Genomic DNA, 57,671 nt, shown 5'->3' on the forward strand with positions numbered 1-57,671 from the left:
GCAGTGCACCTGCACCGGCAGCCCGGTGGCCACCGCGCTCCACAGCAGGTGCTGGGCGAGCGCGGGATCGAGCGGACGGTTCCGGACCGGTCCCCCGGCGAGTCTGCGCGCGGCGGCCCGGCGCACCTCGCGCGGATCCGGGGGCACCTCGTCGCAGTGGGTGATGCCCAGGGAGAACGCGGTGGCGTGCTGGGCGGCGGCGTACAGCGCCTCGGCGGTGTTGCCGGTGAACGCGTCGACCGTGCCGGAGGTGTCGGCCACCTGCTCGGCCAGCGGTTCCAGCCGGACCACCTCATGGACCCGGCCGTCGGCGGCGGCGGCCAGTTCGGCGGATGAGGTGAGGTCGCTGGGGGCGCCGGACTCCAGCAGGAAGGTGCCGATGCCCGCGCCCCGCAGCAGCAGCCGGGTGGCCCGGTAGGCGCCCAGTTCCCGGCGGCGGGCGAGATAGCTGACCGGTGCGCAGTGCGGGTCCATGCCCAGCAGCGGCGGGCACCAGCGGCGCACCGCGAGCCCGGTCAAGCTGTCGAAGAAGGTGGTGCCCGCGGGGGCCGCACCCGATCCGGCGGCGGAGGCCAGATGGGCCTCGAAGGAGCCGAGTCCCAGTTCGCCGTGGACCGTGCCGTGGCTGTACTGGTCGACCAGGGGCGGCAGCGCGGGCGGGTCCGCCACCGGACCCGGCCCGTCACGCGGGACCGGGCCGACCGACGGGCCCAGGGTGCCCGGGGAGTCCGTCGCCTCGTCCATCGCCGCCGCCTCCTCGCCCCTAAGGCATCGTCTCGCCCTGAAGACATCGACGGGCTTAACGGGCGAAAGGGGTGCGAGGTGTCGGGGCTGCGGCCTCAGGGGTTGGCGGGACCGCCGATCTGCATGCCCGCCATCCGCGTCCACTCATACGGACCGGTGCGGACCTTGGCGGCCATCTCACCGTCGAACTCGTCCTCGAGGGTGAGCCCGGCGAGCTCGGCCGCACGGCGGGCGGTCTCGTGCGAGGGGGTGACCAGCACGCCCCACTCCCCGTTGGCCCCCACCAGGGCGATCCGGGTGGTGCCGCGGCCGATGTGGGCGAGCTGGCCCTCGGCGCTGCCGCCGTGGCTCGCGGCGAAGGCCGTGATCTGGTGGGCGAGCCGCTTGGCCCGCTTCTCGTCCTTGGAGGGCTTGGCGGGCTGGGCGCTCCCGACCGTCTCCACCGTCTCCGCCTGGGTGCTGTCTGCCATACCAGCAATGCTACCCGTCGGTAATCAGCGCAGGAAGGGGTCCACGGCGACGGCGACGAAGAGCAGCGACACATAGGTGATGGACCAGTGGAAGAGCCGCATCTCCTTGAGCTTGGCCCCGGTGATCCCGGCCCGGGCGCGCGCCTGGAGCCCGTGCGCCTCCCGGAGCCAGAACCCGCCCAGCACCACGGCGACGGCCGGGTAGAACCGGCCGGTGTAGCCCAGCGGCCACAGCAGCAGGGAGACACCGACCATGGCCCAGCTGTAGAGGACGATCTGGCGGGCGACCGCCTTGTTGCCCGCGATCACCGGCAGCATCGGCACGCTGGCCCGCTCGTAGTCGTCCTTGACCTTCATCGACAGCGGCCAGTAGTGCGGCGGCGTCCAGAAGAAGATGACGAGGAAGAGGATGACCGCGGCCCAGGAGACCTCATTGGTCACCGAGGACCAGCCGATGAGCACGGGCATACAGCCCGCGATCCCGCCCCAGACGATGTTCTGCGAGGTGCGCCGCTTGAGCAGCATCGTGTAGACGACGACGTAGAAGACCAGCGCACCGAGTGACAGCATCGCGGACAGCGGGTTGACCAGGACCCAGAACCAGGCCGTGGAAACCACCGTGAGCGCCGAGGCGAACACCAGGCACTCCGCCGGTGAGACCATCCCGGTCACCAGCGGACGCTGTGCGGTGCGGTCCATGAGCGCGTCGATGTCGCGGTCGAGGTACATGTTGAACGCGGCGGCACCGCCCGCCGACAGATAACCGCCGACACAGGTCGCCAGCACCAGCCACAGGTCGGGAACGCCCCCGGCGGCCAGGAACATGACCGGCACCGTGGTCATCAGCAGCAGCTCGATGACGCGCGGCTTGGTCAGCGCGACGAACGCCTTGACACGGGCCCCGAGCGGCCGGTGGCCGGAGCTCGTTTCGCTCGTCTCCAGCACCCCCGCAGGACGGGATTCGACGGCCGTCACGCACACCCCTGGTGGAAGCAAGAACCAGCAAGCACCGGACATGAAGAGCCGGTAAAGACTTGCGCGTACCACGCCACTCTAGACGCAGGGGATGTACCGCTCGCCGCCGGGGTCGGGTCGTGTTGGCGGCGCGCGCCCGCCGGGGCGCGCAGGGCGCGCACCACCCGGAACAGCTTCTTCCGATCACCCCGCGCAACCGCGGAGGGGAATGCGATGAGGCCCTCGATTCGTTCCCTGACCGTCGGGTGGAACTCGAAAAGATGACCGCCGTTCCAGGGGTAGGCTCGACAACGCCGGTGTGCACTCGGTCACCGGATAGCGACAGTGTGGAGAGGAGCCCTGACTCAGGGTGAGCACCAAGCCGACTACCACAGACCTCGAATGGACCGATCTGGACCAGCGGGCCGTTGACACAGCCCGCGTCCTGGCCATGGACTCCGTGCAGAAGGTCGGTAACGGCCACCCCGGCACGGCCATGAGTCTCGCGCCCGCCGCGTACCTGCTCTTCCAGAAGCTGATGCGGCACGACCCCTCCGACGCCGGATGGGCGGGCCGGGACCGGTTCGTACTGTCCCCGGGCCACACCAGCCTCACGCTCTACGTGCAGCTGTACCTGGCGGGCTTCGGTCTGGAGCTCGACGACCTCAAGGCGTTCCGCACCTGGGGCAGCCTCACCCCGGGCCACCCGGAGTTCGGCCACACCACCGGTGTGGAGACCACCACCGGTCCGCTCGGCCAGGGCATCGCCAACGCGGTGGGCATGGCGATGGCCGCCCGCTACGAGCGCGGGCTGTTCGACCCGGAGGCGCCCGAGGGCGCCTCCCCGTTCGACCACACCATCTGGTCGATCGTCTCCGACGGCGACCTGGAGGAGGGCATCTCCGCCGAGGCGTCCTCGCTCGCCGGTCACCAGAAGCTGGGCAACATCGTCGCCCTGTACGACGACAACCACATCTCGATCGAGGGCGACACCGCCACCGCGCTCTCCGAGGATGTACTGAAGCGCTACGAGGCGTACGGCTGGCACGTCCAGCGCATCGAGCAGGCGCCCAGCGGTGACTTCGACATCCACCAGCTCTACGCGGCGCTGAAGGCGGCGCGGGACGAGACCGAGCGCCCCTCGATCATCGCGGCCCGCACCATCATCGCCTGGCCCGCGCCCAACGCGCAGAACACCGAGGCCTCGCACGGCTCGGCGCTCGGCGCGGAGGAGGTCGCCGCCACCAAGCGCGTCCTCGGCTTCGACCCCGAGCAGCACTTCCAGGTGGACGCCGACGTCATCAACCACACCCGGGGTCTGGTCGACCGCGGCCGTGAGGCGCGCGCCGCCTGGGACAAGACGCTCCAGGAGTGGCGGAACAACAACTCCGAGCGGGCCGCCGAGTTCGACCGGATCACCGCGGGCGAGCTGCCGGCGGGCTGGGAGAGCACGCTGCCGGTGTTCGAGGCGGGCAAGGACGTCGCCACCCGTAAGGCGTCCGGCCAGGTACTCAAGGCGCTCGGCGGGGTGCTGCCCGAGCTGTGGGGGGGCTCCGCCGACCTCGCGGGCTCCAACAACACCACGATCGACGCCTCTTCGTCCTTCCTGCCGAAGGACAACCCGCTGCCGGAGGCCGACCCCTACGGCCGCACCATCCACTTCGGCATCCGCGAGCACGCCATGGGTTCGACCATGAACGGCATCGCGCTGCACGGCAACACCCGGGTCTACGGCGGCACCTTCCTGGTGTTCTCCGACTACATGCGCCCGGCCGTCCGGCTCGCCGCGCTGATGAAGCTGCCGGTCACCTACGTGTGGACGCACGACTCCATCGGCCTCGGCGAGGACGGCCCGACCCACCAGCCGGTCGAGCACCTCTCCGTGCTGCGCGCCATCCCGGGTCTGAACATCGTCCGCCCGGCCGACGCCAATGAGACGGCGATCGCCTGGCGCGAGATCACCCGCCGCCACACGGAGCGGCCCGCGCCGCACGGCATCGCGCTGACCCGTCAGAACGTGCCGACCTACGAGGCCAACGAGGGCGCCGCCAAGGGTGGTTACGTCCTCTTCGAGGCCGAGGGCGGCGAGCCGAAGGTCATCCTGATCGCCACCGGTTCCGAGGTCCAGCTCGCCGTCGAGGCGCGTGAGCAGCTCCAGGCCGCCGGGGTCCCGGCCCGCGTCGTGTCGATGCCGTCGGTCGAGTGGTTCGAGGAGCAGGACCAGGAGTACCGCGAGAGCGTGCTGCCGCCGTCGGTGAAGGCGCGCGTGGCCGTGGAAGCCGGTATCGGACTGACCTGGTACCGCTACGTCGGCGAGGCCGGCCGCATCGTCTCCCTGGAGCACTTCGGTGCCTCCGCCGACTACAAGGTGCTCTACCGGGAGTTCGGTCTGACCGCCGAGGCCGTGGTCACCGCCGCCCACGAGTCCCTCGACGCCGCCGGGCGCTGACGCCCGCCACCGGCTTGACTAGTAGCGACGAGTAGGAGACATAACTCATGACAGACGCACTGAAGCGGCTGGCCGACGAAGGCGTCGCGATCTGGCTCGACGACCTCTCGCGCAAGCGGATCACGTCCGGCAACCTGGCCGAACTGATCGACCAGCAGCATGTCGTCGGTGTCACCACCAACCCGTCGATCTTCCAGAAGGCGATCTCCGGCGGCGACGGCTATGAGCAGCAGGTCGCCGATCTCGCGGCCCGCAAGGTCACCGTCGAGGAAGCGGTCCGCATGATCACCACGGCGGACGTCCGGGACGCCGCCGACATCCTGCGCCCGGTGTACGACGCCACCGGCGGCCAGGACGGCCGGGTCTCCATCGAGGTCGACCCGCGGCTGGCGCACAACACGGCGGCCACCATCGCCGAGGCCAAGCAGCTTGCGTGGCTGGTGGACCGGCCCAACACCTTCATCAAGATCCCGGCCACCAAGGCGGGGCTCCCGGCGATCACCGAGGTGATCGGTCTCGGCATCAGCGTCAATGTCACGCTGATCTTCTCCCTGGAGCGCTACCGCGCGGTCATGGACGCGTTCCTGGCCGGTCTGGAGAAGGCCAAGGCCGCGGGTCTCGACCTGTCCAAGATCCACTCGGTCGCGTCCTTCTTCGTCTCCCGCGTGGACACCGAGATCGACAAGCGGATCGACAAGCTGGGCACCGACGAGGCCAAGGCACTGCGCGGCAAGGCCGCCCTGGCCAACGCCCGCCTCGCCTACGAGGCGTTCGAGGAGGTCTTCAGCTCCGACCGCTGGGCCGCCCTGGACCGGGCGAACGCCAACAAGCAGCGTCCGCTGTGGGCCTCGACCGGCGTCAAGGACCCGGCGTACAAGGACACGCTGTACGTGGACGAGCTGGTCGCCCCCGGCACGGTGAACACCATGCCGGAGGCCACCCTGGACGCGGTGGCCGACCACGGTCAGATCACCGGCGACACCGTGCGCGGCACCTACGAGCAGGCCAAGGCCGACATCGAGGCGCTGGCCGGTATCGGGATCTCGTACGACGAGGTCGTACAGCTCCTGGAGGACGAGGGCGTCGAGAAGTTCGAGTCGTCCTGGAACGACCTGCTGAAGTCCACGGAGGCGGAGCTCAACCGTCTCGCACCGTCGGAGGCGTGACACCTTGACCACCAGCAGCAATCCGCTGCGTGACCCGAGGGACCGGCGGCTCCCGCGTATCGCGGGGCCGTCCGGCCTGGTCATCTTCGGCGTCACGGGCGATTTGTCCCGGAAAAAGCTGATGCCGGCCGTGTACGACCTGGCCAATCGCGGACTGCTGCCGCCGGGCTTCTCGCTCGTCGGCTTCGCCCGCCGCGACTGGGAGCACGAGGACTTCGCGCAGGTCGTCCATGACGCCGTCAAGGAGCATGCGCGGACCCCGTTCCGCGAGGAGGTCTGGCAGCAGCTCGCCGAAGGCTTCCGCTTCGTGCCCGGCGACTTCTCCGACGACGAGGCGTTCAAGACGCTGCGGTCGACCATAGAGGAGCTGGACAAGGCCCGCGGTACCGGCGGCAACTTCGCGTTCTACCTGTCCGTACCGCCGAAGTTCTTCCCCACCGTGGTGCAGCAGCTCAAGAAGCACGGGCTGTCCGACGGACAGGGCGACTCCTGGCGCCGCGCGGTCATCGAGAAGCCCTTCGGCCACGACCTGAAGAGCGCACAGGAGCTCAACCAGGTCGTCCACGAGGTCTTCCGGCCCAGCGACGTCTTCCGGATCGACCACTACCTGGGCAAGGAGACGGTCCAGAACATCCTGGCGCTGCGCTTCGCCAACACGATGTTCGAGCCGATCTGGAACCGCAGCTATGTGGACCATGTCCAGATCACCATGGCCGAGGACATCGGCATCGGCGGCCGCGCGGGCTACTACGACGGCATCGGCTCCGCCCGTGACGTCATCCAGAACCACCTGCTCCAGCTCCTCGCCCTGACCGCCATGGAGGAGCCCGCCTCCTTCGAGGCGGACGCGCTGGTCACCGAGAAGCTCAAGGCGCTCAGGGCCGTCAAGCTCCCCCGGGAGCTGGGCAAGCACACCGTGCGCGGTCAGTACGCACACGGCTGGCAGGGCGGCGAGGAGGTGCTCGGCTACCTGGAGGAGGAGGGCATCGACCCGCACTCCAAGACCGACACCTTCGCCGCGATCAAGCTGGAGATCGACAACCGCCGCTGGGCGGGCGTCCCCTTCTACCTGCGCACCGGCAAGCGGCTGGGGCGGCGGGTCACCGAGATCGCCGTGGTCTTCCAGCGCGCCCCGCACTCCCCGTTCGGCACCACCGACACCCAGGAGCTGGGGCAGAACGCCCTGGTCATCCGGGTGCAGCCGGATGAGGGCATCACCATCAGGTTCGGCTCCAAGGTGCCCGGCACCTCCATGGAGATCCGGGACGTGACGATGGACTTCGCCTACGGCGAGTCCTTCACCGAATCCAGCCCCGAGGCGTACGAGCGGCTGCTGCTCGATGTGCTGCTCGGCGACGCCAACCTCTTCCCCCGTCATCAGGAGGTGGAGCAGTCCTGGCGGATCCTCGACCCGATCGAGGCGTACTGGGACAAGCACGGCAAGCCCGAGCAGTACACGGCCGGGACCTGGGGTCCGAAGGCCGCGGACGAGATGCTCGCACGAGACGGACGGAGCTGGCGGCGGCCATGAACATCGATCTCACGGACACCACGTCCGCCCGGGTCAACTCCGCCCTGGTCCAGGCGCGCCGGTCCGCCGGCACCCCCGCCACGGGCATGGTGCTGACCCTGGTGATCGTGACCGACGAGGGCAATCACTACGACGCCCTCAAGGCGGCCAGCGAGGCGTCCAAGGAGCATCCGTCGCGCAACCTGGTCGTCATCAAGCGCCCGGGGCGTTCGCCCCGGGACCGCAAGATGGCCCGGCTGGACGCCGAGGTGCGGATCGGCGGGGAGACCGGCACCGGTGAGACGGTGCTGCTGCGGCTCCACGGCGAACTGGCCAACCACGCCCATTCGGTGGTGCTGCCGCTGCTGCTGCCGGACGCCCCGGTGGTGGTGTGGTGGCCCGAGGACGCCCCGGAGAACCCCAGCGAGGACCTGCTCGGCCAGCTCGCACAGCGCCGGATCACCGACGCCCAGGCCACCGAGGACCCGGTCGCCACGCTCGGGATGCGGGCCGAGACCTACACGCCGGGCGACACCGATCTGGCCTGGACGCGGATCACCCCGTGGCGCAGTGTGCTCGCGGCCGCGCTGGACCAGAAGCACTCCCCGATCACCTCCGCGACCGTGGAGGGCGAGGCGTACAACCCGAGCAGTGAGCTGCTCGCGCTCTGGCTCGCCGAGCGGCTGCGGGTGCCGGTGGACCGCCAGGTCTCGGACGGCCCCGGGCTGACCGCGGTCCGGCTGGAGACCGCCGACGGGGTGATCTGCCTGGACCGGGCCAACGGTTCGCTGGCCGAGCTGGCGATGCCGGGGCAGCCGGACCGTCATGTGGCGCTCCAGCGGCGGGAGATGTCGGAGCTGATCGCCGAGGAGCTGCGCCGGCTGGACCCGGACGAGATGTACGCCTCGGCAGTGAAGTACGGAGTGAGCAAGCTGGGCAAGGCCGCCACCGCGACCCATGCGTCGGCGCCCAAGCCCGGTGCGGCTGACGGCAACGGCAACAGCAACGGCCAGGCCCGTCCGGTTCCGGCGCCGCCGAAGCACAAGCCCGAGGGCAAGACCGAGGGCAAGGCGGCGGACGCATGACAGCTCCGCAGGTCGTCGTCCACCGCGACAAGGAGCTGATGGCCCAGGCCGCGGCGGCCCGGCTGCTCACGAAGATCGTGGACGCCCAGGCCGCCCGCGGCTCCGCGTCGGTGGTCCTCACCGGCGGCCGCAACGGCAACGGCCTGCTGACCGCGCTCGCCTCCTCCCCCGCGCGCGATGCGGTGGACTGGTCCCGACTGGACCTGTGGTGGGGCGATGAGCGCTTCCTGCCGGAGGGCCATCCGGACCGCAATGTCACCCAGGCCCGGGACGCGCTGCTGGACGCGGTGCCGCTGGACCCGGCGCGGATGCACGCCATGCCCCCGTCCGACGGTCCGCACGGCGGCGATGTGGACGCGGCGGCCGAGGCGTACGCCGCCGAACTGGGCCGGGCCGCGCGGCCGGAGAACCACGGCGCGGTGCCGTCCTTCGACGTCCTGCTGCTGGGTGTCGGCCCGGACACCCATGTGGCCTCGCTCTTCCCCGAGCTGCCCGCCGTGCGGGAGACCGAGCGGACGGTGGTCGGGGTGCGTGGCGCGCCCAAGCCGCCGCCCACCCGGATCACGCTGACCCTGCCCGCGATCCGCGCGGCACGGGAGGTGTGGCTGCTGGCGGCCGGTGAGGACAAGGCGAAGGCGGTGACCATCGCACTGTCGGGCGCCGGGGAGCTCCAGGCCCCGGCGGCGGGTGCGTACGGCCGCAGCCGCACGCTGTGGCTGCTGGACCGGGCCGCGGCGGCCGGGCTGCCGCGCGAGCTGTATCCCCCGGCCTCGCCGTAGCACGCGTCATCCGACGCTTCCACCAGCGATCCCCCGTGGCGCCCGGCGCCACGGGGGATCGCTGTATCTCAGGGGCGGACCCGGGGGCTCAACGGCCGCGCAGCGCCCGGTAGGTGGCGACGAGCTGCTCGGTGGAGGTGTCGAGTCCCTCGACCTTCGCGCCCTCGGTGAGGGCGGGCTCGACCCGCTTGGCGAGCACCTTGCCGAGCTCCACGCCCCACTGGTCGAAGGAGTCGATGTTCCACACGGCGCCCTGGACGAACACCTTGTGCTCGTAGAGGGCGACGAGCTGGCCGAGCACCGAGGGGGTCAGCTCGGAGGCCAGGATCGTGGTGGTGGGGCGGTTGCCGCGGAAGGTCTTGTGCGGCACCAGCTCCGCGGGCACTCCCTCCGCGGCGACCTCCTCCGGGGTCTTGCCGAAGGCCAGCGCCTGGCCCTGGGCGAAGAGGTTGGCCATCAGCAGGTCGTGCTGGGCGACCAGGCCGGGCTCCAGGTCCTCCACCGGCCGGGCGAAGCCGATCAGATCGGCGGGGATCAGCTTGGTGCCCTGGTGGAGCAACTGGTAGTAGGCGTGCTGTCCATTGGTGCCGGGGGTGCCCCAGACCACCGGACCGGTCTGCCAGCCGACCGGCTCGCCCTCGCGGTCCACCGACTTGCCGTTGGACTCCATGTCCAGTTGCTGGAGGTAGGCGGTGAACTTGGACAGGTAGTGGCTGTAGGGCAGGACGGCGTGGGACTGGGCATCGTGGAAGTTGTCGTACCAGATGCCCAGCAGGCCCATCAGCAGCGGTGCGTTCTCCTCCGGCGGGGCCGAGGTGAAGTGCTCGTCGACCAGATGGAATCCGGCGAGCATCTCGCGGAAGTGGTCCGGGCCGATGGCGATCATCAGGGAGAGGCCGATCGCCGAGGGGTAGGAGTAGCGCCCGCCGACCCAGTCCCAGAACTCGAACATGTTGGCCGTGTCGATACCGAATGCGGAGACCTTCTCCGCGTTGGTCGACAGCGCCACGAAGTGCTTGGCGACGGCCTCCGGACCGGCGCCCAGACCGTCCAGCAGCCATGCGCGGGCGGACGTGGCGTTGGTGATGGTCTCGATGGTGGTGAACGTCTTGGACGCGACGATGAACAGCGTCTCGGCCGGGTCCAGATCACGCACCGCCTCATGGAGGTCGGCGCCGTCCACGTTGGAGACGAACCGGAACGTCAGCGAACGGTCGGTGTAGGCGCGCAGCGCCTCGAACGCCATGGCCGGGCCCAGATCCGAGCCGCCGATACCGATGTTGACGACGTTCCTGATGCGCTTGCCGGTGTGACCGGTCCAGTCACCGGAACGGACCCGGTCGGTGAAGACGGCCATCTTGGCGAGCACCGCGTGCACATCCGGGACGACGTCCTTGCCGTCCACCGAGATGACGGCGGAGCGGGGTGCCCGCAGCGCGGTGTGCAGCACTGCCCGGTTCTCGGTGGTGTTGATCTTCTGGCCGCGGAACATCGCATCGCGCAGCTCGGCCACCTCGGTGGCGCGGGCCAGTTCGCGCAGCAGCCGCAGGGTCTCATCGGTGACCAGGTGCTTGGAGTAGTCCAGATGGAGATCGCCGACCTGGAGGGTGAGCCTGCGACCCCGCTCGGGGTCGCCTGCGAACAGCTCGCGAAGCTGCGCGTCACCGAGCTCCTTGCGGTGTGCGACCAGCGCCTGCCACTCGGGCAGCTGGTCGAGCCTGCCGCGGCCTTCTGCGTTCATCTCGGACATCAGCCCACTTCTCGTCGGTGCCTGTACCCCGCCGGCCACCAACCTAATTGATGCCGGAGCGCAATCCCGGAACGAGGGCCACCAGACCGCAGGCGAACAGTGCGGCGGCCGCCAGCGCCGGGGCGTTCAGCCCCCAGGCCGCGGCGATCACCCCGCCGAGCAGGGCGCCCAGCGGGGCCCCGGCGGTGGTCAGGGTGCGGAACGCGGCGCTCACCCGGCCCAGCATCTCGGCCGGGCTGCGCTGCTGCATCATCGTCACCTCGGTGACGTTCCAGATCATTCCGGAGAAGCCGAACAGGCCCATGGCGGCGACGGCCACCGGCAGACTGCGGACCGTGCCCAGCGCGACCAGGGCGGCGAGCTGCGCCATCCCGCACACCAGCAGGGAACGGACCCGGCCCAGCCGGTCGGTGAGCCATCCGGCCGCCAGCCCGCCGGTGACACTGCCGATCCCGTAGACGGTCACCACCACGGCATAGCCGGTGGTCCCCGCGCCCAGCCAGCCGGTGACGATGAGCACCAGGGTGGCGATGAGCCCGCCGATACCGATGTTGACCAGCATGGTGCAGCCGCACAGCGACCTCAGCACCCGGTCCCGCCACAGCAGCCGGACGCCCTCGGCGATGTCCTGGCGGAGGGTGCGGCCCGCCGGGCGCGGGGCGCGCTCGGGGGCCGTCACTCCGAGCGAGGCGACCAGGAGGGCGGCCAGCAGATAGGTGGCCGCGTCCGCCCAGAACGGCACCGCGGCGCCGAGCCCCAGCAGCACCGGCAGCAGCGGGGCGCCCACGAACCGGCCCATCACCTCCTGCCCGGTCATCAGCCGGGCATTGGCCCGGCCCAGCGCCTCCTGGCCCACCACCGACGGCAGCAGCGCGGTGGCGGCGTTGTCGAAGAGGGTCTGGAGGGTGGTCAGGGCGAAGCCGAGGGCGAGCAGCAGCCCGATCGTGGCGTGGCCCTGCCAGACGGCCACCGCGAACCCCGCCATCAGGGCCGCCCGGACCGCGTCCACCGCCCACATCGCCCGCCGCTGGTCGACCCGGTCCGCGATGGCCCCGCCGATCAGCCCGAACAGCAGCCAGGGCAGAAAACCGCAGGCGGTCACCAGGGACACCAGCACCGGTGAGTCGGTCAGGGAGACCGCCAGCAGCGGCAGCGCGGCCCCGCGCAGCGCGTCCCCGAAGCGGGAGACCACGGCGGCCGTCCACAGCCGCCCGAACCCCCCGCGCCAGGCGGGCGCCGCCGGTTTCCCGCCGCCCCGCGCCCCCGCGCGCTCCCCGGCCTCCAGCGCGCTCATCGGCGCTCCTCCCCCATGGCCGGCGCCCCGGCCGCACCCCCGTGAATCAGCACCCCACGACCGTAGCCCCGGCCACTGACAACGGCTCCGAGCCGGACCTCCGGACCTATGGACAACGGCCCGGCCGCGCACCCCCTCGGAGGGTGCCCGGCCGGGCCGTCGTACGCGCTGCTCGGTTCGGCGTGCCGCCTAGATCTCGCCCCGGAGCTTGGCCAGCGCCTCGGCGAGGATCGCCTCGCCGTCGGCGTCGCTGCGCCGCTCCCGCACATACGCCAGATGCGTCTTGTACGGCTCGGTGCGCGGCGGGTCCGGCGGGTTGTCCCGGTCCTTGCCTGCGGGGAAGCCGCACCGCGGGCAGTCCCAGGTCTCGGGGACCTGCGCGTCGCTGGCGAAGCTCGGCTGAGTCTCGTGCCCGTTCGAGCACCAGAAGGAGATGCGCAGGCGCGGAGCCGATTCGCCTCGCTCGGCTTCTCCCATCGGCCCCGCTCCGACCCGACTTCCACGGATCGCGTTGCCACTTGCCACGGTCGTAACTCCCTGCGTGATGGTGCCGCGAAGCATCGATGGCCGGCTTCGCCGCCCGGCGCCCCAGTCTACGTAAGGCCCAACGCGCGTCCAGTGAGAGGAGTTACACCCGCCACCCAGGACGCCACCCTCATGATAAGCCGCCACCGGCCCGCTGACGGACGGAACGTCAGTTATCGGATGCCCGTCGACGGCTGGACGACCCATGACCGAAGGCCCCGCCGGGCCCCGGTCGAGCTCGGGTCGAGCCTCAGTCCAGCTTCATCAGGAGACCGAGGACGACAATGCAGACGAACCACAGCAGACCGACCACAATGGTGATCCGGTCGAGGTTGCGCTCGGCGACCGAGGAGCCGCCCACCGAGGACTGCATCCCGCCACCGAACATATCGGACAGGCCGCCGCCCTTCCCCTTGTGCATGAGCACCAGCATCATCATCAAAAGGCTGAAGATGATGAGGGCGATCGAGAACCCCATGATCACAGCTGGACCAACTCTCTCGGGCAGTTACGGACGTCGGGGGCCGGATGGCGCGATCGCACCACCACGACCCCCGACAGGGTACGACGACCCGTGCGCTACGGCATACTCACTGGTCGCGGAAACGAACGATCTTGACGAATTCCTCGGCGTCCAGCGCGGCACCGCCGACCAGGGCGCCGTCCACATCCGGCTGGGCCATGATCGCGGCGACGTTCCCGGACTTCACCGAGCCGCCGTACTGGATCCGGACCTTGTCGGCCAGCTCCTGGCTGTAGAGCTCGGCCAGCCGGGCGCGGATGGCCCCGCAGACCTCCTGGGCGTCCTCGGGGGTCGCCACCTCGCCGGTGCCGATCGCCCAGACCGGCTCGTAGGCGATCACGATCGTCTCGGCCTCCTCGGCCGGGATGTCGGCGAGCCCGCCGTCGAGCTGCGCGAGGGTGTGCGCGACCTGGTTGCCCGCCTTGCGGATCTCCAGGCCCTCCCCGACACAGAGGATCGGGGTGAGACCGTGCCGGAAGGCCGCCTTGACCTTGCGGTTGCAGATCTCGTCGGTCTCATCGTGGTACTGGCGCCGCTCGGAGTGGCCCACCACGGCGAACGCGCAGTTCAGCTTGGCGAGCATGGCGCCGGAGATCTCGCCGGTGTAGGCGCCGGAGTCGTGCTCGGACACGTCCTGGGCACCGTACTTGATCTTCAGCCGGTCGCCGTCGACCAGCGTCTGCACCGAGCGGAGGTCGGTGAAGGGCGGCAGGACCGCGACCTCGACGGCCTCATAGTCCTTGTCGGCGAGGGCGAAGGCGAGCTTCTGGACGTGGGCGATGGCCTCAAGGTGGTTGAGGTTCATCTTCCAGTTGCCCGCCATCAGCGGAATACGGTCACTCACGGTATTTCAGTCCTCCAGTGCGGCGAGGCCGGGGAGAGTCTTGCCCTCGAGGTATTCGAGGCTTGCGCCGCCGCCGGTCGAGATATGGCCGAAAGCGGATTCGTCGAATCCCAGGATGCGGACGGCCGCTGCCGAGTCGCCGCCGCCGACCACGGTGAAGGCGGGGCTGTCGAGCAGGGCCTGGGCGACGGCCCTGGTGCCGTCGGCGTAGTCGGGGTGCTCGAAGACACCCATCGGTCCGTTCCAGAAGACGGTGGCGGTGTCGGCCAGCTTGGCCGCGTAGAGCTTGCGGGTCTCCGGGCCGATGTCCAGGCCCTGCCGGTCGGCCGGGATGGCGTCGGCGGCCAGCACCTCGGGGTCGGCCGGGGCCTTCGTCTTCAGGTCGGGGAACCCGGCGGCGGCCAGGACGTCGACCGGGAGCACGAACTCCACACCGCGCTCCTCGGCGCGGCGCAGATACTCGCGCACCACCGGGACCTGGTCCTCTTGGAGCAGCGAGCCGCCGACCTCGTGGCCCTGGGCCTTGAGGAAGGTGTACGCCATACCGCCGCCGATCAGGATGCGGTCGGCCTTCTCCAGCAGGTGGTCGATCACACCCAGCTTGTCGGAGACCTTGGCACCGCCGAGGACCACCGCGTACGGCCGCTTGACGTCCTCGGTGAGCTTCTTCAGCACGGTCAGCTCGGCGGCGATCAGGTCGCCCGCGGCGTGCGGCAGCCGCGCCGGGAGGTCGTAGACGGAGGCGTGCTTGCGGTGCACCGCGCCGAAGCCGTCGCCCACATAGAGGTCGGCCAGCTCCGCGAGCCGGTCGGCGAAGGCGCCGCGCTCGGCGTCGTCCTTGCTGGTCTCACCGGCGTTGAAGCGCAGGTTCTCCAGCAGCGCGACCTGGCCGTCGGCGAGCCCTCCGACGGTGGCGCGCGCGCTGTCGTCCACGGTGTCGGTCGCGAAGGCGACCGGCTTGCCGAGCAGTTCACCGAGCCGCCGGGCCACCGGGGCCAGCGAGTACTGCGGGTCGGGCGCGCCCTTGGGGCGGCCGAGGTGCGAGGCGACGATGACCTTGGCGCCCCGGTCCAGGAGCTTGGTGATCGTCGGGACGGCGGCCCGGATCCGGCCGTCGTCGGTGATCGTCTCGCCGTCGAGCGGGACGTTCAGGTCGGCGCGGACGAACACCCGCTGTCCGGCGACCTGGAGATCGTCAATCGTCTTCACAGAATGGCTCCTTGATCATGTGGAAGGGGCCCGCTGCGACGGCGGCGTCGTAGCGGGCCCCTTTCCTCGCTCATCGCGACAGCGTCAGAGCTTGCCGCCGACGAAAACGGTCAGGTCGACCAGGCGGTTGGAGTAGCCCCACTCGTTGTCGTACCAGCCGACAACCTTGACCTGCTTGCCCTGGACCATGGTCAGCGAGGAGTCGAAGGTGCACGAGGCCGGCCAGTTGACGATGTCCGAGGAGACGATCGGGTCCTCGGTGTACTCAAGGATGCCCTTGAGCTGTCCCTCGGCGGCCTTCTGGAAGGCGGTGTTGATCTCGTCCTTGGTGACCTCGCGGTCGAGTTCGAGGACGAGGTCGGTGACCGAGCCGGTCGGGACCGGGACACGCATCGCGATGCCGTCCAGCTTGCCCTTGAGCTGCGGCAGGACCAGCGCGGTGGCCTTGGCGGCACCGGTGGAGGTCGGAATGATGTTCTCCGCGGCGGCGCGGGCGCGGCGCAGGTCCTTGTGCGGGAAGTCCAGGATGCGCTGGTCGTTGGTGTAGGCGTGGACCGTGGTCATCATGCCCTTGACGATGCCGAAGTTCTCGTCGAGGACCTTGGCCATCGGCGCCACACAGTTGGTGGTGCACGAGGCGTTGGAGATGACGTCGTCCTTGGCGGGGTCGTACTTGTCCTGGTTGACGCCCATCACGATGGTGATGTCCTCGTCCTTGGCGGGCGCGGAGATCAGCACCTTCTTGGCGCCGGCGGTGAGGTGCTTGGCGGCGTCCGCACGCTTGGTGAAGATGCCGGTGGACTCGACGACGATGTCGGCACCGAGCTCTCCCCACGGGAGGGCGGCCGGGTCACGCTCGGCCATGGTCTTGAACGTCTGGCTGCCCACCGTGATGGTGTCCTCGGTGTGGCTGACCTCGTGCTTCAGCCGTCCGAGGATGGTGTCGTACTTCAGCAGGTGGACCAGGGTGGCGTTGTCGGTCAGGTCGTTGACACCGACGATTTCGATGTCCGCGCCCTGTTCGAGAAGTGCGCGGAAGTAGTTGCGGCCGATGCGACCGAAGCCGTTGATGCCTACGCGGATCGTCACGAACCGATCTCCTCGTCAGGTTTGCCGGGCTTCCCGGCGAGCTTGTGTGGTTGTCCCCGACCGCCTCCGACCCTACCGCTATCACGAGACGTACGTGACATTGGCATCGGCGGCCCATGACCACGGAAAAGTGGTATGGGCCGCCGATTCAGTCACGATTCGTCACGGTCTGTCAACGGCGCAGGGCGCGGAGTGCGCCACCGATGAGCTTCGCCCGCTGAGCCGCGCCGGACACATGCTCCAGGCCGAAGCCGAGCAGCACGGTGTCCTTGGTGGTGACCGCCGCGGAGGTGTGGAAGAGCTCCTGGGACCGGGTCCACTGGGCCGGGTTGGCCGGACTGCCGTCCGGCGGTCCGGCCGCGGACCAGGGCCCGAGCGCCGTCTCGAACCCCTCGGTGTCCTGGGTGGCGCCGCCGATGACCAGCGCGGTGCCGTCGATGAAGGCGCCGCGTCCGCCGGTGCCCGGATCGGTGACGTAGGAGACCGCCAGTTCGACCTTCTTGCCCGCGTAGCCGCTCAGGTCGAGCGAGACCGGCCGCCAGCCCTCGGAGGAGCCGGTGAAGCTGTTCCAGGCGCCGGTGGTGCCGGTGGCCCGGCAGCCGTTGTCACCGGGGGTCAGATAGTGCTTGAGGAACGGGTGGAGGTTGAGCAGGAAGCCCGCCTCGCACTCGGTGGGCACCTTGGTGGAACTGCCGCCGGACGCGTCGGGCAGCGTGGTCCAGTCGTCCTGGCCCGCGGTGTGCGCCTCGACGATCACATGGTCGTAGCCGGGCTCGGTGTCATGGCTGAGCCGGAAGGTCAGCCCCGGCTTGTCGGCCGCGCCCACCCCGGTCAGATCGACGGTGCGGGTGAGCCGCTTCCAGGAGTTGTCATGGTGGCCCGCCGCCGCCATCCACTCCCCCTCGTACGGCTGGTACGGGGAGCGCGCGCCGGGGTATTCGCCCCCGCCCGCGCTGCGGAACTGCGGGAACTCCTTCGGCGGCAGCACATCGGAGGTGACGGTGTAGCCGCCCGCGGTGTCCAGCGGATTGCCGGGGGCGTCGGTCAGGGTGGCCGCGGTGCCCTTGAGCGCGCCGCCGCCCTGGTACGCACCGGGCGACTTGAGGGTGATCCGGCTGTCGGCGCCCAGGTAGTACTGACTGAAGTCGTCGGTGTCGGCCGGGCCCACCTCGGAGCTGCCGCCGGCCCGCTCACCGGTGGTGATCAGCTTGCCGCCCTCGTTGAGGAAGTCGCGTACGGCCAGCAGGGTCTGGCCGCCGGGGCGCTGGGCACCGGTGTACCAGAGCACCGTGCGGAAGTGGCCGAGCACACCGAGCGCCGAGGGCGCGCCCTTGGCGGCGACGTCCCAGACGGCGGCCTTGCGGCCGTTGTCCGCGAGCGCCTTGGTGTACGCGGCGGTGTGCCGCGCCGGGTCGCTGCCGCCCTCTTCGGCGATCACGAGGGTGTCGGCGCGGGGGCGGGGCGCGACGGTGTAGGTGAACGGCTCGCTCGCGGTCCGCTTGCCGCTCTTCGTCCGGCCGGTGAACCAGACCTCGACCTTCTCACCGGTGTCCGCGCCCTCCACGGTGGCGCGGTACTGGTCGAACTTGATGTTGTCATCGCCACCGTAGGTCTCACCGCCCTTCCAGGGCTTGAGCGACGCGGTGTGGGTGCGGCCGCCGTCCACGCGGTAGCGCAGCCGCTTGTCGCGGACGCTCTTGCGGACGGTGACCGAGACGTCCTGGTCGCCACCGCGTGCGTAGGAGGTGGTGAAGGCGTCCGGGGTGAAGTCGGGCGCGTCCAGGCCCACGGACGAGGAGGGCCGGTCCGGGTGGGCGGCGCTCTCGGCGACGGAGAGCGCGAACGGGACGTTCTTGGCGAACTCCTGCTGGATCAGCTTCTCGTCGTCCGGAAAGGTGAAGACGGAGGCGCAGTCGCCGGGCTTCCAGGGGTCGGCGGGGTCCACACCGGACGCCGTCTGACAGGTCGACATCTCCGGGGTGAACATCATCATCCTGTTGACGTTGGCCGCATGTCCGTCGGCCTCGCCGTTGGTGGTGTACAGCTCGGAGGAGACCTGGGGGTGGTAGCCGGGGATCGCCGAGTTCTCCGGGGTTCCGGCGAGCGCCTTGTAGAGGACGTCGTCGGGGGTCGGGGTGGCGACCTGCCAGCCGACGCCGTAGAGCAGCAGTTCGGCGGCGGAGTGGTAGTTGATGCCGTAGTCGAAGCCGATGCGCTTCTGGAAGGAGTCCACCGCCTTGGTCTCGGGTTCGGAGGCGGGGCCGGAACCGCGGAAGGTCTCGTCGGCGGGGTCCGGCGAGGAACCCTCGTTGTCGTAGCCCCACTTGTAGGAGAAGTTGCGGTTGAGGTCGACACCGTCGCCGGGGGTGATCTTCCCGTCCCCGTTGTTGTCGTGCAGGTTCTTGCGCCACTGGCGGTTGGCCGGGCTCTGGTGGGTGAAGTCGTAGCCGTCCGGGTTGGCGGTGAGCACGAACCACAGTTCGGTACGGTCCACGATCCGGGTGACCCGGTCGTCCTTGCCGTAGTTGTCGAGGTAGTAGTGCATCAGCCGCCGGGTCATCTCCGGCGTGATCCACTCCCGGGCGTGCTGGTTCGACATGTACAGCACCGAGGGCTTGCTGCCGTCCTTGGACGTGGCCGCGCCCTTGGTGAGCTTGAGCGCGAGGATGTCCTTGCCCTGGGTGGTCTTGCCGATGCTGACGACCTTGGTGAGACCGCGATGGGCCTGCCCGGTCTCGACGATCTCCTGTTTCAGACCGCCCGCGCCGCTGTAGGGGCGGAACACCCCGTCGCCCGCGGCCTTGAGACGGTTGCGGGCCTGGGCGGACACCTTCTTCTCGGTGAGCCGTACGCCCTTGCCGCGGAGCTGCGCGGCCTGTTTCCCGGTGAGATAGAGCTCGACCGTCCCGCGGCCCTTCTCCGGGACCTGGCGCCCGAGTTCATGCCCGTCCGCGCCGGAGCGCAGCAGCAGCGGGATCTGGTCCTTGCTCACCTCGGCCGTCCAGACGGAGAGTCCGTCGGCCGGGGCGTCCGCGGTGGGCCGTGCCTGCGCCGCGGGTGCCGCGGCCAGTCCCCCCAGGAGCAGTGAAGCCACCGCGACAAGCGATCTGATCGGTCTCGCCTTGCGTCTGTGCATGAGCCCCCCTGGCTGTCGTCCGACGCATATGGGTTGCGCAGGCGCTAAGACTGATGTCGGCTCATGGCCATGTCAACAGTGGGGATGAAGGTTCGACGGCGGGGTGGTGAAGCGTTCCCCCGGGCCCGCTCGGGGTCCGGGGGCGGCCGTCATGACGGCCGGGTGACGCGGGCTGAGCCTCCGTCAGCCGACCATGCCCTCGGCCATCTCATCGGTCAGGCTCGACTCGGTGCCGGGGATGCCCAGGTCCTGGGCGCGCTTGTCGGCCATGGCCAGCAGCCTGCGGATCCGGCCCGCGACCGCGTCCTTGGTCAGCGGCGGATCGGCGAGGGCGCCCAGCTCCTCCAGCGACGCCTGCTTGTGCTCCATACGCAGCCGGCCGGCGGCGGCGAGGTGCTCGGGCACCTCCTCGCCGAGAATCTCCAGGGCGCGCTGCACCCGGGCCCCGGCGGCGACGGCGGCACGGGCGGAGCGGCGCAGATTGGCGTCGTCGAAGTTGGCCAGCCGGTTGGCGGTGGCCCGGACCTCGCGGCGCATCCGCCGCTCCTCCCAGGCGAGCACCGACTCATGCGCCCCCAGCCGCGTCAACAGCGCGCCGATGGCGTCACCGTCCCGGACGACGACCCGGTCCACTCCGCGGACCTCGCGGGCCTTGGCCGCGATCTGGAGCCGGCGGGCGGCGCCGACGAGGGCCAGGGCGGCCTCCGGACCGGGGCAGGTCACCTCCAGGGAGGAGGAGCGGCCCGGTTCGGTGAGCGAGCCGTGGGCGAGGAAGGCCCCGCGCCAGGCGGCCTCGGCGTCGCAGGTGGCACCGGAGACGACCTGCGGCGGCAGCCCACGGATCGGCCGGCCGCGGCCGTCGACCAGGCCGGTCTGCCGGGCCAGCTGGTCACCGCCCGCCACCACCCGCACCACGTACCGGCTGCCGCGGCGCAGGCCCCCCGGGGCCATCACCACCAGATCGGAGGAGTGGCCGAAGATCTCCAGGATGTCCTTGCGGACCCGGCGGGCGGCGATCCCCGTGTCCAGCTCCGCCTCGATCACGATGCGCCCGCTGACCAGGTGCAGACCGCCCGCGAACCGCAGGATCGCCGAGACCTCCGCTTTCCGGCAGCAGGTCCGGGTGACGGGGAGCCGGGAGATTTCATCCTTCACCGCTGCCGTCATCGCCATGGGCCGATCCTTCCATGCATCCGAAAAATACGGTCGTACGCGGCCGCCAGAAGCTCCGGGTCATGCTTCGGGGCACCGTCGGTCGCGGCCACCGGCGCAAGCTCGACCGTGCCGCCCAGCCGCTTCGCGGCGTCGCACAGACTGCTCTGGTCGGGAACGGCGGCCTCGTCGGCCAGCACCACGTCGAAGGCGAGTTTAGGGGCGTGTCGGGCCAAAACCTCCAAATGACGCTGCGGGGAGAAGCCATCGGTTTCGCCCGGCTGGGGGGCGAGGTTCAGCGAGAGCACCCGGCGCGCCTTGGTGTCGGTGAGCGCCTGGAGCAGGTCCGGTACCAGCAGATGGGGGATGACCGAGGAGAACCAGGATCCGGGTCCCAGGACCACCCAGTCGGCGTCCATGACCGCCTCGACGGCCTCGGGCACGGCGGGCGGGTCGTGCGGCACCAGGTGCACCGACTGGACCTCGCCCGGGGTGAGCGCCACGGTCGCCTGCCCCGCGACCGTGGAGACCTCCTCCGGGCGCGCCGGATCATGACCGCGCACATACGCCTGGAGCTCCAGCGGCACGGCCGACATCGGCAGCACCCGGCCCTGCGCGCCCAGCAGCTTGCCCACCAGGTCCAGCGCCTTCACATGGTCGCCGAGCTGCTCCCAGAGGGCGACGATCAGCAGATTGCCGACCGCGTGGTCATGCAGCTCGCCCTCGCTGATGAAGCGGTGCTGGATCACCCGGGCCCAGGTCTGGCCCCAGTCGTCGTCGCCGCACAGCGCGGCCAGCGCCTTGCGCAGATCGCCGGGCGGCAGTACCCCGAGCTCATCGCGGAGGCGTCCGCTGGAGCCCCCGTCGTCGGCGACGGTGACGACCGCGGTGAGGTCCCCGGTGATCCGGCGCAGCGCGGCGAGCGACGCGGACAGGCCCATCCCGCCGCCGAGCGCCACGACCTTGGGCTGGGCGCCCCGGGGCGTACGGGCGCCGACCAGCCGTCGCAGCCGCCTGGTCCGCATCGTCACTCGCGCCCCATGTCACGGTGGACGATCACGGTCTCGACGCCCTCGGCGGCCAGCCGGGGGGCGAGCCGCTCGGACATCGCCACACTGCGGTGCTTGCCGCCGGTGCAGCCGATGGCGATGGTCACATAGCGCTTGCCCTCACGGCGGTAGCCCGCGGCGATGAGCTGGAGCAGCTCGGCGTAGCGGTCGAGGAACTCCTTGGCGCCCGGCTGGTTGAACACATAGCCGGAGACCTCCTCGTTGAGCCCGGTGAAGGGGCGCAGCTCGGGGACCCAGTGCGGATTGGGCAGGAAGCGGCAGTCCACCACCAGGTCGGCGTCGACGGGCAGCCCGTACTTGTAGCCGAAGGACATCACGGTGGCCCGCAGCTCGGGCTCCTCCTCGCCCGCGAACTGGGCGTCCATCTTGGCGCGCAGCTCGTGCACGTTGAGGCTGGAGGTGTCGATCACCAGATCGGCGTCCCCGCGCAGCTCACGCAGCAGATCGCGCTCGGCGGCGATACCGTCCACGATCCGGCCGTCCCCCTGGAGGGGGTGCGGACGGCGCACCGATTCGAACCGGCGCACCAGCGCCTCGTCGGACGCCTCCAGGAACAGCACGCGCCGCTTGACGTTCTTGGCGGCCAGGTCCGCGAGGGACTCCCGGAGGTTGTCGAAGAAGCGGCGGCCGCGGACGTCCACCACCACGGCGATCCGGGCCACATTGCCCTGGGAGCGGGCGCCGAGGTCCACCATGGTCGGGATGAGGGCGGGCGGCAGGTTGTCCACGACGAACCAGCCGAGGTCCTCCAGACACTTGGCGGCGGTGCTGCGGCCAGCACCGGACATTCCAGAGATGATCACCAGCTCGGGGATGGCCGTCGCCTCGGCGCTGCCCTCTCCCGTCGTGCCCGTCTTCACCTGCGCTCCGTCTCCGTGGTTCTCGTGCTCTGTCATGCTCTCGCGCTCTGTCATGATCCCGTCCCCCGATTCGCTGACGGCGCCGCGTTCGCGGCCTCGTCCTCAATGATCTCTCCTGTGGCGGTGTTCACCGCCGGGGCGGCCGGGGCCGCCCGGGTGAGGGCGGCGGCCACCGTCTCCGCCGTCTTGCGGCCCACGCCGGGCACTTCGCAGATCTGCTCGATGGTGGCGGCGCGCAGCCGTTTGAGGGACCCGAAGTGCTTCAGCAGGGCCTGCTTGCGGCTCTCGCCGAGCCCCGGTACGGCGTCCAGCGGACCGGCCCGCAGGGACTTGGCCCGTTTGCTGCGCTGGTAGGTGATGGCGAAGCGGTGGGCCTCGTCACGGATCCGCTGGAGCAGATAGAGCCCCTCGCTGCTGCGGGGCAGGACCACCGGGTCGTCCTCGCCCGGCACCCAGACCTCCTCCAGCCGCTTGGCGAGGCCGCAGACGGCCACATCGTCGATGCCCAGCTCGGACAGGGCCCGCTGGGCGGCGGCGACCTGCGGCTGACCGCCGTCGACCACGACGAGCTGCGGGGGGTAGGCGAACCGCTTGGGGCGGCCGCTGTCGTCGAGGGGGCCGGAGGACTCCCCGGCGTCGTCCGGGGCGAGGGCGGGGGCCTCGGAGGCGGGGCCGTCGGCCAGGGGCTCCCCGGCGGCGAGGCCGTCGGCGGGGGGCTCCCCGGCGGCGGGCTCCTCGCGGGGCTCCTCCTCCCACTCCCCCGTGCGCTGCTTCTCCTGGAGGTAGCGGCGGAAGCGGCGGCCGACCACCTCGTGCATCGAGCGCACGTCGTCCTGCCCGGCGAAGCTCTTGATCTGGAAGCGGCGGTACTCACTCTTCCGGGCGAGCCCGTCTTCAAAGACCACCATGGACGCCACCACGTCATCGCCCTGGAGGTGGGAGATGTCGAAGCATTCGATGCGCAGCGGCGCGGAGTCCAGCTCCAAGGCGCCCGCGATCTCCTCCAGCGCCCGCGAACGGGTGGTCAGATCCGAGGCCCGCTTGGTCTTGTGCAGCGCCAGCGCCTGCTGGGCGTTCCGCTGCACGGTGGTCATCAGATCCTTCTTGTCACCGCGCTGCGGGATGCGCAGATCGACCCGGGAGCCCCGGCGCTCGCTGAGCCACTGGGCGACCGGTTCGGCGGGCTCCGGCACCGCGGGCACCAGCACCTCCTTGGGCACCGCGTCACCCCGCTCCTCGCCGTAGAGCTGCTGCAGGGCGTGCTCGACGAGGTCCGCGGTGTCCACGGCCTCGACCTTGTCGGTGACCCAGCCGCGCTGACCGCGCACCCGGCCGCCGCGCACATGGAAGATCTGGACGGCCGCCTCCAGCTCGTCCTCGGCCACCGCTATCAGATCGGCGTCGGTGGCGTCGGCGAGCACCACCGCGTTCTTCTCCATGGCGCGCTTGAGCGCCCCTATGTCGTCCCGCAGCCGGGCGGCCTTCTCGTACTCCATGTCCTCGGCCGCCTCCTGCATCCGCTGCTCCAGGCGGCGCAGATAGGCGCCGGTGCGCCCGGCCATGAAGTCGCAGAACTCCTCGGCCAGTTCACGGTGCTCATCGGCGGTGACCCGGCCGACGCAGGGGGCCGAGCACTTGCCGATGTAACCCAGCAGACAGGGGCGGCCGATCTGGGCGGACCGCTTGAACACCCCCGCGGAGCAGGTCCGGACGGGGAACACCCGCAGCATCAGATCGACGGTCTCGCGGATGGCCCAGGCATGGGCGTACGGACCGAAATAGCGCACGCCCTTCTTCTTGGGACCGCGCATGACCTGGACCCGGGGGAACTCCTCGTTGAGGGTGACCGCGAGGGACGGATAGCTCTTGTCGTCACGGTATTTGACGTTGAACCGGGGATCGAACTCCTTGATCCACGAATACTCGAGCTGGAGCGCCTCGACCTCGGTGGAGACCACCGTCCACTCCACCGCCGCGGCCGTGGTCACCATGGTGCGGGTGCGCGGATGGAGGTTGGCGAGGTCCTGGAAGTACGACGAGAGCCGCTGGCGCAGGCTCTTCGCCTTTCCGACGTAGATCACCCGGCCGTGCTCATCGCGGAACTTGTAGACCCCCGGCGAGTCGGGGATCTGTCCCGGCTTGGGGCGGTAACTGCTCGGGTCGGCCATGGTCACCACCCTACTTGCGGGGAGTGACAGTTCCGGCGCCCTCGGGCGGTGGGTCCAGGGGCAGCGGCCACGGCCGCGGGGGCGTACCGCAAGCGCGGGGCGTACGGCCGGTGGAACTCAGGCGTCCGGGCCCGCGACCAGCTTTCCGCCCTTGGCCCTGACCGGGACGGAGGGCAGCGGCTGGGTGGCAGGACCCTGGAGGACCTTGCCGGTCCTGGCATCGAACTCACTGCCGTGGCAGGAGCAGCTGATCTTGTTGCCCTCGACCGCGTCCACGACGCATCCGGCGTGTGTGCACACCGCGCTGAACGCCGTGTACGCACCGTCCGCGTCCCGGGCGACCACCAGCCGGTCCTCGCGGTAGAGCTTGCTGCCGCCGGCCGGGACGGCGTCGGCCGCACCGAGATCGACGGGGGCGGTGGGGGTGACGGGGGCCTTCGTACCGCCGCCGCCCGCGGAGCAGGCGGTGACCCCGAGGCCCGCGGCACCGGCCAGCGCCGCTCCGCACAGCACGGTTCGTCGGGATGCGGGCTGGCTGCTCATGGCGGGCTCCTGGTGAGGGTCGTGGCACCACGACGATACCGGCACAGATCCCTCCGCCCCGCACCGCGGTCGCCCGTGGCGGCGCCTGGGACGTAAACGCTTGCGCAAACGTTTACGTCGCACCCTGCCGTGGTGTACGTTCCCCCGGCAGGGCGGCTGGGACCGGGACCGGGAGCGGAGAGAGGGACAGCGGATGACGACCATGGCGGATGTGGCCCGGCGTGCGGGCGTGTCCGTGGCGACCGTCTCGCATGTGCTGAATGCGACCCGGCCGGTGCGCCCGGACACCCGCCAGGCGGTGCTGGACGCCATTGACGCCCTCGGCTACACCCCGAACACCCTCGCGCGCTCCCTGGTCACCGCGCGCACCCGGTCGATCGGACTGGCCGTCTCGGCGATCAGCAATCCGTACTTCACCGAGATCCTCCAGGGCGTCGAGGCCCGTGCCCTCGCCCACGGCTACAGCCTGCTGATCGCCGATCCGCATGACGACCCCGCGCATGAGCGCACGGTGGTCCAACTGCTCCACGAGCGGCGGGTGGACGGGGTGATCGTGGCGCCGTCCGCGGAACCGTCGGCGCTGGTGGACTATCTGAGCCGACACGAGGTGCCCGCGGTCTTCCTCGACCGGCTGGTGGGCGACGGCCATGACCAGGTGTGCGCCGAGAACACCGCCCCCGTCGAGCAGTTGGTGCACCATCTCGCCGACCTCGGCCACACCCGGATCGGGCTGGTCGCCGGGGAACCGGGGCTGAGCACCAGCGCCGAGCGGATCGCCGGGTACCGGGCCGGGCTGGACGCGCGCGGGCTGCCGTTCACCGCCGAACTGCTGGCCGGCGGCCACTCCGAGGCCCAGGGCGCCGAGGAGGCCACCCACCGGCTGCTCGCCCTCCCCCGGCCGCCCACCGCGGTCATCACCGCGAACAACACCATGACCATCGGCGCGCTGCGCGCCCTGCGGTCGGCGGGGCTGGCCGTCCCGGACGATCTCGCGCTCGTCTGCTTCGACGACTTCACCTGGGCCGATGTGTTCTCCCCCGGGCTGACCGCCATCGCCCAGCCCAGCCGGGAGATCGGCAGTACCGCGCTGGAGCTGCTGCTCGACCGGCTGGCGGACCCCGACCGGGCGCCCCGGACCGTCCGGCTGCCCTGTTCCTTCGTCCATCGCACCTCCTGCGGCTGTGCCGCCTGAAACCCCCGGTCCGCACCAGGAAAGGATCCGACCCGTGATCGTCGTCGCCGGAGAAGCCCTGATCGACCTCGTGCCCGGTGGTGCGCCCGGTGGCGCGGCGGGGGGTACGGCACCGCCCGGCGGTGAGCTGCCCGCGCTGCTGCCCCGGCGCGGTGGCGGCCCGTACAACACCGCGATGGCGCTGGCGCGGCTGGGCTCGCCCACCGCGTTCTGCTCACGGGTGTCCACCGACGGCTTCGGCGAGGCGCTGCTGGCCGGGCTGCGGGCGGACGGGGTGGACACCGCGCTGGTGCAGCGCGGCGCGGAGCCCACCACCCTCGCGGTCGCCTCGATCGGCCCGGATGGTTCGGCGGGCTACGGCTTCTATGTGGAGGGCACCGCGGACCGGCTGTTCGAGCTGCCCGGGGCGCTGCCCGACGGGGTCACCGCCCTGTCGCTGGGCACCTGTTCGCTGGTGCTGGAGCCGGGCGCGGGCGCGTATGAGGCGCTGCTGCGGCGTGAGGCGGGGCGCGGGGTGTTCACCGCGCTGGACCCCAATATCCGCACCGGACTGATCGCGGACCCGGATGCCTACCGGGCCCGCTTCCGTGGCTGGCTGCCGTATGTCGGGCTGCTGAAGCTGTCGGTCGAGGACGCTCTCTGGCTGGCGGACTCCGCTGACCTGGACCAGGCCATAGCCGAGTGGCTGGCGGCGGGTCCGGCCGCGGTGGTGCTCACCCGGGGCGGGGACGGGATGAGTGTGCGGCTCCGGGACGGCGGTGGCTGTGCGGTGCCGGGTGAGCGGGTGGAGATCGTGGACACCATCGGCGCGGGCGACACCGTGAACGCCGCGCTGCTGCACCGGCTCGCGGCGCATGACGCGCTGTCGGCGTCCGCGCTGGCCACGCTGGACAAGGCGGTCTGGCGGGATGTGCTGGGTTTCGCGGCCCGGGCTGCCGCGCTCACCTGCTCACGCGCGGGGGCCGAACCGCCGTACGCCGCCGAGCTGGGCTGACGCCCGGGAGCCGTCCCGCCGGGGCTCCGCTGTCCAACGGCCGTGGCGGTCTTCTGCGCCGCGGTCTTCTTCGCCGCGGTCTTCTTGGCCGCCGCCTTGGCGGGTGCCTTCTTCGCCGCGGTCTTCCTCGTGGCACCGCTGTTCTGACCGCCGTTGCGCGCCGCGGGCACCGCCGCGTCGCTCACCCGGTCGCCCAGCATGTCCCGCAGGAACTTCCCGGTGTGGCTGGCCGGGACGGAGGCCACGTTCTCCGGGGTGCCCTCGGCGATCACCAGACCACCACCGCTGCCGCCCTCGGGACCCATGTCCACGACCCAGTCGGCCGTCTTGATCACATCGAGGTTGTGCTCGATGACGATCACCGTGTTGCCCTTGTCGACCAGTCCGGAGAGCACGCTGATCAGCTTGCTGATGTCCTCGAAGTGCAGACCGGTGGTCGGCTCGTCGAGAACATAGACCGTGCGCCCGGTGGACCGCTTCTGGAGCTCGCTGGCCAGCTTGACCCGCTGGGCCTCACCGCCGGAGAGGGTGGGCGCGGGCTGTCCGAGCCGGACGTAGCCGAGCCCCACCTCGTTGAGCGTGCGCAGATGACGGCTGATCGTGGGCACCGCCTCGAAGAAGTCGAGCGCCTCCTCGATCGGCATGTCCAGCACCTCGGCGATGGACTTGCCCTTGTAGTGCACCTCCAGGGTCTCCCGGTTGTAGCGCGCGCCGTGGCAGACCTCGCACGGCACATACACATCCGGCAGGAAGTTCATCTCGATCTTGATGGTGCCGTCACCGGAGCAGTTCTCGCAGCGGCCGCCCTTGACGTTGAAGGAGAAGCGGCCCGGCAGATAGCCGCGCACCTTCGCCTCCATCGTCTCGGCGAACAGCTTGCGCACATGGTCGAAGACACCGGTGTAGGTGGCCGGGTTGGACCGCGGGGTACGGCCGATCGGCGACTGGTCGACATGCACCACCTTGTCCACCAGGTCATCACCGGCGACCCGGGTGTGACGCCCGGGGACCGCCCGCGCACCGTTCAGCTCACGGGCGAGATGGGTGTAGAGGATGTCATTGACCAGGGTGGACTTACCCGAGCCCGAGACACCGGTGACCGCGGTGAGCACCCCGAGCGGGAAGGACACATCGATGTCCTGGAGGTTGTTCTCCCGGGCACCGTGGACGGTCAGCCGCCGCTTGGGGTCCATCGGCCGCCGCGTCGTGGGCAGCGGGATGGCCTTCTTGCCGGACAGATAGTGCCCGGTCATCGACTCCTCGTTGACCAGCAGCTCGCTCAGCGGTCCGCTGTGGACCACCTTGCCGCCGTGCTCACCGGCACCGGGGCCGATGTCCACCACCCAGTCCGAGGTCTTGATGGTGTCCTCGTCGTGCTCCACCACGATCAGCGTGTTGCCGAGGTCGCGCAGCCGCACCAGCGTCTCGATCAGCCGGTGGTTGTCGCGCTGGTGGAGACCGATCGACGGCTCGTCCAGCACATAGAGCACACCGACCAGACCGGAGCCGATCTGGGTGGCCAGCCGGATGCGCTGGGCCTCGCCGCCGGAGAGGGTGCCCGCCGCGCGGTTGAGCGACAGGTAGTCCAGACCGACGTCGACCAGGAACCGCAGCCGCTCGTTGACCTCCTTGAGGACCCGCTCGGCGATGGTCTTCTCACGGGCGGTCAGCTTCATGTTCCGCAGGAACTCGGCGCAGTCGCTGATCGACATCGCGGAGACCTCCGCGATGGACCGGCCCTGCACGGTGACCGCGAGGACGATCGGCTTCAGCCGGGTGCCCTCACAGGTCGGGCAGGGCACCTCGCGCATATAGCCCTCGAAGCGCTCCCGGCTGGAGTCGCTCTCCGCCTCCGAGTGGCGCCGCTTGACGAAGGGCACCGCCCCCTCGAAGGCGGTGGTGTAGGCGCGCTGACGGCCGTAGCGATTGCGATAGCGCACCTCGATCTGTGTCTTGTGCCCGTTGAGCAGCGCCTTCCTGGCGCGCTGCGGCAGCCCGGCCCAGGGGATGTCGGTGCGGAAGCCCAGCGCGTCGGCGAGCGCGCCGACCAGCCGTCCGAAGTAGTCCTTGGTGTGCCCGTGGGACCAGGGGTGGATGGCGCCCTCGTCGAGCGACTTCTCCTCGTCCGGGACGATCAGCTCGGGGTCGACCTCCATCCGGGTGCCGATACCGGTGCACTCCGGGCAGGCGCCGAACGGTGAGTTGAACGAGAAGGAGCGCGGCTCCAGCTCTTCGAAGGACAGGTCGTCATACGGGCAGTAGAGGTGCTCCGAGAACATCCGCTCACGCTGCGGATCGTCCTCGTCGAGATCCACGAAATCGAGGATGACCATGCCGCCGGAGAGCCCGAGCGCGGTCTCCACCGAGTCCGTGAGCCGCCGCTTGGCGCTGTCCTTGACGGTGAGGCGGTCGATGACCACCTCGATGGTGTGCTTCTCCTGCTTCTTCAGCTTGGGCGGGTCGGTGAGCTGAACGGTGGTGCCGTCCACCCGGGCCCGGCTGTACCCCTTGGACTGGAGGTCGGAGAAGAGGTCGACGAACTCGCCCTTGCGCTCGCGCACCAGCGGGGAGAGCACCTGGAAACGGCTGCCCTCGGGCAGCTCCAGCACCCGGTCCACGATCGCCTGCGGCGACTGCCGGGCGATCGGGCGGGAGCACTCGGGGCAGTGCGGCTTGCCGATCCGGGCGAACAGCAGCCGGAGGTAGTCATAGACCTCGGTGATGGTGCCGACCGTGGAGCGCGGATTGCGCGAGGTGGACTTCTGGTCGATGGAGACCGCCGGGGAGAGACCCTCGATGAAGTCCACATCGGGCTTGTCCATCTGGCCCAGGAACTGGCGGGCGTAGGAGGAGAGCGACTCGACGTAGCGGCGCTGCCCCTCGGCGAAGATCGTGTCGAACGCGAGGGACGACTTGCCCGACCCGGAGAGTCCGGTGAAGACGATGAGGGAATCACGCGGGAGGTCGAGCGAGACGTTCTTGAGATTGTGCTCGCGAGCGCCACGGACGATGAGACGGTCGGCCACGCCGGTCGGCACCTTTCTTGAGAGAGGTGGGTGCGCCGGGCCCGCTCCCAGGGCTCCCCGCGTCGGGCGGGTACGGAGCGGAGCGAAGCCCCCAGACCAAGAGTATGGGGGCACCACGGCGGTGTCTTAAGGATGTGTCTTAAGGATGCAGCACACCGAGCCTATAGCACGCACATTCGATTTGCGGGTGTAGTGAGCCGGGTTCACCCGATCGTGTGGCGGACACTACGGTCGGGCCATGAGCGACTACGCACACGACGCCGCCGACGTCACCGAGGCGACGGACCGCTTGCTGACGGCCGTCGCCCGGCTGGACGACGCCGCCCTCGCCGGGCCCTCCGCCCTGCCGGGCTGGACCCGCGGCCATGTGCTGGCGCACCTGGCCCGTAACGCCGATGCCCTGGTGAACCTGCTCACCGGAGCACGGACCGGCGAGGACATCCCGATGTACCGCGGCGAGGAGGCCCGGGACGCCGAGATCGCACGGGACGCCGCCCGTCCGCTCCCGGTCCATCTCGCGGACCTGCGCACCACGGCCGCCCGCTTCGACACCGCGGTGGCGGCGCTCCCGGAGGAGCTCCGGTCCCGCGAGGTCACCCTGCGCGGCGGTCTGCGCGAACCGGCCGCCCGGCTGCCGCTGCGCCGCCTCGCCGAGGTCGAGCTGCACCATGTCGACCTCGCCGTCGGCCGCACCGTGGCGGACCTGCCGGCCCGGTTCGTCGAGCGCCAGCTCGACGTCCTCATCTCTTCAAGGTTCGCGGGGCACCCCGGTATTCCCCCGCTGCTGCTGACCGTCCCGGGCGCGGGCGCCGGGCGGCGGACCGGCCGGGACCCGGCACCGGACGAGAACCCGGTGACCGTCAGCGGCTCCCCGGCCGCCCTGCTGGGCTGGCTCACCGGCCGTACGGACGGGGCTGATCTTTCCTGTGCGGACGGCCCCCCGCCGGTGCTCCCGCCACTAGGCTGAGGCCATGACCTACAGCGGAGCGGTGACGGTCGGCGGACCGGCGGACGTGCACGAACTGACCGATCTCATGATCTCGAAGGTCGCGGTCGGCCCCATGAACAACAACGCCTATCTGCTGCGCTGCCGGGCCACCGACGAGCAGATGCTGATCGACGCCGCCGCCGACCCGGGCACCCTGCTCTCGCTCATCGGCGACAGCGGGATCGCCTCCGTGGTCACCACCCACCGCCACCAGGACCACTGGGGTGCGCTGCGCGAGGTGCAGGAGGCCACCGGCGCCCGTACGTACGCGGGCCGCCATGACGCGGAGGGCATCCCGGTCGCCACCGACGTCCTGGTGGAGGACGGTGACACACTGCGCGTCGGCCGGGTCGAGCTGACCGCCCGCCATCTGGTCGGCCACACCCCGGGCAGCATCGCGCTGGTCTACGACGACCCGCACGGCCACCCCCATGTGTTCACCGGCGACTGCCTGTTCCCCGGCGGGGTCGGCAACACCTGGAAGGACCCGAAGGCGTTCGAGAGCCTCCTCCACGACGTCGAGACCAAGCTCTTCGACCGGCTGCCGGACGAGACCTGGGTCTACCCCGGCCACGGTGACGACACCACGCTCGGCGCCGAGCGCCCGCAGCTCGGCGAGTGGCGCGAGCGCGGCTGGTAGCACCCGCCGCGCGCCGTCGTCGCCCCCGGCCGCTCCGTGCGCCGTCGTCCGCCCCGTAACCCGCCGCCGACGGCGGCGGTTGGCCGGGTGTGCGCACTGACCGCTCCCCGTCCATGGCCCGACTCGCGGCCGCGTCCCTGGCCGGTACCGCGATCGAGTTCTATGACTTCTTCGCCTACGGCACGGCCGCGGCCCTCGTCCTCGGACCGCTGTTCTTCCCCACCTTCTCGCCGCTCGCCGGGACCCTGGCCGCCTTCTCGACCTTCGCCGTCGGCTTCGTCGCGCGGCCGCTCGGCTCCCTGCTCTTCGGACCGCTCGGGGACCGCCACGGGCGGCGGCCGGTGCTGGTCGCCTCACTGCTGCTGACCGGTGTGGCCACGGTCGCGGTGGGCTTCGTGCCCACCTATGACTCGATCGGGATCGCCGCCCCCGCCCTGCTGCTGTTCCTGCGCTTCCTGCAGGGGCTCGGGGTCGGCGGTGAATGGGGCGGTGCGGTGCTGCTGACCGCCGAGCACGCGCCCGCCCGGCGGCGCGGGCTGTGGGCGGGCTTTCCGCAGATCGGCCCGTCCATCGGGTTCCTGCTGGCCAACGGCATCATGCTGGCCCTGTCGGCGGGGCTGAGCGATGCGGAGTTCCGCTCCTGGGGGTGGCGGGTGCCGTTCTGGGCGGCGGGGGTGCTGGCGGGCGCCGGGCTGCTGCTGCGGACCCGGCTGGTCGAGACCCCCCGCTTCCGGGAGCTGGCCGAGCACGGTGAGCGGGCCACCGCGCCGCTGGCCGAGGTGGTGCGCGGCCACTGGCGGCTGGTGCTGCTCACCGCGGGCGGCCTCGCGATCGGGTACGCGGTGTTCTACGCCGTCACCACCTGGTCCCTGGCGTACGGCACGGAGCGGCTCGGAGTGGACCGCACGGTGATGCTGGGCTGTGTCATGGCGGCGGTGGCCGTGATGGGCGCCCTGACCCCGCTGGCGGCCCATCTGGCGGACCGTCTCGGACGGCGGCCGATGTGTCTGGCGGGCTGTGCGGCCATGGTGGTGTGGATGTTCCCGATGATCGCGCTGCTGCGCACCGGGGAGCCGCCGCTGATGTTCCTGGGCTTCGCGGTGGCGCTGCTCGGCTTCATCACCGTGTTCGCCGTGATCGCGGCGTATCTGCCGGAGCTGTACGAGGCGCGGGTGCGCTGCACCGGTGCCTCGGTGGGCTACAACCTGGGCGGTGTACTGGGCGGCGCGCTCACCCCGGTGGTGGCCACGGCGGTGTCGCACGGCGACGGCCCGCCGTGGGGCGTGGCCGGCTATCTGACCGCGGTGGCCCTGCTCAGCCTGGGCTGCTTCGCGCTGCTGCCCGAGACACGGCCGACGGCCGACCACCCCGTGGCGGAGCGGTCGGCCGCGCGGCCCCTGGAGACAGGAGAGGCGCCCGCCTGATGGAGGGGGCGCCTGTCCCGGGCGCGCGCACCTGGTGCGTCGGAGTGGGCGCCGGGCGGGGCGCCCGCACCGGGTGCGTCGGAGTTGCGCGCCTGGAGAGGGGAGCGGGACGGGGGACGCGCGGGACGGGGCGCGCCCCCGCGTGGGTCAGACGTCCACGCTGTCCTTCTCCCGCTTCTGGTCGTCGGCCGCGGGGGTGGCTCCGGCTTCCGCCGCGGCCTGCTTCTTCGAGGCGTAGAGGCTGGTGACCGTGGTGACCGCGAGCACTGCGCAGATGACGCCGAGCGAGACCGGGATGCTGATCTCGGGGACGTGCACCCCCGACTCGTGCAGCGCGTGCAGCACCAGCTTCACGCCGATGAAGCCGAGGATGACCGACAGGCCGTACGAGAGGTGGACCAGCTTCTTGAGCAGTCCGCCGATGAGGAAGTAGAGCTGGCGCAGACCCATCAGGGCGAAGGCGTTGGCGGTGAAGACGATGTACGGGTCCTGGGTGAGACCGAAGATCGCGGGGATCGAGTCCAGCGCGAACAGGACGTCCGTCGTACCGATCGCCAGCATGACGATCAGCATCGGGGTCATCAGCCGCTTGCCGTTCTCCCGGATGAACAGCTTGGTGCCGTGGTACTTGTCGGTGGAAGGAACGCGCCGCTCCACCGCCTTGAGCAGGCGGTTCTCCTCGAACTCCTCGTCCTCGTCACCGGACTGCGCCTCCTGGATGAGCTTCCAGGCCGTCCAGATGAGGAACGCGCCGAAGAGGTAGAAGACCCAGGAGAAGCTGGCGATGATCGCCGCGCCGCCGGCGATGAAGACCGCCCGCAGCACCAGCGCGATCAGCACACCGACCATCAGCACACGCTGCTGGTAGATCGTGGGCACCGCGAACTTCGCCATGATCAGGACGAAGACGAAGAGGTTGTCGACGCTCAGCGACTTCTCGGTGATGAAGCCCGCGAAGAACTCCCCGGACGGCTGGCCGCCCGCGAAGAGGAACAGGCCGACTCCGAAGAGCGCGGCGAGGACGATCCAGACGGTGGTCCAGATCCCGGCCTCCTTGAGGGAGACCTCGTGCGGCTTGCGGCCACCGATGAAGAAGTCGACGGCGATGAGGGCACTGAGACCGGCGATGGTCAGGGCCCACACGGTCAAGGAGACATCCACAGAGTTCCTCCGGCATGTGTGCGGCAATTTCAGCGTGTCGCTGCCGGAGGTCTCCTCCGCCCGCGCTGACGCACCGGGCCGATGCCCCGGGATCCTGGCTCCGGTCTCATGGGAGACCGGTCACGATCCGTGGTGACGGGAACACCGCTCGGGAGTACTCCCCTCCGCTGGAACGAGAGTACAGGAATACCCATGGAAGAGTAAAGGAAAAGGCAAAATGCCAGGTCAGATGGGTTTACCAAACCATTGCGCAACATGGAGAACACCCGCGGTGACCGGATCACCGCGGGTGTTCCCGCCGGATGTCCTCGCGGAGCGCGCGCCGCGCTAGCGGCCGTACGCCTCCCTGGCGCGGGCCACCTGCCCCATCACCTGCCACAGCACCCGGCTGCCCGCCGGGACCAGCGAGGGCTCAAAGGTCCAGGCGTGCCCCACCCAGGGGTCGGCGAGGTGGTCGTCGGCGACCGGGGTGAGCCGCAGCAGCGACCGCCACAGCGGGTCCAGCACCGGTCCGTACTCCCGGGCGTCCTCCCGGTCGGCCACCATCATCAGGTGCACGCCCACCGAGGGCCCCTCGTCCGCCAGATAGCGCAGCTGGGTCACCGCCCGGTCGTCGAAGCCGTGCGGGAAGTCATGCACGATCAGCAGCTGCTCGGCGGTGTCCAGATCCGGCGGCAGCGCGTCCGCGGCGCCGCTGCGCACCGCCATCTGCACCAGGTCCACCCGGCGGGTGAGCGCGGCGAGCGTCGCGGTCACACCCTGGGCCCCGGCCATGGGCGCCCGCAGCGCGCCCGACTCCAGCAGCGGGGCGTACGAGGCCGAGGCCGATCCGGCCGGGTCGATCACCTGGAGCTGGAACTCCCCCACCGGATAGACGGCCAGCAGCCGGGCGGCGATGGCCACCGCGGTGTCCGAGGCCAGCGTGCGCAGGCTCCCGGAGTCCAGCATCGCCCCCTCCACCGAGCCACTGCGCCCGGCGTCGATCCACAGCCCGCGCTCCAGCGGCAGCCGCACCAGCATGGGGATCCGCAGATCGGTGCGCTCGGGGAGGTGCAGATCGCCCAGGCGCAGCGCCATCGGGATCTCCATCGGCGCCTGGTAGCCGTGCCAGACCGGGCCGTCCCAGCGGGCGTAGGCGGGCGGCAGCGCGGGCTCGACCACCTCGGCCTCGGCGGCGAGCTGCGCCAGGTCGCGGTCGAGCGCGGCACGGGCCTGGTCCACCAGGGCGGTGTGCTTGGCCCGGGCCTCCGTGCGGGCGGTGTCGGCGGCGGTGCCGATCCGGGAGCGCGGGTCGGAGAGCACCCGGTCCAGCTCCTGTTCCATCCGGGAGTCCGCGAAGTCCACGGCGCTGCGGTACGCGGCGGCGGTGCGGGCCAGGTCCTCGAACATCCCCCAGACCTGGTTGTAGAGCCGCTCGTCCATCGTCCAGCCGGAGGCGTCGCCCGCGACGGGCTGGGCGGGCCGGCCGGGCGCGGCGGGCGGTACGGCCGGGGGCGGGGTGGGCGGGGTGGCCGTACGGCGGCCGGGGTGCTGGTAGTCGACCGGTCCGCCGGAGCCGGCCGCGGCGGGCGGCTGCGGCGGCACCGGGCTCTGCGGTGGCGCGGGCACCGGGCCGGGGTCGGAGCTGCCGCCCGCGGTGGCGGTCCGGACGCGTCCGTCGTCACCGGGGCGGGGCGGCGGCTGGGCGACCGAGCGGGCCATGCCCCGGGCCACCGCCTCGTTGATCTCCGCGGCGAGTTCGGCGGCCTGCGGCAGCCCCTGGTCCTGGAGCATCGCGGCGAGCCCGCCCGCGTACCCCTGGCCGACCGCGCGCACCTTCCAGACGCCCTGGCGACGGTACAGCTCCAGCGCGACCACCGCGGACTCCGCGTCCAGACCGGTGACGGTGTAGCTGGCCACCTCGGCACCGTCCAGCCCGGTGACGGCCGTGAACGGGGCGGCCAGCGAGCCGAACCGGACCGGGCCGCCGACACCGGTCGGCAGTGCGAGCAGCACGGTGACCCGGTGGACGCTCTCGGCCAGCGCGCCCAGGTCGACGGCGAGCCGGTGGTCCGCCGCGGCCTGCTTCGACACCTCGATCCCGGGCAGTTGGGGCGAGGCGGGGTGCGCGACCCACTCCGCCCCGCGCACCGTGCCCTGCTCATCGCCGAGTGTCGCCCCGGCCACGATCGGTTGGCCCGCCGAGATCCGGATCTCCAAACGGGTCTGGGGCAGAGGGTGGTTCTGCCCCCGCACCAGCTCGGCCGTCATCGCTGCGTCCCCTCGTCGGTTCCGTCGTACGCGTCGCGCGTACGACGCGTACGGATGGTGTGGTGCGGTGTGGGTGGTGCTGTGGTGCGGTGGTGCCCGGTGTGGTGCCGCGGCCCCGAACACATCGGCCCGGCGGGCGGATGCGCCACCGGGCCGACGGACAGCGGCGTCCTACAGGTGCGGCAGGATGTGCGGCATCAGGTCCTGGAAGGTACGGCCGTTGGCGGGCTCGCCCACGGCCTTCATCTCCCAGCCGTTGCCCACGCGCTGCACCTTCGCCATGATCTGCGCGGTGTACTGGCCGCCACCGGTGAGGGTGTAGCGGGCCAGCTCCTGGCCGTTGGTCTCGTCCACCAGACGGCAGAACGCGTTCTGCACCTCGGTGAAGGTCTGTCCGGTGAAGGAGTTCACCGTGAAGATGATCTGGTTGATGTGCACCGGAACCCGCTGGAGGTCGACGAGGATGGCCTCGTCGTCGCCGCCCTGGCCCGCACCGCCGACCAGGTTGTCGCCGGTGTGGCGCACCGAGCCGTCATCGCTCACCAGGTGACGGAAGAACACCACGTCGGTGGGCTGCTGGTCGGCGAAGAGCACCGCCGAGGCGTCGAGGTCGATCTCCCGGGTACGTGATCCGAACAGCCCACGGCGGGGCGCCGCCTGCCAGCCCAGCCCCATCCGCACCGCGGTCAGGGTGCCCCCGTCGGCCTTCTGCAGGCTGATGGCCTGACCCTTGGACATGTTGACCGTCACGTGCCGTCCCTACTCTCATCTCTCGAAAATCCCCGTGGCCGGCGCATGGCGCGGCCCTGGTCCGCCCATCTGTGCGGCCCTGCGAAAACCCTATGCACTGGGGCCGGTACTCCAGCCGGGCGAGCGGCTTTTGTGTCGTTCTTGCAACACAGCGGGAGCACGGCCGGGGCACACCGGACGTCCGGTGTGCCCCGGGGGCCGGGCGGGTCAGGAGAGCCCGGCCTCCTTCATCTGCCGCAGCTCCTTCTTCAACTCCCCGACCTCGTCCCGCAGCCGGGCCGCCACCTCGAACTGGAGCTCCGCCGCCGCGGCCCGCATGCGGTCGGTCATCTCCTCGATCAGCTCGGCCAGTTCGGCGGCCGGGCGGTCGGTCAGCGCCCCGTCCTTGCCCGCGGCCGCCCTGCCGCCCTTCCTGCCCGCCTTCTGTTGGCTCAGGGCGGGCACCGGCGCCTTGCCCTTGCCCTGGTCCGCCTGGCGGTAGCCGGTGCCCAGCAGCTCCTTGGTGTCGATCTCCTCGCGGGCGAGGGTGGCCACGATGTCGCCGATCCGCTTGCGCAGCGGCTGCGGGTCGATGCCGCGCTCGGTGTTGTACGCGATCTGCTTCTCGCGGCGGCGGTTGGTCTCGTCGATGGCCTTCTCCATCGCGGGGGTGACCTTGTCGGCGTACATATGGACCTGGCCGGAGACATTGCGCGCCGCGCGGCCGATGGTCTGGATCAGCGAGGTGCCGGAGCGCAGGAAGCCCTCCTTGTCGGCGTCGAGGATGGCGACCAGCGACACCTCGGGCAGGTCCAGGCCCTCGCGCAGCAGGTTGATGCCGACCAGGACGTCGTACTCGCCCGCGCGCAGCTCGCGCAGCAGCTCCACCCGGCGCAGGGTGTCCACGTCACTGTGCAGGTACCGCACCTGGATGCCCAGTTCGAGCATGTAGTCGGTGAGGTCCTCGGCCATCTTCTTGGTGAGGGTGGTGACGAGGACGCGCTCGTCCTTCTCGGTGCGGGTGCGGATCTCGTGGATCAGGTCGTCGATCTGTCCCTCGGTGGGCTTGACGACCACCTCGGGGTCGACGAGACCGGTCGGCCGGATGATCTGCTCCACGAACCCGTCGGAGCGGGAGAGTTCGTACGGGCCGGGGGTGGCGGAGAGATAGACCGTCTGCCCCACCCGGCCCAGGAACTCCTCCCACTTCAGCGGGCGGTTGTCCAGGGCGGAGGGCAGCCGGAAGCCGTGCTCGATCAGGGTGCGCTTACGGGAGGCGTCGCCCTCGTACATCGCGCCGATCTGCGGCACGGTGACATGGGACTCGTCGATGACCAGGAGGAAGTCCTCCGGGAAGTAGTCGAGCAGGGTGTGCGGCGGGGACCCGGACTCACGGCCGTCGATATGCAGCGAGTAGTTCTCGATACCGGAACAGGTGCCGATCTGGCGCATCATCTCGATGTCGTAGGTGGTGCGCATCCGCAGCCGCTGGGCCTCCAGCAGCTTGCCCTGCTTCTCCATCCGGGCGAGGGTCTGCTCGAGCTCGGTCTCGATCCCGGTGATCGCCCGCTCCATGCGCTCGGGCCCGGCCACGTAGTGGGTGGCGGGGAAGACGTAGAGCTCCTGGTCGTCGCTGATGACCTCGCCGGTGAGCGGGTGGAGGGTGGACAGCGCCTCGATCTCGTCACCGAACATCTCGATACGGACGGCGAGCTCCTCGTAGACCGGGAAGATCTCGATGGTGTCGCCGCGGACCCGGAAGGTGCCCCGGGTGAACGCCACGTCATTGCGTGTGTACTGGATGTCCACGAAACGGCGCAGGAGCTGGTCGCGGTCGATCTCCTCGCCGATCTTGAGCGGCACCATGCGGTCCACGTACTCCTGCGGCGTACCCAGGCCGTAGATACAGGAGACGGAGGCGACGACCACCACATCGCGCCGGGTGAGCAGCGAATTGGTGGCGGAGTGGCGCAGCCGCTCCACCTCCTCGTTGATCGAGGAGTCCTTCTCGATGTAGGTGTCCGACTGCGGGACGTACGCCTCGGGCTGGTAGTAGTCGTAGTACGAGACGAAGTACTCCACCGCGTTGTTCGGCAGGAGCTCGCGGAACTCATTGGCGAGCTGGGCGGCCAGCGTCTTGTTCGGCGCCATGACCAGCGTGGGCCGCTGGAGCTTCTCGATCATCCACGCGGTGGTGGCGGACTTTCCGGTGCCGGTCGCGCCGAGGAGCACGACATCCTTCTCACCGGCCCGGATACGCCGGTCGAGGTCGGCGATGGCCGTGGGCTGGTCGCCGCTGGGCTGGTACGGGCTGACGACCTCGAAGGGCGCCACCTTGCGTTCGATCTGGGTTACGGGCCGCATGTCACCCACCGTACGACTCACCACTGACAACGGAGGGCCGGTCGGGTGCGACGGCCGCCCCGTAGCCTGGCCCGGACGGGCCACCGGGCGGCCCCATGGCGTCCCGGTGGCCCCTGACGACTCCGGAACGAAGGGAACCGATCATGTACGAGTACAAGGTGGTCCAGATCCGTGAAGGTCTGATCGGCGGCAAGATGTCCGCCGACAAGGTCGAGGATCTGCTCAACAAGTACGCGGCCGACGGCTGGCGGGTGAAGGCCATAACGAGCGCGGATGTGAAGGGCCGGGTCGGGCCGGGCGCCGTGGAGGGGCTGCTCGTCACGTTCGAACGCCAGCGGGGCTGATCCGGACAGCGCGGACCGTTTCCCCCATCCGATACCTATCCCCGGGTACGGTGCATCTGGGACCCTCTGGCCGTTCGCAAGCGATTCGCGAGTCAGCCGACGCGAGGAGTCCGTATGCACATCCGTCCCGCCGCCGCGTTAACCGGCGCGCTCCTGGGTATGTCCGCGCTCTTCCTCCTCCCCACGACCGCGGCCGGAGCCGCCGGTCAGCAGCAGCACCACCACACGGTCACCGTGGCGCACCGGGGTGCCTCCGCCTACGCCCCCGAGAACACCCTCGCCGCCGTGGACGCCGCCGATGAGCTGGGCATCGACTGGGTGGAGAACGACGTCCAGCGCACCAGGGACGGCGAGTTGGTCATCATGCACGACACCACGCTCGACCGGACCACCGATGTCGAGCAGCTCTTCCCGGACCGCGCGCCCTGGAAGATCTCCGACTTCACCCTGGACGAGATCGAGAAACTGGACGCCGGGAGCTGGTTCTCCCCCGAGTTCGCGGGTGAGGGGGTGCCCACCCTCGAGGAGTACATGGACCGGGTTTCGGACAATCACCAGAAGCTCCTGATGGAGCTGAAGGCCCCGGAGCTCTATCCCGGTATCGAGCGCCAGGCCCTGCGGGAGCTGCGGCGGGAGGGCTGGCTCGACGGCAAGCACCGCAAGCGGCTGGTCATCCAGAGCTTCAACGCGACCTCCATGCGGACGGTGCACGGGCTGCGGTCGGACATCACCACCGGCTATCTGGGCACTCCGGCCGTCGGCGACCTCCCGCAGTACGCGGAGTTCGCCGACCAGATCAACCCGAGCTACCGGACCATCGACGCCGGGTACGTGGCCGCGGTCCATGCGGTGCGCGGCGCCCACGGGCGTCCGATGGAGGTCTTCACCTGGACCGTGAACGACGGTCCTTCGGCGGTCGCGGTCGCGCGGATGGGGGTGGACGGCATCATCACCAACAAGCCCGATGTGGTCCGGGACGCCCTGGACGACATCGACTGATCCGTTCACCGCAGCGCCCCGGTGGCCCCCGGCCGCCGGGGCGCTGTCGGTGCCCGCGCCTACGCTGGGAACCGTGACGAGCGCAGAGCGGCGGGATCAGGAGCGGACCACCGGCGGCCGGGCCCCGGCGGGGCAGGAGGCGCGCGCCTGGTCCTGGGAGGTGCGGGACACCCCCATCGGGCCGCTGCTGCTCGCGGCCACCGACCAGGGTCTGGTCACGGTGGTCTTCCATGCCGACGATGAGACGGCGGCCGGGGCGGTGTCCGCGCTGACCCGCCGGCTGGGCACCGAGCCCGCGCCCTCCCCGGACCGCGCCGTGACCCTCACCGCGGCGGCCCGTCAGCTGGAGGGCTATTTCGCGGGCGGGCTGAGGGAGTTCACCGTCCCGCTGGACTGGTCGCTGACCACGGGCTTCAACCGCCGGGTGCTGCGCGAGCTGGCCGACGGCGTGCCGTACGGCACGGTGGTGGGCTATCAGGACCTCGCGAACCGGGTCGGTGAACCGGGCGCCGCGCGGGCCGTCGGGATGGCCATGGGCGGCAATCCGCTGCCGGTCGTGGTCGCCTGCCACCGGGTGGTCGAGAGCGACGGCGGTATCGGTGGCTTCGGCGGCGGTCTGGAGACCAAGCGCGCCCTTCTGGCACTGGAAGGCGTTCTCCCGCAGCCGTTGTTCTGATTCCCTCTCCGGGCCGCCTCTTCGCCGGTACGGCGGGGAGGAAAATATCTTGTCCACGGAATACTCGTTCCACTTGTCGTGGATGCCGCCCGCCCTTATCTTAGGAGCGCTCGCGGACCCGCACCGGGCAAGAATGCGTCGGACGCATATTTCTGACGCTCATTGTCCTGGCATTCTGCCAGCCGCCGGGCAACCCTCTCGTAGCTGTTCCGCTCGACAGCTCTTCCGCACCGCGCTCTTCGTACGGCGTTCTTGTACCGCGTTGTCCGTACCGCGTTCTGCCGCCCTCCCCGGAACACAGGCGTGTTATTCATCGCTCAACCATGCCCCACCGCGCTCCACCACGTCCCCAACACTGATCGGAATGGGAGTGTCATGTCCGGTGTCCTGCTCGCCGGTGGCGCGGCTGCCGCGTTATTCGCGTCGGTCCTTTCCACCCAAGGCGTTTCCCCGGCTCCCGACGTACCGCCGGAAAAGATCCAGGTGGACGTCAGGACCGTGAACGGATCCGGCTGCCCGAAAGGGACCACGGCCATCGCCGTGGCGAACGACAACACGGCGTTCACCATCACCTACAGCGACTACCTCGCCCAGGTCGGCCCCGACGCGGACCCCATCGACATCCGGAAGAACTGCCAGCTCAACCTGGATGTGCACATCCCGCAGGGCTTCACCTACGCCATCGCCAAGGTCGACTACCGCGGCTATGCCTCGCTGCAGCGCGGCGCCCGCGGCACCGAGAAGGCGAGCTACTACTTCCAGGGCTCGGCCGACACCGCCTCGCAGACCCATGAGTTCAGCGGTCCGTACCGGGACAACTGGCAGACCACCGACAGCACCGACTACAGCGCGCTGGTCTGGGCGCCCTGCGGTCAGGACCGGAACCTCAACATCAACACCGAACTCCGGGTGAACGCCGGTTCCTCACCGGCGAGCAGCACCAGCTTCATGGCCATGGACTCCACCGACGGTGGCGTCAACACGATTTACCACCTGGCCTGGAAGGAATGTCCTTCCGCCGCCCGGTAGCGCTCCCGGCAGTGCGGGAAATCCAGCAGTCACGACGGTATCGGAACCCGTGTGGATTCCCGCCGCCGTCAGCCCGATGATTGAATGGAGAATCATGCCTGGTGTTCTGTACGCAGGCGGGATGATCGCGGCGTTATTCGCCTCGACGATGACCTCCCAGGGTTCCGCGCAACCGCCGTTCGACACGGTACCGCCCGACAAGATCGTGATCACCGTGGCCACCGTGAACGGCTCGGGCTGTCCGGCGGGTACGGCGGCGGTGGCCGTCTCCGAGGACAATACGGCGTTCACCGTCACCTACAGCGACTATCTCGCCCAGGTGGGCAAGGGCGCCAAGCCGACGGACTACCGGAAGAACTGTCAGCTGAGCCTGGTCACCCATGTTCCGCAGGGATTCAGCTACGCGATCGCCAGCGTCGACTACCGCGGTTACGCCCATCTGGAAAAGGGCGCCTCCAGCGTGGAGAAAGCCTCGTACTACTTCCAGGGGCAGTCGCAGACCACGTCCAACGCCCATGATTTCAACGGGCCGTACGACGACAACTGGCAGACGACCGACACCGCCGATATCGCCACCGTGGTGTGGTCGCCCTGCGGTGAACTGCGGAACTTCAACATCAACACGGAGCTGCGGGTCAACGCGGGTACCTCCAACACCCGCGACACCACCAGCTTCATGACGATGGACTCCACCGACGGCGATGTGAGCACCACCTATCACTTCGCCTGGAAGGAATGTCCGGAGAAGAAGAGCTGAGGCCAACCGCCGCACCACCGCCGCCCGGAGGCGAGGTCATGCCTCCGGGCGGCGCCATGCCGGATGCCGGGGGTCGTCCACCCGCACCACGACGTCCGCGGTCTCATCGGGCCGCACCTCGTCCTCGTAGCGCGCGAAGGCGGGCAGCGTCCAGCGCTCGCCCTCGCCGGTGCGGCGGGCGAGCGCGCCCGGGGACAGCCGCAGATGCACCGACAGGTCGAACGGGAACCAGTGGCCCAGCAGCAGCGCACCGTGGAGCACCAGCACCCCGCCCGGCGGCAGTTCGGCGTACGGGGAGCGGGTGGCCCGGTCGGACACCGGGTCCCACAGATCGGGCAGCACCCGGCCGGTCGCGCCCGGACCCGGCTCCAGCGGGGCGAAGACCTCCCGCCACAGCGCCCCGGTGTCGAGCCACTGGTCGTAGTACGCGTCCGGGTCGTACCGCCCGAACTCCAGACGCAGTGACGCCGGGCGCAAGAACCCCGCCGCGGAGACCACCAGCACCGGGCGGCCGCGCAGCCGCAGCCCCTCCGCCAGGGCCCCGGCCAGCCGCCCGGTTCCGGCCGCCGGGGCGCCGTCGACCGCCACCCTGAGCCAGGGGCCGCCGTCCGCCGCCGTGAGCCCGGCGATCCGGTCGGCGGTCGCGTCGGTCAGCCGTTCCCAGGTGATCGCTTCCAGCCGCACGCCCCCATCATGCCGCGAGCGCCTGTCGGACCCGGCCCGTACGATCGACAACGACCGGTCCGCCGGCAGGCGGCCGGGGCGGGCGCACGAGGAGAGTACGGCGATGGCATCCCGGATAGCGCTGCTCCGTGGCATCAACGTGGGCGGCAACAAGAAGTTCCCGATGGCCCGGCAGCGCGAGCTGATGGCCGCGCTCGGGTTCCAGGACGTCACCGTCCACCTCCAGACCGGCAACATCGTCTTCGCCGACCCCGGCACTCCGCCCGAGGAAACCGCCCGCGTCCTGGAGGAGCGGTTCGCCGCCGACCTCGGCTTCTCCGTACCGGTGATGGTGCGCACCCGGGACGAGCTGGCCGCCGCCGTGGCGGCCAATCCGTACCCCGGGGCCACGGCCGAGCCCAGGACGCTGCACGTGGTCTTCCTGTCGGACGTCCCCCGGGACACCGCGCCGCTGGACGCCCTGGACCAGTCCGGCTACGCCCCCGACAGCTTCCGTCTGGTGGGGCGCGAGATCTATCTGCACTGCCCGGACGGGATCGGACGCTCCAAGCTGGCGGCGAAGGTCACCGGGGTCCGGCTCGGCGTGGCGGCGACCGCCCGCAACTGGAACACGGTCACCAAGCTGCTGGCCCTCGCCGACGCCGGCTGAGACGGCGGCACGGAGGCCCGCTCAGGACCTCCGCGGGGGTCCGCTCAGGACCAGCCGTAGCGCTGCCGCAGCCGGGCCACGACCCGGTCGAAGCGCGGCCGGTCCAGTGCGCACGCCTCACGCCGCATCCCCGCCGGGCTCACCCGCAGCACCCGGTCCAGATCCACCCAGGACTCGCGCCCGGCCCGGTCCCACGGCCCGGAGCCGATCGCCACCCACTCGCGGTCGGCGTCGTGCCGCTTGCTGGAGAGCTGGACCGCCAGCAGGGTGCCGCCGCGCTCCCGCGCCACCACCAGCACCGGGCGGTCCTTGCCCCGGCCGTCGTTCTCCTCGTAGGGCACCCAGGTCCAGACGATCTCCCCGGGGTCCGGATCCCCGTCCGGGTCCGGCGCGTACTCCGTCCGCACCCGGCCGACCTGGCGCGGATGGGCCTCGACCGTGGCGGCGGGGCCGGTGCTCCCCGGGAGGGCCGCGGCGTCGCCGCCCTCGGTCGCACGGGTTCCGTCCATGGCGTGATTCCGATGGAATGGCCTGATCATCCACCACACGTTAGCCCGTCCGCGAGCACGGATGTCATGCCAGGTCCCCCGGGGTGGAAAGGGCAGTAACGTGCCAGAAGTTCTCGACCCCGTGGCGGACCTCGTCAAACGGCGCAGCGATCCGGTCGTCGTGCAGACCCTGCGGTCCGCGGCCGCCGCGACCATCGCCTATGCGGTCGCGCTGGAGCTCAGCAGCGAGCCCGCTCCGCTGACCGCACCGCTCACCGCCCTCCTCGTCGTCCAGGTCACCCTGTACGCGACTCTCACCACCGGGATCCGCAGGGTCAACGCGGTGGTCGTGGGCGTGGTCATCGCCATCGCCTTCAGCGCGCTGGTGGGACTGTCCTGGTGGAGCCTGGGGCTGATCATCCTGGCGTCGCTGACGGCGGGCCACTTCGCGCGGGTGAGCGAGTTCGTGCCCGAGGTGGCGATCAGCGCCATGCTCGTCCTCGGGGTGACCCAGGTGACCAACACCGCCTGGGACCGGGTGCTGGAGACGCTGATCGGCGCCGTGGTCGGACTGCTCTTCAACTTCCTGCTCGCGCCACCGGTCTGGGTGGAGACGGCGGGCAAGTCCATCCTGGACCTGTCCCGTCGGATGCGTCAGCTACTGCTGCACATGGCCGAGGAGCTCGGCAGCCACACCCCGGTGGAGCGCGCCGCCGCCCGGCTGCACGAGGCCCGCCGGCTGGACCAGGACATCGCCCAGGTGGACGCCGCGCTCCGGCAGGCGGAGGACAGCGTACGGTTCAACCCCCGGGTCAAGGAGGGGCTGCTGCACCGGGTGGTACTGCGCACCGGACTGGACACCCTGGAGATCTGCACGGTCGTACTGCGGGTCCTCACCCGCACCCTCACCGACCTGGCCAAGGAACGGACCGAGGAACCGCTCTTCCCGCCGGACGTGGCCGAGGAACTGTATGACCTCTTCATCCACATGGCCGCGGCCGTGGAGGCGTTCGCGGTGCTGGTCACCAGCCCGGTCAGCGCCAATGCCGAGGAGGCCGAGTCCCGGCTGGCGAATGAACTGGCCACCGCGCACACCAGCCGGGACCATGTCGCCCACACCCTGCTGCGCCGGGTCCGGGAGCACCCCCGGCAGTGGCAGCTGCACGGCGCACTGCTCGCCGAGGCCGACCGCATCCTTGCCGAGCTGGACATGGAGCAGCGCTCCAAGCGGCTGATGGAGGAGCTGGACCGCAGCTCGAGGGAGAAGCACGAACGCTTCCCCCTGCTCGCCAAGGTGCTGCACCGGTTCCGCCGCGCCCGCTCCGAGCGCACCGCCTCGCGCTGAGGTGCCCGCCGGTCAGCCGACCGGGTAGCGGTCCCGGGGGAAGACCAGATCCTCGTACGGCTCATAGAGCTCGACCGAGCGGTGGAACTCGAAGGCCAGGTCATCGGCGAGTTCCGCGATCACGGCCCGGCCCTCGATCCGGGACAGCCAGGACGGCGGCAGGCGGTGGTCGCCGTGCTGGGCGCCGAGGAGGTTGCCGCAGACGGAGCCGGTGGAGTCGCTGTCGCCGGAGTGGTTCACGGACAGCAGCAGGGCGGCCTGGAGCGGGGTGCGCGGCGGCATCGGGTCATAGGCGATCAGACCGCCGGGACCGTAGGAGATCTGCTGGTCCGGGGTCCGGACCAGGGCGCAGTACACCCCGATGGCCAGGGCCTCCTCGGCGATCCAGCCGCCGCCCAGCGATTCGGTCTTCTCCGGGGTGGGGTCGCCCCCGGCGGCCAGGTCGATCGCCGCGCGCAGGGCGGTGGTGGTCTCCTCGTGGCCCGGGTAGCGGACCAGGAGCTCCAGGGTGCGCAGGGCCGCGCCCTCGAGGGATTCGCCGTCCAGCAGGCACGCGATCATCGCGGCCAGGGCACCGGCGGCGTAGTAACCCGTGGGGTGCCCGTGGGTGATCTGGGCGCAGCGGGCGGCCAGTTCGAAGGAGTCGCGGGGGTTCAGGCCGGCCAGTCCGAACGGGGCCGAGCGCATCACGGTGCCACAGCCCTTGGAGCCGGGGTTCACCGGTCCGGGGCGACCGGCGAGCGGATCGTGCGGGGAGGGGACATGCTCCTCGGTCAGCCCGGAGAGACAGGCGTTGCCGGGGGCGCGGCGGGCGTACAGCCAGGGCTGGTGGCGCAGCCAGCCGGAGCGGACCGGGTCGAACGCCTCCGGGGCGGGCGGCGGCGCGGGGTGGTTCTGGGTGTCCAGCCAGCGCAGATAGGCGTTGCGCACCAGGGCGGTCTCGGCGCCGCCGATGCCCTTGGACAGAGCCCTGGCGTGCGCGCGTATCAGGCCCTCGGCGGTGAACAGGGTCATCTGGGTGTCATCGGTGACCAGCCCGACGGAGCCGCTGCCGTCCGGGAGGAGGGTGGTGACGCCCGCCTCCCCGTGGGTCTCGCGGATCGCCCGCAGGGAGAGGAACTCCACCGGGTTGCCCAGGGCGTCGCCGATCGCACCGCCCAGCAGACAGCCGCGGATCCGGGCCCGCCGGGCAGCCGATTCGTCCCATGAGTGGCGGATCACTGGCGGCTCCTCGTCCGGTGCGGTGTGCGCTCCGGACATGATCGCAGGTGATCTCCGCCGCGGGCCGGACAGCGTTAGATTCGAAGGGGAGAAGGCGGGAGGTGCGGGGTCATGTCGATGCACTTCATCCGGACGGGCGATGAGCCCCTGCACGCGCGCAGTCCACTGCGGATGCGGTGCTGGCTCGCGGCCTGGGGGCTGGTCTGGACACTCGGGGGCACGGTGGCCTTCGCGGTCGCCGGGCGGCCCGGCTGGGCGGCCGCGTGCGCGGTGCTCACCGCCGTCACCCTCACCGATCTCGTGCTGGTCATCCGGCACATCCGGCAGGGGCCGCACTACCAGCCGGGCCGGGACGTACCGCCCTACGCCCCGGTCAGGGGGCGCGGCCGGTGGACGGCCGGGAACAGAGAACGGGACGTACGGGGCCACCGGGGGTGAGCCCCGGCCGCCCCCGCTGTCCTCATGACACTATTCCCCGCGCTCGCCGGACCGCGGCTCGCCGAACCGCGCCGCCTCGACGAAATCCGGGCGCGGGTCCAGCGCGGCGGCCAGCCGGAAGTGGCGCATCGCCTCGTCCGGCCGGCCGGCGCGCTCCAGGGTGCGGCCCAGTGCGAAATGGGCGAAGGCGTTGTCCGGCTCGCGCTCCAGCACGAGCTGGAACTCCAGCTCCGCCGCGCGCAACTGGGCCGCGCCGAAGAAGGCGCGGGCGCGCAGCAGCCGGGCCGCGGTGTTCTCCGGATGGGCGGTGATCACCGAGTCGAGCAGCTTGACGGCACCGCGCGGATCACGGGCGGCGAGCAGCTGCTCCGCGGCGCGGAAGTCGATGACATGGGTCTCGGGCGTGGACTGGGGCACGGCTGATTCCTTCCCCCGGCACGGATGACGATGATCGGCGGCGGAACGGCACTCGGTACGGGCAGCACAACAACCGCCCCGTTCACCTCATTCCCCGCCCGAACCCCACCCAGACCCGATCAGCTTCCGAGCGCCCCCACCCGGACTCCATCAGCTTCCGAGCGCCCCCACCGGTCCGGTCAGCTCCCGGCCGCGCGCGCCACCAGGTCCGTCCAGACCTCGCGGACCCGCGGCTCCAGGGCCTCCAGCGGTCCGTCGTTGTCGATGACCACATCGGCGACGGCCAGCCGCTCGGCCCGGGTGGCCTGCGCCGCCATCCGGGCCCGCGCCTCGTCCTCGGCCATTCCGCGCAGCCGGACCAGCCGGTCGAGCTGAGTCTCGGGCGAGGCGTCCACGACCACCACGACGTCGTAGAGCGGGGCCAGACCGTTCTCGGTGAGCAGCGGTACGTCATGGACCACCACGGTGTCGGGTCCGGCGGCCGCCTCCAGCTCGGCGGAGCGGTCCCGGACCAGCGGGTGCACGATCGCGTTCAGCGCGCGCAGCCGCTCGGGGTCGCTGAAGACGATTCCGCCCAGCCGGGGCCGGTCCAGGGTGCCGTCGGCGGTGAGCACCTCGGGCCCGAACTCGGCCACGACCGCGGCGAGTCCAGGTGTGCCCGGCTCCACCACCTCACGGGCGATCCGGTCCGAGTCGATCAGCATCGCTCCGTACGAGGACAGAATGCGTGACACTTCGCTCTTGCCCGCGCCGATTCCACCCGTGAGCCCCAGCTTCAGCATGGGGCCACGCTATACGGGCCCCGGTCAGCCACCGCCCTCGCCCTCCCGCTCGGCGAGGAAGCGCTCGAACTCGGCGCCCAGCTCATCCGCCGAGGGCAGTTCGGCCGGTTCGGCGACCAGATTGCCCCGGGTCTCGGCCCCGGCGACCGCGTCGTACTGGTGCTCAAGTCCCCTGACCAGGGCGACCAGTTCCTCATCGCCCTCCGAGATCTGCCGCTCGATCTCCTCCTGGGCCTTGAGCGCCTCGGTGCGCAGCGCATGGGCGGCGCCCGGCAGCACCAGACCGGTGGCGGCGGTGACCGTCTCGAGGGCGGTGAGCGCCGCGTCCGGATAGGCGGAACGGGCCAGGTAGTGCGGGACGTGCGCGGCGACGCCGAGCACATCGTGGCCCGCCTCGATGAGCCGGTATTCAAGGAGCGCCGCGGCGCTCCCGGGCACCTGGGCCTCGTCGAAGACGCCCCGGTGGCCGGGGGTCAGATCGGTGCGGTTGCCGTGCGGGGTGATCCCGACCGGCCGGGTGTGCGGAACACCCATGGGGATGCCGTGGAAGTTCACCGCGAGGCGCACTCCGAGCCGCTCGATGAGCTGCCGCACGGCCGCCGCGAACCGCTCCCACTCCACATCCGGCTCGGGGCCGCTGAGCAGCAGGAAGGGCGCCGCGGTCGCGTCCCGCACCAGATGGAGCTCGATGGCGGGGGTCTCATAGTCGGTCCAGCGGTCGCGCTGGAACGTCAACAGGGGGCGGCGGGCCCGGTAGTCGACCAGCCGGTCGTGGTCGAAGCGGGCGACGACCTGGTGCGGCAGTCCGTCCAGCAGCCGCTGGACGATCTGGTCGCCCGTCTCCCCCGCGTCGATATAGCCGTCGAAGTGGTAGAGCAGAACCAGCCCGGCCGAGTCTCTGGAGGCGATGGCGTCGACCTCGGCGAGCCCGCTCGACTCCCATGCGTACAAATCCTGCGGATCTAGCACTGTGACCGCTCCTCCTTGTGTTCCGCACCCAAGAACACCGAACAGGGGCGGGGACATTCCCGGCCGGGTCCGAACTTCACTCGCGACCGGCGCGGTTGTGTTCCGCCCGTCGGGTATCGGCCACGTCCACACCATGCGGGGTTGACTCCCCGGTACGCGGACCCTATCTTCGCGAGCCGTCAGCGGTTCCCCATGTCGTCCCATGTTCACTTATCAGAACCCGAACTGTGCCTCCCGGGTACTTCGGACCTTCCCCAGGAGACTCCTGACCCCCGGCCCCCGCATCCCTCGGTCCCCGGGTGGTCTCCGATGGTCCGGTACGCGTCCCCACGGCCACGGCAGGAAGGCAGCCCTCGTATGCAGCCACACGGCCCCTCCCGGTTACGCACCCTGACCAGCGCCTGTGCCGCCGCCGTGATCGCCACCGGCGGACTGGTCGCCGCGGGCTCGATCCCACGGGAGGCCTCCGCGGCCCCGGCGGCCCCGATTCCGGTCTCCGACACCGACGGGCTCAGGAGCGCCCTGGCCACCGCCCGGCCCGGCGATACGATCCGGCTCGCCGACGGGACCTATCGCGGCGGTTTCGAGATCACCGCGTCCGGCACCTCCGGCTCGCGGATCACCCTCACCGGCTCCCCCAAGGCCGTCCTCACCGCACACGACGGCTACGGTCTGCGGCTGAACGGGGCCTCGTACTGGACCGTCGAAGGGATCACGGTCAGCGGCGGCCGGGAGGGCATCAAGATCGACAGCGCGGAGAGCGTCACCGTGGACTCGGTCTCGGGGTCGGTCTCGGTCTCGGTCGGTGACCGGCGGCACTCACGGGCGGACGGCCCCGGGCGGGCCTGAGGCCGCGCGGCATCTGGGAAGAGAGCGCGCGGGCCGCGGACATGCGCAAGGCCCGCTCCCCCGGAGGGGAACGGGCCTTGCGGACGTTCAGGCGATCGAGCCCTGGCCGTCAGCCGGTGCGATCGGCGGCGCGTCCGCCACCGACCGCCTCAGCCGATGGTCAGCTCTGGCCGCCGGCCAGCTTCTCGCGAAGCGCGGCCAGCGCCTCGTCCGAGGCGAGAGCACCCGAGTTGTCGGCCGACTCCGAGGAGTACGAACCGCCACCGGAGGCCTGCCCGCCCTGCGCCGGAGCGGCAGCGCCGGCCTCAGCGGCAGCCTGCTCGTCGGCCTCGCGGGACTTGATGACCTGCGCCTGGTGCTGCTCGAAGCGCTGCTGCGCCTCGGCGTACTGGGTCTCCCAGGCCTCGCGCTGGGTCTCGAAGCCCTCGAGCCAGTCGTTGGTCTCGGGGTCGAAGCCCTCGGGGTAGATGTAGTTGCCCTGGTCGTCGTAGGACGCGGCCATGCCGTACAGGGTCGGGTCGAACTCGACCACGGACGGGTCGGCACCGAAGGCCTCGTTGGCCTGCTTCAGCGAGAGGCTGATGCGGCGGCGCTCGAGGTCGATGTCGATGACCTTGACGAAGATCTCGTCGTTGACCTGGACGACCTGCTCCGGGATCTCCACGTGGCGCTCGGCCAGCTCGGAGATGTGGACCAGGCCCTCGATGCCCTCGTCCACGCGGACGAACGCACCGAACGGAACGAGCTTGGTGACCTTACCCGGGACGACCTGACCGATCTGGTGGGTCCGGGCGAACTGCTGCCACGGGTCTTCCTGGGTCGCCTTGAGCGACAGGGAGACGCGCTCGCGGTCCATGTCGACGTCCAGGACCTCGACCGTGACCTCCTGGCCGACCTCGACGACCTCGGACGGGTGGTCGATGTGCTTCCAGGACAGCTCGGAGACGTGGACCAGACCATCGACGCCACCCAGGTCCACGAAGGCACCGAAGTTGACGATGGAGGAGACGACGCCGGAGCGCACCTGACCCTTCTGGAGGGTGGTGAGGAAGGTCTGACGGACCTCGCTCTGGGTCTGCTCCAGCCAGGCACGGCGGGACAGGACCACGTTGTTGCGGTTCTTGTCCAGCTCGATGATCTTGGCCTCGAGCTCCTTGCCCACGTAGGGCTGGAGGTCGCGGACGCGACGCATCTCCACCAGGGAGGCGGGGAGGAAGCCACGGAGGCCGATGTCGAGGATGAGACCACCCTTGACGACCTCGATGACGGTACCGGTGACGATCCCGTCCTCTTCCTTGATCTTCTCGATGGTGCCCCAGGCGCGCTCGTACTGGGCGCGCTTCTTCGAGAGGATCAGGCGGCCTTCCTTGTCCTCCTTCTGGAGAACCAGGGCCTCGATCTCGTCGCCGACGGCCACGACCTCGTTGGGGTCGACGTCGTGCTTGATCGAAAGCTCCCGGGAGGGGATGACGCCTTCGGTCTTGTATCCAATGTCGAGCAGGACCTCGTCCCGGTCGACCTTCACGATGACGCCGTCGACGATGTCGCCGTCGTTGAAGTACTTGATCGTCTCGTCGATCGCGGCGAGGAAGGCTTCCTCGGAACCGATGTCGTTGACCGCCACCTGCGGGGTGGTGCGGGTTGCCTCGGTGCTGCTCGTCATGTGGGAATGGGCTCCGGTACGGACATGAAGTCGTAGGTACTGCTACGCCGGGACCCTTATCGCACTGCCGAAGCCGGACAGCCTTGGAGGCGTTGATCTTTCCGAGGATTTCGAAAAGCGCCTCGACAACCGAGGGGACATACAACAGATGCGAGCGCGGCCTGCTCCGTCCGAGGCGCGCAAGCCCGCAGCGCAACTTGTAGCATACGGGGGCAGCCGGGCATGGTCAATGTACGAAGAGCACGTGCGGGGCTTATCGCCCCGAACCCGGCAAATTGCATGGTCCGTACTGCGACACGGTCACGCCGTGCCCCGCAGCCACAGGTCGATACAGAGAGTACGACGACGCGCGCGATGGTCCAAGAACACGACCCCCACGGCCACCCCGGGACAGCGGCGGAGCCGACGGCCACCCGGCGGACCGCGGACGACACGGAGAGCAGCCGGGCGAGCCGCGGATGGTGGGACCGCAACGCGGACGAGTACCAGGAGGAGCACGGCGGCTTCCTCGGCGACGACCGCTTCGTCTGGGGGCCCGAAGGGCTCGACGAGGCCGAGGCCGGACTGCTCGGCCCGGCCGGCTCGCTCAAGGGGCTGGACGTCCTGGAGGTGGGGGCGGGCGCAGCGCAGTGCGCCCGCTGGCTGGCGGCCCGGGGTGCCCGGCCGGTCGCCCTCGACCTCTCCTACCAGCAGCTCCGGCACGCCAGGCGGATCGACGCGCGGGCCCGGGGGGAGGCGTTCCCGGCGTCCCCGCCGGAGGATCCTCCGACGGACGTTCCGCCCGCGGCCGTGGCCCCGGTGGCCCTGGTCCAGGCCGACGCCACGGCGCTCCCCTTCCGGGACGGCTCCTTCGACCTGGCGTGCTCGGCCTACGGCGCCGTGCCCTTCGTCGCCGAGCCGGTGCGGGTGATGCGGGAGGTGTACCGGGTACTGCGGCCGGGCGGCCGCTGGGTCTTCTCGGTGACCCACCCCATCCGCTGGGCGTTTCCCGACGAGCCGGGGCCCGAGGGGCTGTCGGTCGCCTCCTCCTACTTCGACCGCACCCCCTATGTGGAACAGGACGAGCAGGGCCACGCCGTCTATGTGGAACACCACCGCACCCTGGGTGACCGGGTACGGGACGTGGTGGCGGCGGGCTTCCGGCTGATCGACCTCATAGAACCGGAATGGCCCGACTGGAACCACCAGGAGTGGGGCGGCTGGTCCCCGCTGCGCGGCGGGCTGATCCCGGGCACGGCCGTCTTCGTCTGCGAGCGGGACCGGGCCGCCCGGTGACCCCCCGCTCCGGGACCACCGGCGCCCTCGCCGCTGACGCCCTGGACCGCCTCCCCGTACGGGAGGCCGTACCGGATCTGCTGCGCGCCCTCGACGAAAGAGGGGCAGCGGTGCTGTGCGCGCCCCCGGGCACCGGGAAGACCACCCTGGTGCCCCTGGTGCTCGCCGGGCTGGTGGGTGAGGCGGGTCCGGTGCGCCGGGTGCTGGTCGCCGAGCCCCGGCGGATCGCGGCCCGTGCGGCGGCCCGGCGGATGGCCTGGCTGCTGGGCGAGCGGGTCGGCGGACGCGTCGGCTTCACCGTGCGCGGCGAGCGGCAGGCGGGCCGCGACACCGTGGTCGAGGTGGTCACCACCGGTGTGCTGCTGCAACGGCTCCAGCGCGACCAGCAGCTGGCCGGGGTCGATGTGGTCGTCCTGGACGAATGCCACGAACGCCATCTGGACGCCGATACGGCCGCCGCCTTCCTGCTGGACGTCCGGGCCGCGCTCCGCCCGGAGCTGCGGCTGGTCGCGGCCTCGGCCACCACGGACGCCGAGGGCTGGGCACGGCTGCTGGGCGGCGGGGACGGCAGCGGCGGCGAGGGCGGCCCGTCCGCCGCGCCGGTGGTGTCGGCTCCCGGGGTGTCCCATCCGGTGGAGGTCGTGTGGGCGCCACCGGCCCGTCCGGTGCGGCCGCCGCACGGGATGCGGGTGGACCCCGCACTGCTGGACCACGTCGCGTCGGTGGTCCGCCGGGCGCTGCGCGAGCGCGAGGGCGATGTGCTGTGCTTCCTGCCCGGTGTCGGGGAGATCGCTCGGGTGGCGGGGATGCTGGGCGGCCTGGACGGGACCGAGGTCCTCCAGGTGCACGGCCGGGCCCCGGCCGCCGTCCAGGAGGCGGTGCTCGCCGGGGCGGACGGCGGTCCGCGGCGGGTGGTGCTGGCGACCTCGGTCGCCGAGTCCAGCCTGACCGTGCCGGGCGTCCGGGTGGTGGTGGACTGCGGGCTGGCCCGGGAACCGCGGATGGACCACGCCCGGGGCTTGAGCGCGCTGACGACCGTACGCGCCTCCCGCGCCGCTGCCCGTCAGCGCGCGGGCCGGGCCGGGCGCGAGGCGCCGGGCGCGGTCTACCGCTGCTGGCCGGAGGCGGAGGACGCGCGGCTGCCGCGCTTCCCGTCCCCGGAGATCGCCGGTGCGGATCTGACGGCCTTCGCGCTGCAGGCGGCGTGCTGGGGCGATCCGGACGGCTCCGGGCTGGCCCTGCTCGATCCGCCGCCCGCCGGGGCGATGACCGCCGCACGCGAGGTGCTGGCCGCGATCGGCGCGGTGGACGCGGCCGGCCGGGCCACCGACCGCGGCGCCCGGATGGCCCGCCTCGGCCTTCACCCCCGGCTTGCGCGGGCGCTGGTGGACGGCGCCCGGGAGGTCGGCGCACGCCGGGCGGCCGAGGTGGTGGCGCTGCTGAGCGAGGAGCCCCCGCGGGAGTACGGCGACGACCTGGCGGGCGCCTGGCGCACCGCCCGCCGCGGCGGCGATCCGTACGCCGGCCGCTGGCGCCAGGAGGTCCGCCGGCTGGAACGCGCCGTGACGGCCGGGGACACCGGACCGGGCGCCGGGGGCAGCCGGAGCGATGACGCGGTGGCCGGGCTGGTGGCCGCGCTGGCGTTCCCCGAGCGGGTGGCCCGGCGGCGCGGGGAGCGGACCTATCTGATGGCGGCCGGAACGGGCGCGGAGCTGGGCGGGGGGTCGCGGCTCGGCACCCCGGACTGGCTCGCGGTGGCCGTCGCCGACCGGCCGGTGACCTCCGCGTCCGCCCGAGTGCGGCTGGCGGCGGTGACCGACGAGGAGACCGCGCGGACCGCCGCCGCGGCGCTGGGCTCGGACGGCGAGGAGGTGCGCTGGGCCGACGGCGATGTACGCGCCCGCCGGGTGACCCGGCTCGGCGCCATCGAGCTGGTGACCCGCCCGCTGGCCGACCCCGGTCCGGAGCGGTTGCGCGGTGCCCTGCTGGACGGGCTGCGCCGGGAGGGCACCGGGCTGCTGCGCTGGTCGGCCGGGGCCACGGCGCTGCGGCAGCGGCTGGCCTTTCTGCACCGGGAGCTGGGCGCGCCCTGGCCGGATGTCTCCGACGCGGCGCTGGTGGAACGGGCGGATGACTGGCTGGGTACGGAGCTGGCAAGGGCCCGCGGACGGGCCGATCTGGCGCGGGTGGACGCCGGACAGGCGCTGTCCCGGCTGATGCCGTGGGCGACGGGGGACGCGGCGCGCTTCGAGGAGCTGGCGCCGGAGCGGGTCGAGGTGCCGAGCGGTTCCCGGGTGCGGGTCGGCTACGGCGAGGGCCAGCCGGTGCTGGCGGTGAAGCTCCAGGAGCTGTTCGGCTGGCAGGAGACCCCGCGGATCGCGGGCGGACGGGTGCCGCTGCTGGTGCACCTGCTGTCCCCGGCGGGCCGGCCGGCGGCGGTCACCGCCGATCTGGCGTCCTTCTGGAAGGGCGGCTACCGCTCGGTGCGTGCGGAGTTGCGCGGTCGCTACCCCAAGCACCCGTGGCCCGAGGATCCGGCCGCTGCCGCGCCCACCCGCCGTACCAACCCCCGCCGCTGACCGCTGGCCGCGAGCGGCGGGGCCGGTGCGGACGCCCGTGCCGCGGACTGCCGGACCCCGGCCCGCGGCGGGCGCACCCGCGACGGGGAGTACCGGGAGGTCAGTCGGCCCAGTCGCGGAAGCGGCGGGCCGTGTCGCCGAGGCGGAGCCGGGTGGTCCTCCGCAGCTCGCGGACCAGTCCGACCATGGCGCCCGGTGGCGGGGTGATGCGCTCTCCGGACTCCTCCATGTACATCTGCGCGCAGGCCGCGCCGATCGTGGCGTTGTAGTCGGAGAACGGTTCGAGGATCAGCGAGGTGTGCAGAAAGGTGGCGGCACGGGCGGCGGCCTCCTCGTAGTACGGCTCGCCCGCGAAGCGCTCGTAGCGGTGCCGTTCGGTCATGCAGTGCAGCGCGCCCCAGTCCCGCACGGGTGTGTTG

49 protein-coding genes and 1 pseudogene (2 of these 50 only partly in view) are annotated in these 57,671 nt (G+C 71.1%); 21 read left to right on the top strand and 29 right to left on the bottom strand.

Annotated elements, in window-relative coordinates:
• From NMK44_RS14415 to NMK44_RS14425, 3 genes are all read right to left on the bottom strand, one after another.
• Positions 1 to 744: the 5' portion of an amidohydrolase gene (locus NMK44_RS14415; RefSeq protein WP_254742796.1), read on the bottom strand. It extends 420 nt beyond the left edge of the window; the window shows 744 of its 1,164 coding nt (coding positions 1-744); it begins with the start codon at positions 742 to 744; the stop codon falls past the left edge of the window.
• Positions 745 to 839: 95 nt separating this feature from the next.
• Positions 840 to 1,214 (bottom strand): hypothetical protein, encoded by a 375-nt coding sequence (locus tag NMK44_RS14420; protein ID WP_302888203.1) that lies wholly within the window; start codon positions 1,212 to 1,214, stop codon positions 840 to 842.
• Positions 1,215 to 1,238: 24 nt separating this feature from the next.
• Entirely contained in the window at positions 1,239 to 2,189 is a 951-nt protein-coding gene (locus tag NMK44_RS14425) for a heme o synthase (RefSeq protein ID WP_254742799.1), read from the bottom strand.
• Between the two features lie 349 nt (positions 2,190 to 2,538).
• Between NMK44_RS14425 and tkt the strand changes: the two genes are divergently transcribed.
• From tkt to pgl, 5 genes are read left to right on the top strand one after another with little or no spacing between them, the layout of a single operon-like run.
• On the top strand, positions 2,539 to 4,617 hold the full coding sequence (tkt, locus tag NMK44_RS14430; RefSeq protein WP_254742802.1) for a transketolase: 2,079 nt from the start codon (positions 2,539 to 2,541) through the stop codon (positions 4,615 to 4,617).
• Between the two features lie 47 nt (positions 4,618 to 4,664).
• Positions 4,665 to 5,783, top strand: a complete 1,119-nt coding sequence (tal, locus tag NMK44_RS14435) for a transaldolase (RefSeq protein WP_254742805.1) — start codon at positions 4,665 to 4,667, stop codon at positions 5,781 to 5,783.
• A 4-nt stretch (positions 5,784 to 5,787) separates the two neighbouring features.
• Positions 5,788 to 7,314 carry a glucose-6-phosphate dehydrogenase gene (gene zwf, locus NMK44_RS14440; protein ID WP_254742808.1) on the top strand — a complete coding sequence of 509 codons (1,527 nt, stop codon included), beginning with the start codon at positions 5,788 to 5,790 and terminating at the stop codon, positions 7,312 to 7,314.
• Positions 7,311 to 8,378 (top strand): glucose-6-phosphate dehydrogenase assembly protein OpcA, encoded by a 1,068-nt coding sequence (opcA, locus tag NMK44_RS14445; protein ID WP_254742811.1) that lies wholly within the window; start codon positions 7,311 to 7,313, stop codon positions 8,376 to 8,378. The genes zwf and opcA overlap by 4 nt, the downstream gene beginning before the upstream one ends.
• Positions 8,375 to 9,157, top strand: a complete 783-nt coding sequence (pgl, locus tag NMK44_RS14450; RefSeq protein ID WP_254742814.1) for a 6-phosphogluconolactonase — start codon at positions 8,375 to 8,377, stop codon at positions 9,155 to 9,157. The genes opcA and pgl overlap by 4 nt, the downstream gene beginning before the upstream one ends.
• A gap of 88 nt (positions 9,158 to 9,245) precedes the next feature.
• Here the strand turns inward: pgl and pgi are convergent, their stop codons facing one another.
• The 13 genes from pgi to NMK44_RS14520 form a co-directional block, all read right to left on the bottom strand.
• A complete protein-coding gene (pgi, locus tag NMK44_RS14455; RefSeq protein ID WP_254743367.1) occupies positions 9,246 to 10,898 on the bottom strand; it encodes a glucose-6-phosphate isomerase in 1,653 nt (550 codons plus the stop codon).
• A 52-nt stretch (positions 10,899 to 10,950) separates the two neighbouring features.
• Entirely contained in the window at positions 10,951 to 12,201 is a 1,251-nt protein-coding gene (locus tag NMK44_RS14460; protein WP_254742817.1) for an MFS transporter, read from the bottom strand.
• 189 nt (positions 12,202 to 12,390) lie between these two features.
• Complete coding sequence (locus NMK44_RS14465) at positions 12,391 to 12,726, bottom strand: RNA polymerase-binding protein RbpA (protein WP_308358464.1); 336 nt, start codon at positions 12,724 to 12,726, stop codon at positions 12,391 to 12,393.
• A 250-nt stretch (positions 12,727 to 12,976) separates the two neighbouring features.
• Positions 12,977 to 13,204 carry a preprotein translocase subunit SecG gene (gene secG / locus NMK44_RS14470; protein WP_201874267.1) on the bottom strand — a complete coding sequence of 76 codons (228 nt, stop codon included), beginning with the start codon at positions 13,202 to 13,204 and terminating at the stop codon, positions 12,977 to 12,979.
• A 112-nt stretch (positions 13,205 to 13,316) separates the two neighbouring features.
• A complete protein-coding gene (gene tpiA / locus NMK44_RS14475; protein WP_254742823.1) occupies positions 13,317 to 14,093 on the bottom strand; it encodes a triose-phosphate isomerase in 777 nt (258 codons plus the stop codon).
• Positions 14,094 to 14,099: 6 nt separating this feature from the next.
• Entirely contained in the window at positions 14,100 to 15,302 is a 1,203-nt protein-coding gene (locus tag NMK44_RS14480; protein WP_254742825.1) for a phosphoglycerate kinase, read from the bottom strand.
• An 84-nt stretch (positions 15,303 to 15,386) separates the two neighbouring features.
• Complete coding sequence (gene gap, locus NMK44_RS14485) at positions 15,387 to 16,391, bottom strand: type I glyceraldehyde-3-phosphate dehydrogenase (protein WP_254742828.1); 1,005 nt, start codon at positions 16,389 to 16,391, stop codon at positions 15,387 to 15,389.
• A 172-nt stretch (positions 16,392 to 16,563) separates the two neighbouring features.
• Positions 16,564 to 19,527, bottom strand: a complete 2,964-nt coding sequence (locus NMK44_RS14490; RefSeq protein ID WP_254742831.1) for a M14 family metallopeptidase — start codon at positions 19,525 to 19,527, stop codon at positions 16,564 to 16,566.
• 183 nt (positions 19,528 to 19,710) lie between these two features.
• Complete coding sequence (gene whiA, locus NMK44_RS14495; RefSeq protein WP_176183588.1) at positions 19,711 to 20,700, bottom strand: DNA-binding protein WhiA; 990 nt, start codon at positions 20,698 to 20,700, stop codon at positions 19,711 to 19,713.
• Positions 20,691 to 21,704 carry a gluconeogenesis factor YvcK family protein gene (locus tag NMK44_RS14500; RefSeq protein ID WP_254743369.1) on the bottom strand — a complete coding sequence of 338 codons (1,014 nt, stop codon included), beginning with the start codon at positions 21,702 to 21,704 and terminating at the stop codon, positions 20,691 to 20,693. The genes whiA and NMK44_RS14500 overlap by 10 nt, the downstream gene beginning before the upstream one ends.
• 2 nt (positions 21,705 to 21,706) lie before the next feature.
• On the bottom strand, positions 21,707 to 22,645 hold the full coding sequence (gene rapZ, locus NMK44_RS14505) for an RNase adapter RapZ (RefSeq protein ID WP_254743371.1): 939 nt from the start codon (positions 22,643 to 22,645) through the stop codon (positions 21,707 to 21,709).
• A gap of 14 nt (positions 22,646 to 22,659) precedes the next feature.
• Positions 22,660 to 24,777 carry an excinuclease ABC subunit UvrC gene (gene uvrC / locus NMK44_RS14515; RefSeq protein ID WP_302888206.1) on the bottom strand — a complete coding sequence of 706 codons (2,118 nt, stop codon included), beginning with the start codon at positions 24,775 to 24,777 and terminating at the stop codon, positions 22,660 to 22,662.
• A gap of 117 nt (positions 24,778 to 24,894) precedes the next feature.
• A complete protein-coding gene (locus NMK44_RS14520; protein WP_254742832.1) occupies positions 24,895 to 25,320 on the bottom strand; it encodes a Rieske (2Fe-2S) protein in 426 nt (141 codons plus the stop codon).
• A 193-nt stretch (positions 25,321 to 25,513) separates the two neighbouring features.
• Between NMK44_RS14520 and NMK44_RS14525 the strand changes: the two genes are divergently transcribed.
• Together NMK44_RS14525 and NMK44_RS14530 are read left to right on the top strand one after the other, a co-directional pair.
• Positions 25,514 to 26,512: a LacI family DNA-binding transcriptional regulator gene (locus NMK44_RS14525; RefSeq protein ID WP_254742833.1), complete on the top strand. Its 999-nt coding sequence runs from the start codon at positions 25,514 to 25,516 to the stop codon at positions 26,510 to 26,512.
• 34 nt (positions 26,513 to 26,546) lie between these two features.
• Positions 26,547 to 27,506 (top strand): carbohydrate kinase family protein, encoded by a 960-nt coding sequence (locus tag NMK44_RS14530; RefSeq protein WP_254742836.1) that lies wholly within the window; start codon positions 26,547 to 26,549, stop codon positions 27,504 to 27,506.
• A 40-nt stretch (positions 27,507 to 27,546) separates the two neighbouring features.
• Here NMK44_RS14530 and uvrA read toward each other — a convergent pair.
• Positions 27,547 to 30,532 (bottom strand): annotated as a pseudogene (gene uvrA / locus NMK44_RS14535) (excinuclease ABC subunit UvrA); the annotation flags it as partial.
• 238 nt (positions 30,533 to 30,770) lie between these two features.
• On the opposite strand from uvrA, the gene NMK44_RS14540 reads away from it, so the two are divergent.
• The 3 genes from NMK44_RS14540 (at position 30,771) to NMK44_RS14550 (ending at position 33,584) form a co-directional block, all read left to right on the top strand.
• Positions 30,771 to 31,499, top strand: coding sequence for a maleylpyruvate isomerase family mycothiol-dependent enzyme (locus NMK44_RS14540; protein ID WP_254742839.1), 729 nt, complete (start codon positions 30,771 to 30,773; stop codon positions 31,497 to 31,499).
• A gap of 4 nt (positions 31,500 to 31,503) precedes the next feature.
• Positions 31,504 to 32,160, top strand: coding sequence for an MBL fold metallo-hydrolase (locus tag NMK44_RS14545; protein WP_254742842.1), 657 nt, complete (start codon positions 31,504 to 31,506; stop codon positions 32,158 to 32,160).
• 113 nt (positions 32,161 to 32,273) lie between these two features.
• Positions 32,274 to 33,584, top strand: a complete 1,311-nt coding sequence (locus tag NMK44_RS14550; RefSeq protein WP_254743375.1) for an MFS transporter — start codon at positions 32,274 to 32,276, stop codon at positions 33,582 to 33,584.
• A gap of 147 nt (positions 33,585 to 33,731) precedes the next feature.
• Here the strand turns inward: NMK44_RS14550 and NMK44_RS14555 are convergent, their stop codons facing one another.
• From NMK44_RS14555 to uvrB, 4 genes are all read right to left on the bottom strand, one after another.
• Positions 33,732 to 34,745: a TerC family protein gene (locus NMK44_RS14555; protein WP_254742845.1), complete on the bottom strand. Its 1,014-nt coding sequence runs from the start codon at positions 34,743 to 34,745 to the stop codon at positions 33,732 to 33,734.
• A 327-nt stretch (positions 34,746 to 35,072) separates the two neighbouring features.
• The gene (locus tag NMK44_RS14560; protein ID WP_254742848.1) at positions 35,073 to 36,995 is read right to left on the bottom strand and encodes a TerD family protein; all 1,923 of its coding nucleotides are present in this window, start codon (positions 36,993 to 36,995) and stop codon (positions 35,073 to 35,075) included.
• Between the two features lie 171 nt (positions 36,996 to 37,166).
• Entirely contained in the window at positions 37,167 to 37,745 is a 579-nt protein-coding gene (locus NMK44_RS14565) for a TerD family protein (protein WP_254742851.1), read from the bottom strand.
• Between the two features lie 207 nt (positions 37,746 to 37,952).
• Positions 37,953 to 40,088 carry an excinuclease ABC subunit UvrB gene (gene uvrB, locus NMK44_RS14570; RefSeq protein WP_302888209.1) on the bottom strand — a complete coding sequence of 712 codons (2,136 nt, stop codon included), beginning with the start codon at positions 40,086 to 40,088 and terminating at the stop codon, positions 37,953 to 37,955.
• 143 nt (positions 40,089 to 40,231) lie between these two features.
• On the opposite strand from uvrB, the gene NMK44_RS14575 reads away from it, so the two are divergent.
• The 5 genes from NMK44_RS14575 (at position 40,232) to NMK44_RS14595 (ending at position 43,893) form a co-directional block, all read left to right on the top strand.
• Entirely contained in the window at positions 40,232 to 40,432 is a 201-nt protein-coding gene (locus tag NMK44_RS14575; RefSeq protein WP_254742854.1) for a DUF4177 domain-containing protein, read from the top strand.
• 114 nt (positions 40,433 to 40,546) lie between these two features.
• Positions 40,547 to 41,431, top strand: a complete 885-nt coding sequence (locus NMK44_RS14580; RefSeq protein ID WP_254742857.1) for a glycerophosphodiester phosphodiesterase — start codon at positions 40,547 to 40,549, stop codon at positions 41,429 to 41,431.
• Between the two features lie 73 nt (positions 41,432 to 41,504).
• A complete protein-coding gene (locus tag NMK44_RS14585; protein WP_374215270.1) occupies positions 41,505 to 42,107 on the top strand; it encodes a methylated-DNA--[protein]-cysteine S-methyltransferase in 603 nt (200 codons plus the stop codon).
• Between the two features lie 375 nt (positions 42,108 to 42,482).
• On the top strand, positions 42,483 to 43,136 hold the full coding sequence (locus tag NMK44_RS14590) for a DUF4360 domain-containing protein (RefSeq protein WP_254742860.1): 654 nt from the start codon (positions 42,483 to 42,485) through the stop codon (positions 43,134 to 43,136).
• Positions 43,137 to 43,230: 94 nt separating this feature from the next.
• Positions 43,231 to 43,893 carry a DUF4360 domain-containing protein gene (locus NMK44_RS14595; RefSeq protein ID WP_254742863.1) on the top strand — a complete coding sequence of 221 codons (663 nt, stop codon included), beginning with the start codon at positions 43,231 to 43,233 and terminating at the stop codon, positions 43,891 to 43,893.
• Between the two features lie 36 nt (positions 43,894 to 43,929).
• On the opposite strand, the gene NMK44_RS14600 is transcribed toward NMK44_RS14595, so the two are convergent.
• Entirely contained in the window at positions 43,930 to 44,577 is a 648-nt protein-coding gene (locus NMK44_RS14600; RefSeq protein WP_254742866.1) for a nucleoside/nucleotide kinase family protein, read from the bottom strand.
• A 103-nt stretch (positions 44,578 to 44,680) separates the two neighbouring features.
• Between NMK44_RS14600 and NMK44_RS14605 the strand changes: the two genes are divergently transcribed.
• Positions 44,681 to 45,226: a DUF1697 domain-containing protein gene (locus NMK44_RS14605; protein WP_254742869.1), complete on the top strand. Its 546-nt coding sequence runs from the start codon at positions 44,681 to 44,683 to the stop codon at positions 45,224 to 45,226.
• Between the two features lie 44 nt (positions 45,227 to 45,270).
• Here the strand turns inward: NMK44_RS14605 and NMK44_RS14610 are convergent, their stop codons facing one another.
• The gene (locus NMK44_RS14610; protein WP_254742872.1) at positions 45,271 to 45,735 is read right to left on the bottom strand and encodes a type II toxin-antitoxin system PemK/MazF family toxin; all 465 of its coding nucleotides are present in this window, start codon (positions 45,733 to 45,735) and stop codon (positions 45,271 to 45,273) included.
• A gap of 100 nt (positions 45,736 to 45,835) precedes the next feature.
• Between NMK44_RS14610 and NMK44_RS14615 the strand changes: the two genes are divergently transcribed.
• On the top strand, positions 45,836 to 47,059 hold the full coding sequence (locus tag NMK44_RS14615) for an FUSC family protein (RefSeq protein ID WP_254742875.1): 1,224 nt from the start codon (positions 45,836 to 45,838) through the stop codon (positions 47,057 to 47,059).
• Between the two features lie 12 nt (positions 47,060 to 47,071).
• On the opposite strand, the gene NMK44_RS14620 is transcribed toward NMK44_RS14615, so the two are convergent.
• Positions 47,072 to 48,319, bottom strand: a complete 1,248-nt coding sequence (locus NMK44_RS14620) for an ADP-ribosylglycohydrolase family protein (RefSeq protein ID WP_254742878.1) — start codon at positions 48,317 to 48,319, stop codon at positions 47,072 to 47,074.
• A 72-nt stretch (positions 48,320 to 48,391) separates the two neighbouring features.
• On the opposite strand from NMK44_RS14620, the gene NMK44_RS14625 reads away from it, so the two are divergent.
• Positions 48,392 to 48,718 (top strand): DUF6343 family protein, encoded by a 327-nt coding sequence (locus NMK44_RS14625; RefSeq protein WP_374215271.1) that lies wholly within the window; start codon positions 48,392 to 48,394, stop codon positions 48,716 to 48,718.
• Positions 48,719 to 48,748: 30 nt separating this feature from the next.
• Here NMK44_RS14625 and NMK44_RS14630 read toward each other — a convergent pair whose 3' ends face one another.
• The 3 genes from NMK44_RS14630 to NMK44_RS14640 form a co-directional block, all read right to left on the bottom strand.
• Positions 48,749 to 49,135, bottom strand: a complete 387-nt coding sequence (locus NMK44_RS14630) for a tetratricopeptide repeat protein (protein WP_254742881.1) — start codon at positions 49,133 to 49,135, stop codon at positions 48,749 to 48,751.
• A 179-nt stretch (positions 49,136 to 49,314) separates the two neighbouring features.
• Complete coding sequence (coaE, locus tag NMK44_RS14635; RefSeq protein ID WP_254742884.1) at positions 49,315 to 49,917, bottom strand: dephospho-CoA kinase; 603 nt, start codon at positions 49,915 to 49,917, stop codon at positions 49,315 to 49,317.
• Positions 49,918 to 49,941: 24 nt separating this feature from the next.
• Positions 49,942 to 50,886, bottom strand: a complete 945-nt coding sequence (locus NMK44_RS14640; RefSeq protein ID WP_254742887.1) for a PAC2 family protein — start codon at positions 50,884 to 50,886, stop codon at positions 49,942 to 49,944.
• Positions 50,887 to 51,243: 357 nt separating this feature from the next.
• Between NMK44_RS14640 and NMK44_RS14645 the strand changes: the two genes are divergently transcribed.
• Entirely contained in the window at positions 51,244 to 51,735 is a 492-nt protein-coding gene (locus NMK44_RS14645; RefSeq protein ID WP_254742890.1) for a hypothetical protein, read from the top strand.
• 160 nt (positions 51,736 to 51,895) lie between these two features.
• On the opposite strand, the gene rpsA is transcribed toward NMK44_RS14645, so the two are convergent.
• Positions 51,896 to 53,398, bottom strand: a complete 1,503-nt coding sequence (gene rpsA / locus NMK44_RS14650) for a 30S ribosomal protein S1 (protein ID WP_254742893.1) — start codon at positions 53,396 to 53,398, stop codon at positions 51,896 to 51,898.
• 354 nt (positions 53,399 to 53,752) lie between these two features.
• Between rpsA and NMK44_RS14655 the strand changes: the two genes are divergently transcribed.
• On the top strand, positions 53,753 to 54,673 hold the full coding sequence (locus tag NMK44_RS14655; protein WP_254742896.1) for a class I SAM-dependent methyltransferase: 921 nt from the start codon (positions 53,753 to 53,755) through the stop codon (positions 54,671 to 54,673).
• Entirely contained in the window at positions 54,565 to 57,252 is a 2,688-nt protein-coding gene (hrpB, locus tag NMK44_RS14660; RefSeq protein ID WP_254742898.1) for an ATP-dependent helicase HrpB, read from the top strand. The genes NMK44_RS14655 and hrpB overlap by 109 nt, the downstream gene beginning before the upstream one ends.
• Before the next feature lie 100 nt (positions 57,253 to 57,352).
• On the opposite strand, the gene NMK44_RS14665 is transcribed toward hrpB, so the two are convergent.
• Positions 57,353 to 57,671, bottom strand: the 3' portion of a protein-coding gene (locus NMK44_RS14665; protein ID WP_254742901.1) for a hypothetical protein. 59 nt of this gene lie beyond the right edge of the window; 319 of the gene's 378 nt are visible here — the last part of the coding sequence; its start codon lies beyond the right edge, outside the window; it ends in the stop codon at positions 57,353 to 57,355.

The sequence above is a fragment of the Streptomyces cucumeris genome (genome assembly GCF_024295805.1).
In the GTDB taxonomy this organism is placed as follows: Bacteria; Actinomycetota; Actinomycetes; order Streptomycetales; family Streptomycetaceae; genus Streptomyces; species Streptomyces cucumeris.

Bases quoted from the DNA above. Each gene is read 5' to 3' on its own strand.
- coaE (WP_254742884.1), bottom strand. From the start codon at position 49,917: ATGCTGAAGCTGGGGCTCACGGGTGGAATCGGCGCGGGCAAGAGCGAA.
- tal (WP_254742805.1), top strand. From the start codon at position 4,665: ATGACAGACGCACTGAAGCGGCTGGCCGACGAAGGCGTCGCGATCTGG.
- uvrC (WP_302888206.1), bottom strand. From the start codon at position 24,777: ATGGCCGACCCGAGCAGTTACCGCCCCAAGCCGGGACAGATCCCCGAC.
- NMK44_RS14550 (WP_254743375.1), top strand. From the start codon at position 32,274: ATGGCCCGACTCGCGGCCGCGTCCCTGGCCGGTACCGCGATCGAGTTC.
- rapZ (WP_254743371.1), bottom strand. From the start codon at position 22,645: ATGACAGAGCACGAGAACCACGGAGACGGAGCGCAGGTGAAGACGGGC.
- NMK44_RS14525 (WP_254742833.1), top strand. From the start codon at position 25,514: ATGACGACCATGGCGGATGTGGCCCGGCGTGCGGGCGTGTCCGTGGCG.
- uvrB (WP_302888209.1), bottom strand. From the start codon at position 40,088: ATGCGGCCCGTAACCCAGATCGAACGCAAGGTGGCGCCCTTCGAGGTC.
- NMK44_RS14500 (WP_254743369.1), bottom strand. From the start codon at position 21,704: ATGCGGACCAGGCGGCTGCGACGGCTGGTCGGCGCCCGTACGCCCCGG.
- NMK44_RS14605 (WP_254742869.1), top strand. From the start codon at position 44,681: ATGGCATCCCGGATAGCGCTGCTCCGTGGCATCAACGTGGGCGGCAAC.
- whiA (WP_176183588.1), bottom strand. From the start codon at position 20,700: ATGGCGATGACGGCAGCGGTGAAGGATGAAATCTCCCGGCTCCCCGTC.
- NMK44_RS14420 (WP_302888203.1), bottom strand. From the start codon at position 1,214: ATGGCAGACAGCACCCAGGCGGAGACGGTGGAGACGGTCGGGAGCGCC.
- pgi (WP_254743367.1), bottom strand. From the start codon at position 10,898: ATGAACGCAGAAGGCCGCGGCAGGCTCGACCAGCTGCCCGAGTGGCAG.
- NMK44_RS14575 (WP_254742854.1), top strand. From the start codon at position 40,232: ATGTACGAGTACAAGGTGGTCCAGATCCGTGAAGGTCTGATCGGCGGC.
- rpsA (WP_254742893.1), bottom strand. From the start codon at position 53,398: ATGACGAGCAGCACCGAGGCAACCCGCACCACCCCGCAGGTGGCGGTC.
- NMK44_RS14520 (WP_254742832.1), bottom strand. From the start codon at position 25,320: ATGAGCAGCCAGCCCGCATCCCGACGAACCGTGCTGTGCGGAGCGGCG.
- secG (WP_201874267.1), bottom strand. From the start codon at position 13,204: ATGGGGTTCTCGATCGCCCTCATCATCTTCAGCCTTTTGATGATGATG.
- NMK44_RS14580 (WP_254742857.1), top strand. From the start codon at position 40,547: ATGCACATCCGTCCCGCCGCCGCGTTAACCGGCGCGCTCCTGGGTATG.
- NMK44_RS14490 (WP_254742831.1), bottom strand. From the start codon at position 19,527: ATGCACAGACGCAAGGCGAGACCGATCAGATCGCTTGTCGCGGTGGCT.
- NMK44_RS14645 (WP_254742890.1), top strand. From the start codon at position 51,244: ATGCAGCCACACGGCCCCTCCCGGTTACGCACCCTGACCAGCGCCTGT.
- opcA (WP_254742811.1), top strand. From the start codon at position 7,311: ATGAACATCGATCTCACGGACACCACGTCCGCCCGGGTCAACTCCGCC.
- hrpB (WP_254742898.1), top strand. From the start codon at position 54,565: ATGGCCCGACTGGAACCACCAGGAGTGGGGCGGCTGGTCCCCGCTGCG.
- NMK44_RS14655 (WP_254742896.1), top strand. From the start codon at position 53,753: ATGGTCCAAGAACACGACCCCCACGGCCACCCCGGGACAGCGGCGGAG.
- NMK44_RS14460 (WP_254742817.1), bottom strand. From the start codon at position 12,201: ATGAGCGCGCTGGAGGCCGGGGAGCGCGCGGGGGCGCGGGGCGGCGGG.
- NMK44_RS14610 (WP_254742872.1), bottom strand. From the start codon at position 45,735: ATGGACGGAACCCGTGCGACCGAGGGCGGCGACGCCGCGGCCCTCCCG.
- pgl (WP_254742814.1), top strand. From the start codon at position 8,375: ATGACAGCTCCGCAGGTCGTCGTCCACCGCGACAAGGAGCTGATGGCC.
- NMK44_RS14560 (WP_254742848.1), bottom strand. From the start codon at position 36,995: ATGACGGCCGAGCTGGTGCGGGGGCAGAACCACCCTCTGCCCCAGACC.
- NMK44_RS14625 (WP_374215271.1), top strand. From the start codon at position 48,392: ATGTCGATGCACTTCATCCGGACGGGCGATGAGCCCCTGCACGCGCGC.
- NMK44_RS14545 (WP_254742842.1), top strand. From the start codon at position 31,504: ATGACCTACAGCGGAGCGGTGACGGTCGGCGGACCGGCGGACGTGCAC.
- NMK44_RS14540 (WP_254742839.1), top strand. From the start codon at position 30,771: ATGAGCGACTACGCACACGACGCCGCCGACGTCACCGAGGCGACGGAC.
- NMK44_RS14595 (WP_254742863.1), top strand. From the start codon at position 43,231: ATGCCTGGTGTTCTGTACGCAGGCGGGATGATCGCGGCGTTATTCGCC.
- NMK44_RS14620 (WP_254742878.1), bottom strand. From the start codon at position 48,319: ATGTCCGGAGCGCACACCGCACCGGACGAGGAGCCGCCAGTGATCCGC.
- NMK44_RS14590 (WP_254742860.1), top strand. From the start codon at position 42,483: ATGTCCGGTGTCCTGCTCGCCGGTGGCGCGGCTGCCGCGTTATTCGCG.